Below are 55,341 nucleotides of genomic sequence, written 5' to 3' on the forward strand. Positions count from 1 at the left end.
TTTTGGAGTGTTCTATCAATAAAATTTCATAGTTGCAGATATTGACTTTCTTTATTAGATTTTAAAAAAATGAGAGTCGATATATGGAGTAGTATGAAACTATTCATCATTAAAAGCCTTAAACTAATAGTATTATTCATACTATTACTGACTATTATTATTATGATAGGGAGTATTGATACTGAGACATATGATGATCAAGGTTTGTTTAGTTTGATACCGGTTGTTGTAGATAGTGAAAATGGCTATAGCGTTATAAAATATATTGAAAAGAGTGGTTTTGAATTGTTTACTGAATGTGAGCAAAACAAAGTGAATGCGCTTTTGGATAAGAAAGAGTGGGATCAATCCTATGTTGATAATCTTTTAGCAGAGAAAAAATCATTTGTTGATGATGTAAAGAAAGTTGTGGAACACCCATACTTTCAGCTTCCTTTAGAACAATTTTCGCATAAATTTTCTCCTAATTATACATATTATAAAGATGTTAATAAGTTGATTTTGTTAAAGTTAGAAAATTATCTAAAAAATAAACAGTTTGAGCGTGCATTGTTGTTATTATCTGTGTCAATAGACTTCAGTCAGAGAGTTAAAAAAGGGTTAAATATGGATATAATTCTTTATAAAATAGGAAATATAATGCTCTATGATACTTTGGAATGGGTAAAAGAGCACCAGGAACAGTTATACGATAATATTAAATACAACACTTTAAATGATTTAATGAAAAAATTGATGGTTTTAAAAATGATGGGTTTAAGCAAACTATAATTGGTGATTTATATGTAGTTAAAGAATTTAATAATGACCTTCTGCCATATGGTTTTGTTGATAGATTTAAAATGATTATGAAAGAGTTGCAAGAAGATAATAGTGAAAATAATGTGAAAATCTATATTGAATCTTTAATTCAGGCAGTACTTGTTCCATATAGATTTCATCCAAATAGAACAACTTCTTTAGCTGCTGTCAGGTATAAAAAGTTATTCGAACTTAGCTCTCTATACTGTGGTGACTCTAAACTAGAAGATTTTGATACAGAATTTCCTGATATCGAAGAGTTTAGCATATTACCGAATAGTCATGGAAAAATGATGGCTCAAGCATCTGGTGGTATATTTATTGACTATATATTTGAAAGATGTCTAACCCACACTTATCTTGATGGTACAGTGGTTTCTTTTGCGGTCAAACAGTACATTAAAGAGAATAACAAAGCTCCAGAGAAACTTCAGGACTTAGTCCCTAGATTTTTAGATAACGTACCAATAGATGTGTTTGATGGTAAACAGTTAAAATACTCAAAGGAAAATATGTGGATATACTCTGTGGGATATAACCTGGAAGATAATGGTGGGTCGAGAGAGAGCTACATCGATATACCTACCTGTTATAATGTGAAGAAGTGTTATAATAACCCTACAATTCCTGTTAATACAGAGTATTTGGATAACTAGTCTCTATTATTATATTGAATGAAGTGTGGCCGTACCAGCCAGATCATCGGCCCTCTGAGAAAGCTATAGGATATAAAGGAATTTGATAAATCTGAGCTGGCTGCACGTTGGAGAGTTTTTGTAAACGAAGTATTTGAAGATATGTATTTTACTTTTCTTAGAATATTTATTGAAAATAATCAGAATGTATAACACAGTTATCCAGTTGATACGTATGCTTCAACGGGTTTTTATACCTTCGCTCTGCTTATTATTGCACAAAAGTTAGCTTAGTTAGGTAGCACGTAGCTGATAGCGGTGTTATATGGGAGCAAGTTAATTGAAAGTATATGTTAAAAATAGAAAACTTAGTATAAAGCCGGGATCATTACAAAGTGTGATTGATCTAAATATTGATTTAATCGATTCTTGGGAGTTGGTAATTGATGACCTTGGAAATCCTTATCTATATTTCTTATATAATGGGCTTAGACAAGGTATTTCACTGCCTAGAGAAGAGTTAGATGATTATAAAGAAACTCTAATATTCATTGAAAAATTGCTAGAAATGGAGCCTAAGGTAGAAATATCTGCACATCAAAAGCTTTTTAAAACAGGTGCTGGTACCATTTTAGGTATTGAATTATTTGTATTGGCGATGATTGCTAGTAGATGATTGAGAGCAATTAACAAAACCGCCAAACTGACGGAAGACACCGCAGGATGTGCAGGTGTTATGAATATTGAAAATTATTAAGAACCTTCTTGTATTATTCGCTTTTATATTATTTGGCTGTGTCCAAAAAGACCATTTAGAATGGCTTGTCAGCGCATTAATGTTGAATGGTATTTGTTTTAAGGGCAATAAAACTACATATACACTAAGAGGTTTTAGTGCTGTTATGTAGTGTTTAACTTTATAGAATGCCAAACATAATAAGTTGATTGTTTATATGTAGATTTCGTTTATACTTCGCTTGGTCATTCAATACTAACAGGAGTGTTATTTGTGTCATTAAAAGGTAAGGCTAAGGAAGTATTAAAAATTATAGAGGAAGGTGGATTTTACTCAGTTGATGGTAGCTGGGTTGATATACGTCAGTATATAGAGTATGCAACGAGTAACTCAAAAACCTATACTCCTGATCAATTTGATAAGCTAACAACAGAAAATACTATAAGTGGAAATAAACTAGAAATTGAAATAACTGAAGAAACCACTCAAATTGCGGCTCGACGACTTTTTGAAGAATATCAAGATGATTTAGTGCTGCTCAATTTTGCATCAGCTCGAAATCCGGGTGGTGGTTTTATAAATGGGGCAAAAGCACAAGAGGAGGACTTAACGCGTTGTTCAACGCTCTACAACTGTTTGTTGTCTCAAACCGCTTATTATGATGCAAATAGAAATCAGCAATCAATGCTTTATACTGATCATATTATCTATAGTCCGAGAGTTCCTTGGTTTCGAACAAGAAGTAGGGACGAACCAAACCAATTATTTTTTGCCTCAGTAATTACTGCTCCAGCACCAAATGCAAATCAAGCTATTAGACGAGGAGAAAAAGTTAGCACAATAGAATTAGCCTTGATGAGACGGTGTGGACAAGTCCTAGGGGTTGCAAGAGATAACGGTCATAAAAATATAGTGCTTGGCGCATGGGGATGTGGTGTTTTTGGAAATGATCCATCTATGGTTGCTAAATCCTTTAACTATTGGTTGAATACTCCAGCTTTTTCTTCAGCATTTAATAAAGTTGTGTTTGCGATTTATGATACTTCTAAAACAATGAGTATTGTTAGAGCTTTCAGAGAAGAGTTTAACAAGGCTTAATAGTATTTGAGTAAATTGTTTTTGTTCCAAGGTGATTCTTACTTCATTTTATTAATATGAAATACTTCCGTTTATTCCTAAAAATAGTTGGCTTAATACTAACTACTTGTATTGGATATCAAATATATGCATGGTTTGCATCAGCAAATGAAATTGAAGAAATGTGTAAGAAGTTTAATGGCTCTTATACTTTAGAGCAGGTAAGGCAAGAAGTTTTTGATAGCCAGTTTGTCTCGGTATCAGGACCCATTGAGCATGATAATAAAACTGCTTTTTTAATTCATAGTATACATAACTTTGGGCGATATACTTGTGAAATCCGACTTCAGCAAAATAAGGTAATTGGGATAAAGTTTGATTATCGCGATTAACTATACATATGCTGCATATGACGCTTAAGTAACACGAAAAAAGAGGTCACTCATTCTTATTTAAATACTTCATTATCAGTACTCAATGCATTGAAATGAGAGGATCAGCTATTAAATGGAATCAATAATAGTACAGTAATTTTAATTGCTTTATGGAAGCGAAAAAAATTTAATCAACATTTAATGGTAAAACTTTTTGACAAGTTAGGGTTAAGCTTAAGTATTCAAAAAGCCCGCATAAGCGGGCTTATAAGTTATGGCAAAATCAAGTTTACTACTCTTCAAAACCACAAGTGGTTGCATGGAAAACACCATACACAGAGCCAGACAAACCTGTGAAAATAAAGGTGTCAGATACAGTTCCATTCGCGAGAGGATCATGTACTTGTGGGTACTGTCCTGGTGCCACTGTAAACTGGCCTTGAACATTACGTGGCAAGATTTCACTTCCTACATAAGCATGAGTTTCAGCTAATGAGTAGGGTGAATTTGTTGTGTATGTAACTGTTGCAGTAGAGCCATCATACATTACTATGACAGAGCCAATCTGTGTCCCTTTGCTTAAATCGCACTGACCAGCAGCAGCCCATAATTGGAAAGTATGTATTCCAACGTCAAGTGTTCCATTTGACCAGCCCCAACGATTGAAATCAGCGGTACCATTACCATCCTCATCAATTGTGAGGAAACAAACGGAAGGTGCAAGACCATCTTGTGGGTCAGTATCAGAAGGATTCCATGCAAATGAAGTTTCACACTTATCGCCGGTCCCACCTGTTTGATCACATGTGCAGGTTAGAGTGAACTCTGAGTAAGTTGCCCAATTACCTTGGTCCACAATAGGGTTGCCATCAGACCAACCTGTTTGTGTTTCATATCCACCACTACCATCATCTTTTCTCAGAGCAGCATGTGCAGCCATTTTAAATACTTGGTCATCTTCAGGGCATACATACTCTAATGTTGATAAAGGAATGGTGAATGTATAGGTTGTTTGTCCTGTAATATCACCAGAGTTATAGGGAAAGTTACCAGGAATAGGGTTACCTTTTCGGGTCTGAGGCATGTCGGCTAGACTCCTGCCTACCCATAAATGTCCTTCAACAAGTTCCCAGCCACCAGTAGTATTATACGTTACGACTAGATTATCATCGTTCACAGTAACTGAAACAGTACCTGCATCGATGTTTTGACCTGCATACAATGTGAATGTTTCTGTACCGCTCAGGTCACTTGTTTTTACGCAAGTTGAATGAGCCAGTAAGCTAAAATTCAGTAGACTTAAAAGAAAAAAAAGCTTAGTAAAATAACTTCTATAGAGATTCATTTTTTCATCCTTGATTTTCGTGAATTGTATCAATTTATGTACTTAGAAATATTTAGATGGTTAGGCTTAATAGATATGTAGTTGTATATTAATTTATCCTCCTGTTCATAGAGTTAGTGAGGTTTGTTGTGGGTAGATAATAATTATGTGTTACCAACAGACATGGGAAGTGTAGTTATACACTGAGTCGATTTAATAAAATATTCGTTGCAAGTTAGTGTATAGATTTTAAAAAGTAATTTAGTCGGTTATTTGTATTACACGCAATAAAAATCATCCTTGGTTTCAAAATAATTATTTTTTCATTTTTAACTGATGAAATTCTAATTCGCAAGAACTGGGCCATAAACATTAACAATTTAGTAGTGCATTGTTCTGACTTACCGAATGATAGGGACGATTCATCCGCAGATATCCATCGTTGGCATATAGGCCGTGGTTGGGTAGGTATTGGTTACCATCGTGTTATTCGATGCGATGGACGAGTGGAGCATGGACGTCCTGATTACTGGATAGGTGATCATGTGGCTGGATACAATAGTACAAGCTTGGGGGGTTGGTTGGTCGTGGTCAATTTACCGGGGCGCAGATGCTAAGTCTGGAGCAAGTAATACACGAGTGGAAGATTAAATATCCTGTGTGGCCACTGCGATTTGATGAGTTTAACCGTGTGTAAAAGATGAATATTAATAATCTTATACCTGACATTGCTGGTTCCATCATGAACGGCCTTGATGATTTATTTACTAGCGATGAAGAACGACTAAAAGTTGGTCAAGTGCGTTTAACAACTAAAGGCATCGCAAAGATAGCCCATCAATTAATTAAGTACCATTAAAAAACGTTTTCTCCCTGTATTGTCCCTTGCCCACTTCAGTGGGTTTTTTTGATAGATTATGTGGTACTAAAAAAATTAGGTGCTATTTAAAAAATAGCCAGAATATGCTTTTAAAAGAAAAAAGTTAATCAGTCAGCTCGTTAAATTATATTTTTGACTGATAATATGGTCGCTTCAAAATCACTTTCATAAATAGCGACGGTTAATTTTCCTAAAGAGACGTAATATATTACGTCACTCCGACGTATAAAAACCGTTCAAATATTAGTCAACTCTTTTAATATCAAATAGATAGCTACATATACTGAGTATAAACTAGGCTTAAAAAGTGCCAGCTGCCTATAATTTATTGAGGTGTTATACGTCACGTTGACGTTCATTAATAGTTGGGAGCTAAGTCATAGATTTCTTCTCATTCATTCCAATAGAGAAGAGGTATAGGGATATATCAAATCAAATAATCGGAGTAAATATGAGAATTGTGATCTTGATAGTAACTATCTTTTTTATTGTCGTACGTGTTCATGCTCAAGAAGTAAAAATTGTGACAGAAGACCTACCTCCCTATCAGGTGATAAAGAATAAGAAAGTAGGAGGATTTGCGACTGAGATTGTAGAAGCAGTTTTTAAAGAAGCGGGAGCAAGTCCTAAAATAAGAGTCTATCCTTGGGTAAGGGCTTACAAAATGGCGCTAGAACAGGAGAATGTACTTATTTATTCGATTGTAAGATCAAAACAGAGAGAACCTCTTTTTAAGTGGTTAGGTGAGTTAGATGAAGTCAGATATTATTTTTTTGGTTTACAATCTCGAAGAGATATTCAAATCCAGTCTATTGAACAGGCAAAGCAATATAAGACGGGAGTGACTGAAGAATCGGTAGAGTATCAAGAGCTTCATAAGCGTGGCTTTAGTAGGTTAAAGATTGTGACCAGACAAACTCAATTGGTAGAGATGTTATATAAAAAGAGGTTTGATCTTTTATTTGGTTCCGAGTTGCCAGTGGCCGTCATGGTCGAAAATTCAAATCGTGACTATAGTCAACTGAAAAAGTTTTATGAAATTAAGGAGATGCGGTTGAAACTCTATATGGCATTTAGTCAAAAGACTTCCGATGCGTTAGTATCCAAATATAGAAAAGCATATGAATCTGTAAAAAATAAAAATATTTACAGTACTATCAAGGACAAGTGGTTTGGTAAAAGATAAGTGAAAAACGGTTCCCAACAAGTGCATTCAGGGGATTCTTGGCCTGCAGCTTTTTCATGATTTTTTGCAAAGTTGGATGTTGCCCCAGCACTCCTGATGCTGTCGTTCACCCTAACTTAAAAAGGAAGTCTCATGAAGTTTAAAAATTGTATTTTTTTTGCCATACTGACATCTGCATTACTACTACATCAAAACGTATTGGCAGAAAATGAAAGCTATCGTAAAGCAGCGGATCGTCTACTTACTACTATGGATCTAAATAGACTTTTAGCTGCCACAGGTGAAAATATGTTAAAAATGCAGCTATCTCAAAATCCAGCTTTGCAGCCTTTTGAAAAAACTATGAAAGCATTTTTCAACAAATACATCAGCGGTGAAAGTTTAAGAGAAGATTATATTAATATATATATGGAAGCTTTTACTGAAAAAGAAATCAATGAAATCAATGATTTTTATTCTACACCAACGGGGCAAAAGGTATTAAGAGAAACTCCTGCTTTAGTTTCAAAAGGTGCAGCACTTGGACAACAAAGAGTTCAAGAGAACATACAAGAGCTAAAAAATATGATTCAGGAAGAGGCTCAACGAATTCGAAGTCTGCAACAAAACGCAGAATAATTTAAACAACTTTCAAATAAGCATTTAGTTCACCGAGGATGATACAGAACAAGTCGTTGAAGCGGACCGCTTGGGGTCGGCTTCAGGGCAATCGCATATAAATTCACACCGAACAAATTAGCTTCATTAAATATTCATGATCCCAACCAGCAGAGAGTCTCTTATTTTTTATGCCAATTTTATAAGTATTATCTTGCTTAAGAATGTTAAGTGCTATCTGCCTAATTCTAGACATGTTTTCAGCTGAATGTCCTTTACGAATTCGACTATCATCTTCTCTGAATGCAACATCCAAACTCCAGTGTAAGCTGTTTTCAATTTGCCAGTGATGTTGGATCATTTCACTAACCTCTTTTGCTGACAATGACTGGCTGGAAATATAATAACGCTGCTCTCGCGTCTTTTTTCCTTGTAGTGTTCGTTCTGTTTCTATTCTAATGACAGCCGCTAAATCCAGCCACTCTGCGGCTATTGGTAATTTGGCCGCTGCATTATAAACCCAGCAACGTCGTATTTCGTGTCGACCATGTTGCTCTTTTTCAGAAGAATAGAAATCAATAGCAGGACGTTGATATGATTTGGCTTTCTTGGAGTGAAGTAACTCATGAATAGCTGAATAGAGACGAGGTTGGTTATTTTTAACCGCCAATACGTAATGGGCTTCTTTTTCACGAATTTTTTCAGCAATCGCTTTGTGACATCCCATAGCGTCGATTGATACAACAGCACCTTTAACTGCAATAGCTTCTAATAGCTCAGGGATGGCGGTGATTTCATTTGACTTTGTATCCGTCTTCAGCTGACCTAAGACGAGTTTATTTTCTATTGACCAAGCATTAACGAGATGAATCGCATTTTTCTTATCAGACTCAGTGAATGATCGCCTAAGGGTTTTACCATCAATCGCGATTAACTTACCTGGGAAGTTATTAGTGATTGATTGAACCCATTGGATAAAGCATTTTTGAAATGAACTAGGGCAAAGATGCGAAAAAAAGCGACCAAAGCTGTCATGGGAAGGTATCCCATTAGGCAATTCTAGAAAGCCTTGAAACCATGCTTCTTTGGCCTTACCAAATCGCTCAATAGCAACCCAATCATCTGCTCCACACAATGCAGCACAAATCGTAATAGTAATGATATCAACCAACGTATGACGACGATGGCGTTCAACTCGAGGGTCGTCTAAGTGACTAAAATGATCTGCAATTGTGTTATTTTTTTCCAATGTTATGCTCTAAGTCAGTTACTAATCATCCTATTATACTGATTTTGTTGTATTTTTATATGCGATTGCCCTGGTCCCCTATCAGGCCTTGAAAAAGTATATGTGAATGGTGAGTTAGTCTCTTCTCAACGAAATCTATCTACTGACGTAACCAATAGCTTCAGTATTGGTGTTAATGATTACTCAACAAACCTCAACGTGGTAAGCTTATTAAAAGGGCCTGTAGTATGCACTTTAAGTAAAAATAGCAAAGAGTATATGAGGCAAAAGCTGGTGCTCCAAAAAGCGAAGTCATCGTCGAAAGGGCTGCCTTTTATTGTTAGATTCTCGTTTTTTATCCTTGTAGGCGCTTTGTTTAGCTTTGCTCGTTCTTATTGCGCTGTTTGTCAATAATCATTGGCATGTGGTTAGAAGGTTTTTTAGCTATAGTGAAGTTGTATCTTGGGGTGACAAGACTATTCAAAAAATAGCGGCGTTAGTTTTAAGTGAGAACATGAGAGAAATTCAAGGTTTCATAGTCATCGTGTTGTGTTTTTTGTCATTCATAACTTATTCAGATGAGGGCGTGATTGAAGAGTTCAAGAAGGCGCCCATTCAAAAAAATGAAGCTTTAACACAGAGTAAAGCATTAGAAAAATTGGCTTATGGGGTTTCAGAAATCGGCTATGCAGTCGAAGCAGTAGAATCGCAATATTCTTTTCAAATATATAGTACAAATAGAAACATCATTATTGAGATAATGTTTGCAAACTATAAGGTAGAAGATGGCGAGCCATTTTATTTCATGGAGGACATATACTGCCCAAATAGTCGAGGTGTGACAATAATGAAAGAATGGCCAGCAAATTCAAAATCGAAATTAATTGAAGAACAATTCATAAATAAAAACTATAATGGCCGATCTATTTGTACAGCAATACTTGGTAAGAACAGAAACGTATTGTCATGGTTGCACTCTTTCAAACTCACAGAAAAAAAGAACCCTATAAAACTTAATAGACTATTAGACAATTTAGCAAGTAAGGTTTTTGAGTTAAAAGTAAAACCATACTTTATTTTTAAGGAAATAGTAATTCAATAAGGAGGAGAGTAAGCTAATAAAGTGTTCAATTCGTTCACTGGGGCGCTTCGCTGCGTCCCTTACCTATGACATTAGCATTACTAAACCAGAATGAACGAAACCCTTTCAGAATCATTTAAAAAATCTATTAAAAATGGAACTGGCGAAGCGATATTACTTCTTAAAGAAAATCCTTCTGCTAATTTTGATCAGTATATCCTTAAGGCATGTACGCATAACTTAGCATATGATCCACAATGTGAAGGATCTAGGGCCGAGTATCTATTTGAAATTTTATCGCTCGCCCGAAATAAAGAAAAGATAGTCAATGAAATAATAAGGCAATTAAATTCTCCCAACAAAGAATATTGGGACATACAATTACTTTTTGACCTAGCAGCTATTATTGCAAAACAAGGCAACCAGGAAGCGAAAAAAGCAATTTATCAACGATATTCCAATAATTTAAATCCAGAATTTGAATTTGCTGATACTAATGTGCTAGTAGCACTTGATGGCCTTAATGGACTAAAGTTTGTAGCTGAAACCCAAGGAAGGAAGATTGAGCTTGATCATGACTACTGGGTTGATGATCGGCAGTTACAGGTTTGCAAAGAGTATTTTCCAGAGTCTTCACCCAAAAATTACCTGGCTCAGAAAGCTCAAAGCAATAAATATATAAATGTATATTTAACTAAAATTGAAGAAATAGAGTCACTAAGGACAGAAAATGCAACTATCCGTGGAAAACGTTCACTTTCTCAACTGTTAAAACTCATTGATGAGGGGAAAAGAATTCCAATAATTGCTGGTAAATGGCTTACAGATGAAGAGGTTGTAAGTGTCGCAAAGCTTCTATTGCATGAAAAAGATGAAAAGAAAATTGAAGCATACTTGCGCCTATTATTAAGGGCTAAATACCCTTTAGATATTTCAAATTTATTGCCATTACTAATAACAGATAACAAGCAAATAAAGCATTCAATCTTACGAATATTGTCGAAGATCAAGGACAATCAAATTCGAGAATTAATTGATAAGAACTACACAGATCTAACATATCTTAATGACCATTTAGAGTTCTTTGTTTCCAATTTTTTCGAAAAAGATTTAAAAGTTTTGTCTAGGATATTGGATACGCTTGATGACGACGATGAGATACATTATTTTGGCATGATTATAAAGGATATTTTTGATGGAAATTCCATCAAGCACCCACGTAATCTTCTCGTTAAGCTCTATTCTGCAACCAATTGCTCGATATGCAGAGAATCCTTTATTAAAATACTAATATCAGCAAATCAGATCTCGGATAAAATATTGCGAGAATTAAGGTATGATTGTGAAAGAGACATCCGGCAATTAGCTAATGAATACACCCAAAAATGCTAACAACCCAGTCCACTGGACGTGTAGGTAGAGCATGAATAAAACATACTCAGTATGGGCATTAGAAGGAGAAGATATAGGCCACACCTTGATGGAAGGTGAAGACCCTCTTCAATTTCACAATGGTGAGGTAGATGAAGAATGTGAGGTAAGGCTGTATTCATTTGAAGCTGCATCACATGAAGAAGCAATGTCCATATATTATTTAAGGCAGGGGTGGGCTCCATACAAACCTGAGGTGAGCCAGCCCCTTGCCCCAATTGCGGTGCTATGTACTATCCCGAAGGCAGCGGTGAGTGCTGGCGTTGTGAGCACCATTATTAGCGTGTGCATAACAAGTAGTTCAAATTTGCTAAGGCTCTCATGGTCTTACGACGTCAAGCAAGGAGGTCGCTTAACATCAGCGTAATGCATTAATATGACCCAGGAAGAATACTTAAATATTGCTAGTAAGCTTGAAAGTGAAATACTTGTTTCGGTTGAGTATTTTGAGATCAACTATGAAGGATATCAAACAGAGTTTACTGAAAACTCGGACTACGACTGTCTGGATTACGGTATTAATCTAAAAATGCAATCTGGAAAGGTATTTGGCTTTATCTGGGGTAGTGAGTTTACACAATATGGTGTATCTATCTTGGAGCAGCCTATACAGGCTGAGGTGTCGGAGTGCAGAGAAGTAGATGTGTCTCAGTCATCAAACTGGTGCAAGATAGTTGGCAGCCAAATACAAAACATTGAAGTCATTTGGCACTGGGTAAAGGAAGTAGGATTTTTCAAAAAGAAAACGTATTTCCCTCAAAGCGTAGTGATCACTTTTAGCTCAGGTAAAGTTGTGGTTATTTCTGCGTTAGAAATATCAGACTCGTCACATTGGAGTATGGCTGATAATATTGTTGTCTTCTTTAATCAAAGCTCTGCTCATAACTATGGTGCACTAAATGCGTAACAAGTTTGTCAATAGGATATTTTTTGCTACGCTCCACTTTACGGCAAAACTCCACTACACAAAAAATGCTTATTACAAAAGCATTAGGCGTGAGATTAATTACGATGGAAGATGAAATCGATCCAAAAGGTTACGGAGTTACACCTGTAGTGTGCCACTACAATCTTTTACTTCAGGTAAAAGAAGCACTATTCTCTCAGGTAAAGAAATCGAAGTTGAACGCGTCATTGAGTTAATGGAGGAGTTTAAAAAACATAATGGGCAATATTGTGCTCTTAGTATAGTGTATTTTTCATGTAATGATACTGAGGGTAAGGCAGATGAAAAATATAACCAGGTAATTGAGCAATGGCAAAACGCATAATAAACAATGGTAGCATTGCTTTGTAGGCAGGGTATGCAAACGCGTGTTGTCACTTTAGTGTGTTATACGGAAAAATGGATAAGTAATCACCATGTCTCATTGGACTGAATTAATTTTTAGTAAAGCGTATAAATATTATCACGTAGGGAGAGTAGCTGATTCTTTCAACTGGTTTGTTAAAGGCGCATTAGCAGGTAATACCTCTTGTATGATTTGGGTTGGTGTTCTTTATGGCGATGGTATAAAACCAGACTTTAGAAACCAGAAAGAAATCAAATGGTACAAAAAAGCATGGAAAAAAGGAGAGTTGTCTTCAGCAAATAATTTAGCAATTGTTTATAAAAATCAAAGGAAATATGGTTTGGCCGAAAAATGGTTTAAATTAGCGATAGCTAAAGGTGATGGTGATGCAAATTTAGAATTAGCTAAGTTATACATTCATTTAAAAGCTGATAAAGGAATTATTATTCAATATTTAAATGAAACAATTGAAAGTGATTACGTTACTGAGGCAAGTGCTGAAGAAGCATCTAGTCTTATGGACAAAACTCTTGAGTCAGGCGTTATATAGTTCACAATGCCAGCATGTGATGTAGTAGGGAAGAATTAATGAAGTCAATCAGAATAATTGTAGCTCTCTTAATGCTTATAATATGTTTACCAAGTTTTGCAGGTTGGATTGATAAAGAGGGTAACCCTGTACCAGACACTGAATCACGGAAGTCTATTGGTGAGTTTGGTGCCAATTTGCTACTTACTGATAAAGAAAATGAAACATTCCAACGTTGGAACACTACATCTGTTGGTGTTAATTTAAGCACAACAGATAAAATTAAAAGAAATGATTTTATTTCAGCATTCATTATATTCAGTGGATGTAGCGTCAACAAAGAAGGTAATTGTAACCTTGTCGTTAAGTTTCGGGTTGTTCAGCCTGACGGAAGTATTTATGCTGAGCTACCTACACAAGAAGCGTGGGTGAATAAGCCTGCACCTGGTAAATTCTTACAAATGAGTGCTGGTTACATAAAAATCAGAATTGAGGATGATGAACCACTTGGAGTATATCAGGTATTTGCTGATATAACTGATCAAAATTCAGGTAATGTAATAAGTCTTTCTTCAAAATTTGAGGTGCTGGAGTAGTTACAGTATAAAAACAACAAGATCATTGAGTTTTATTCGTGTTACTCGCTGGATGCTCTAAATACGATATTTTTACTTAATCGGTTATTACATCGCCATGAGGTTACATGTTCTGGAAACGAAAAAAATCATTCAAGCTTATACCTGTACGTCCTAAGAATTATCAGTGTATATGCTTGCATGCTATTGAGATTGCTACTGATCCAAATGTCTTAATGGATAAGAAGCTGATTACTGATTTATCGGATTCAGGTAAGTTATCCCAAGAACGCATTCGAAATTGCATTAATTTCGAAATTCGGGATGGGGATGTTGGTGTTGTTGGGTTTCATGACCATCCAGATGAAATGTGGATTAATGAAAAATATCAAGGGTTTGCTATTTATTGTGAACAGATGGGGTGGCTTAAAATTGAGGGCCAGCCTCTTAACAAACTTGGGTTATGGTTGCTGACGCTGTTAAAAGCCATGATTATGAGAGAGAATATAGGCATTCTTGATGATTTTCATTTAAGTAGTAGAAAATATAAGGAGTTTTGTGGAGTTTGGAGAGAATGAAAATGGCGGGATTTGAAAGCCTGGTCAATTGCTTCTAACTTATTGATATTTAAGAATAAAATTTAATTATTTTTATCTCGTGTGATAATGGTGTGGTTCGAAAATCCAATTATTCAACTGTTATAATAAAAATTGTACTACAACAGTAGTGCAATACTAATCTAGTTGTTTCAGTTTTTTTCAAATAACAATTTTATTTCGCAGGAGATACTGAAATTATACTCAACTTGACGTTCTGATGGTAAAACAAAATCAAGATTAATTTCATTACCGTTGCCCCTCGGCTAGCATGTAGAAACCAAAAAATTTTTAACATCTACGCATATTTATTGAGGGGACACGATGATATAGCAACAGCCAGGTAGACCCGAGGAATTTCACCTCGATCCCTAGCAGAATGGAAATTAAACCATCCTGCTATAATTCGACCCGACAGATTGCCTACAGCTGCTTAGTAAATGCGGAATAGTTGCAGATTATCAGGTCCACAGGCAACAGCTTTAAGTCTCATACGTTCAGGATGCAACTCCAAGCATCGACCTAGCTTATTAACAATTTTAAAATTGTTATTAACTAACTGAAGCTTCCATTCAGCACGAGGGAAGTCACTGTTACAGCTACTGTCATATTTAGCCAAATCAGAGCCAGAGGAGTCGTAAATACAGCCACCAGGACGGTGAATACTTACAATATTAAACCATCCTTCGCCAACAGACTTTAAAGTCCAATCGGCATACGCATCGCGACGCAGATAAAGTTCTTTGGTTCCGGTATCTCTAAGGTAGAGATGGTACAAGTCAAGATTACTGCCACTAGTAGTCGCAACCAAACTTGCAGAACGAATTGTTACAGGATCGGCGGAATAAGAGTTTGCAGAAAGTCCAGCTCCAACTAAAGCCAGAGAAATAGCGATTGATGAAATATATTTTTTCATTTACATACCCAGTTGTTGTATTTGAGCAACCATGCCCGGCGGCCAGAGTACATAAAAGCTACAACCATATCAATACTATCTTACAGTTTTTTTACACGCTTGATTAAATGTTAATCTAAATATCATTAAGAAACCGCTTGGCAATGCATACCTGAGATAGGGATTAAAGCTACTTATAAAAAGCTCGAGCTGCCAGAGTATAACGAAGGGTTTGATAAGCTTTATTATGCCAGGTTGTCTAAAAATGGTTTTGTTGGAGACAAGTGGAAAAATGAAGTTTAGTGAGTCAGATGCAAAGATGTGGGTTTTTTATGAAAGCCTGGGTGATTGGCTTTAACTTGTTGATATTTAAGAATAAAGCCAAATTATTTTGTTCTTGCGTGAAAATGATGTGAACTACAAAATAAACAAAGTACTGCAGCCGATGAAGTCTTTAATGACCGAATAGTTTAAGTTTTACTAATTCTCTAGCTAGACAAATCTGAATATACACTTTTAACTAGAATTCTTTTGAAGTATGACTTGAAAGCAATTTGTATAAATTTAAACCGATTAAAGGGCTATAGTCCCGTCTAGCATATTGACATGAAGTTTAGGTATACTTATTCAACAGTTGATGTATTTATTAAAGCTGTATTGTACGGAATTACTAGGATCTGCTAGGACATATAAATGTATAGCTTTTAACAAAATAACGAAGCATTGCGATGTATGGCAGGAATTAGCTGAAATTGAGAAGGATTCTCGAGTATGAACCAAAAGTCAGAGTTTGATGCCTCTCCATCAATGCTTGGGTACCTGTATCAAGTTAGGTTTGGTTTATACCTTGCTTTGAAAAAGCTTCCCGAAGTTGATGAACCTAATCAATATAATCTATCAATAGAGACTCTAGATGACGTTGCTTTTGATCAAAATGGCTCTCCAATAGAGTTAATTCAAGCAAAATATCATCAGAAAAGAGTTGGAAATATAACAGATAGAAGCTCTGATATTTGGAAGACAATACGTGTTTGGATTGATATGTTAAAAAAAGGGAAATTTGAGTTAGGGAAGATTACTCTTACGCTAGTTACAACTCAATCATTACCAATTGACTCAATTGCAAGCTATTTGAGTAATACTGAAAGCAGGGATATTGATCGTGCAATAAAAAAAATGGTAGAGGTATGTAAAGAAGAAAATAAAAATAATCAAAGTGGATATAATGCTTTTAGTGATTTAACAGGTATAGAAAAACAACTTTTTGTAAGTGATATTTATATTATTGGTAGAAATGATGATTTACTTATACTTAGAAGTAAATTAGTACGCTATGGAAGACAATATACATCAGAGAAAACGGCTGAAGCATTTACTGACCGCATAGAGGGTATATGGCTTCAGTGGTGTATTGAAGAACTAAGTAAAACACCTACTGGAATCATTAACCTAGAAAGACTTCAAAATATAGTTGATACGATTAAATTTGAGTATACTGATAATAATTTGCCTACTGAGTTTGCAAATGTTTTTCCTGATGTTATTGATATTGAACAAAATTGCCGAAACTTTATTAAACAATTAAATATTTTTAACGCATCGAGTAAAATGAAAGAGCGAGCTTTACGCTTTTATTACCGTGCATTTTGTCAAAGAAGTAAATGGGCAAAAGATGGGTTGCTAGATCCAGGAGAACTAAAAAATTATGACATGCGGTTGCGTGAAAAATGGGAAGAGTTCGAAATGTTTTTAGAGGCGGATATAGAGATTGAGAGTGAAGAGGGGAAGCGAAAATACTCAGTCAATTTGTATAGAGAGTGTATACAAAATGGAGTTATTCCAATTAGAAAGGATTTTACTGAGGCTTATGTTTCAAAGGGTAGTTATGAAATACTCTCAGATAACCTTGAAATTGGATGGCATCCCGATTACTTAGAAATACTAAAAGAAAGTAGCAACGAGGATGCAGCATGATTTTGACTAATGATATGTACTCTCAAGAAGAGTTTAATCTTTATAATCCAGCATATGCTGGCGTCGTGTTGTATCAAGCTATTAGAGAATATCAAACGAAGAGTAGTAAGCCATTTCATTGTACTCTAAAATATTTAGTGGCTCCTTTATCTTTGTCTCCAAAGTATTTAAGGTTATTGCCAAGCAAAACAGTAACTTCAGTTATAGGGTGGGTGGCGGAAAATCAAGGAGAATTAATAAATTTTTCAAAAACAGCTTCGGCATATATAGGAATTGTAAATTCAGCAGCTATTTTCTTATTAAAATATAAATTATTACTACTAGATCAGAAAGGATACTATTCTCTTACAGATATTTCGCTACCTAAAAAACCAAAATATGTAAAATGTAATCCTGATTTCAATCAATGCTATTTAGCTGCAGGGTTTCTTGGGCGTTGGTTTTCTGAAATAACTGTTGAAGCAGTGTACATACATTTAGGTGTACGACCATGACTATGCAGATAAAAACGATATCTCTCTATGGAAAAAATGATGAACGAAGGGATGTTGAGTTTGAGCTGGGGACAGTAAATATTATTACAGGAGCTTCCAAAAGAGGAAAAACGTCGTTAATAGATATTGTCGAGTACTGTCTTGGTGCAAGCGAGTGTACAGTAAAAGAAGGGTGTATCAAGAATACAGTTGAATGGTATGCAGTCTTATTACAGTTTTGCGATAGTCAAGTTTTTATTGCTAGAGCTGCTCCAGTGGGGGGAAAGAAAGCTAATTCAGATGCTCATATGATTATTTCTTATGACATCTCAATACCAGATAAAAAATCTATCATAAGTAGTACAAATATTAGTGATGTTGTAAAATATCTAACATTGAAAATAGGTGTTCCTGAGCAAATTACCGATGTACCTGAAAGTCAAACTCGTTCTGAAGTAAAATTAGGTTTTCGCCACTCACGTTATTACCTGTTTTTAAGTCAAAATGAAATTGCAAATAATGACGTTTTGTTTCACCAGCAATCTAAAGCCTATATTCCTCAAAATATTAAAGACACATTGCCTTATTTTATAGGTGCTGCAGAAGATAACCGCTTAAATGAAAAAAGTCGGCTACGAGAATTAAAACGAGAACGTAATAAGCTCATAAAACAAGTGAGGGAAATTGAGGCCCTTCAGGTTGATGGGCTAAGTAAAGGTTATGAGTTATTAAATGAAGCAGTTAGACTTGGAATGTACAAATCAGATATAACAAATATTGGCGACACAGATCTCATTAAGGTGCTAACTACCGTAGCAAGATGGTCTCCAAAAGATATTACTCCTTCAGATATTGCTGATCCGCTGTCTAATTTAGAAAAAGAGCTAGAAGAATTATTAGAAAAAAGATATATTTATAAGTTGCGTATTCGCGAGGCAAAAGAGTATGAATCTTATGAATCAAATTTTAGAGATGCTGCCAATAACCAAGTTTATAGGCTTAAATCTATTGGGTTATTTAGATCATTAAAAGGATTTGAAAATACTTGTCCAGTATGTGATGCAAGTAATAATGATGAACTAAAGTTTGAAAAAAGTATAAAGAAAGCAATAGTTGAGTTGGAAAGTAAACTTGATGGCGTGAACTCCACAAAACCTAGAATTAGCGGTTATTTATCAAAGCTACAAGAAGACCAAAAAAAGTTGTTAAAAAGAATTAATGTGGTTAAAAGGGCAATATTTAATATTAAAGATCATGATCCTAATATCAAGAAGCGAGTTAATCAAGATTTTTTTCGAGCACAGTTAGTTGGAAAGGTGAGTTTATATTTAGAAGGAATAAACTGGAATAAAGATGTAAAAAACATAAAAATAAAAATAGTAGATCTGGATGAAAAAATAGACTGCTTGTTAAATGATCTTGATCCAGAAGCTATGAAAGAAAAACTAAACGCTCAGTTAAGCTGTATTGCTGAGGACATGACTAAATGGGCTAGAGAACTAAAATTAGAACATAGCGAGCATAGAATACGACTAGATTTAAATAAACTGACTATTGTTTCCGATACTCCATCAGGAGTAGTATCAATGAGCAATATGGGAAGTGGTGAAAACTGGGTAGGTTATCATTTAGTAGCGTACTTTGCTCTTGCAAAATGGTTCATTGAAAATTCAAGACCAGTAGGCAATTTTATATTTCTTGATCAGCCTTCACAGGTCTATTTTCCTGCTGAAAACTCAATAACTGGTAGTCTCCTTGAAATAGAAAAAGATGAAGATCGTGAAGCATTAAAACAAATATTTAAATGGATATTTCAAATAGTTAAAAGTTTGGAGCCAAGACTTCAAGTTATAATTACTGACCATGCAGATATTGAGGAATACTGGTTTCAACAAGCAGTTAGAGATAACAAGTGGAGAGGAGATTATGCTCTTATTCCAAAAAGTTGGTATGAATTACAATAAGTATTTTACTCTAAGCTACACTGCCACTTAGCGTTATCGCCAACCCATTTAGTTATCGAGGTAAATTAGTAATATTCCTAGGAATGACAAATAAAATTCCTTCCAAATCTAGTGTTATGTATATTACTATTTCTCCTCTATCGATAGAGTCATAATAACCTCTATCACTTTAGTGCTGGATAGCAAATTGTTTTGATATGAGTTTAGAAGTATGAACGGAGTTATTTTTATCGGGTTGCAGGCGAGTGGAAAGTCTTCATTTTTCTTAAATCAGTTTAATAAGACTCATTTGCGTTTGAATATGGATATGCTGAGGACAAGACACCGTGAGCGTATTTTATTTAATGCTTGCCTAGAATCTAAGCAGCCATGTGTAATCGATAATACTAACCCTACGCGAAATGATCGAGAAGGTTATATAAGCGGCTTTAAAGCTCATAGGTTTGAGGTAACAGGCTATTATTTTTCCTGTAAGCTTGAAGAGTGCCTAAGGCGAAATAGTCAACGTCTTGGCAAAGAATGCATACCTGAGATTGGGATCAAAGCGACTTATAAAAAGCTTGAGCTACCTGAGTATAATGAAGGATTTGATAAGCTTTACTATGTCAGGTTGTCTGAAAATGGTTTTGTTGTAGACGAGTGGAAAGATGAAGTTTAGTGAGTTAGATGCAAAGATGCGGGTTTATGAAACCGCTCATGATCATAGTGTACTACCTGGTATATACATAGTCGCTAGAATTGATGGCCGCTGTTTTACGTCTCTAACAAAAGAAAAGCATAATTTTCAGGCTCCTTACGATCCTAAGTTTAGAGACATTATGGTTGAAACCGTCAGCCATCTAATGCAGTGCGGATTCAAGGTTATCTATGGGTATACCCAGAGTGATGAGATATCGCTACTGTTTGACTTAAATGAGAATACCTTTGACCGAAAAGAGCGAAAACTTAACTCTGTCTTGGCGGGTGAAGCCAGTGCTAAGTTTAGCCTCCTGCTGGGTGATATGGGTGTTTTTGACTCTAGGATTAGTCAATTGCCATCCAAACAGCTAGTGGTTGACTATTTCCGTTGGCGAAATGAGGACGCTCATAGGAATGCTTTAAACTCTCACTGTTACTGGGCCTTAAGGAAAGAAGGTGTTTCTCCTAGAAAAGCGGCAGCGACTTTTAATAAGATGTCAGTGGCTGAAAAAAATGAATTCCTATTTCAACGAGGAATTAATTTTAACGATATCGAAAGCTGGCAGAAAAGAGGCGTTGGTCTTTACTGGGAAACGTATGAAAAAGAGGCTTATAACCCTCAGACGGATGAGCATGTAAAAGCACTTCGTAACAGGCTCAAAGTAGACCTTGATTTGCCAATGAAAGATGAATACAGCCAGTTTATAGAAAAAATTATTGGCTAATACTCTGAATAAAGAGGTGTATAGGCTTTTCCTATACACCTTGAATCATGCAAATAAAAAGTAAGTTGGCTAACCTTACCTAACCGGCTGTTCCCACTCAGAAAGCGTCATGTTCTCAACGGGTAAATCATTTAGGTAACTATACTTTTTCTGTACCAACTTTATGTCTTGATCATACCTGTCGGTTATTTTTATCTTGAATGTTCCTGTAGATGCTCCAATTATAGCTTGGTCAACTAAAGGGAGAAGAGGACCTGCTCTTAACTCGTCATCTTTAGTTTTATCAATTATTTTTGCATCCATATGACCCAAATAGATTACTTTATTGTCTGGAATCGTAATACTTTTAGATAGAGGTGTTGAAAATACGCCCATTATAGGAAACCATCCTCCGCGAGCGATTAGGTCGGTTAAGATGTACTTACCAGGTTTGACCTGGAAGCTGACAATGTACTCATTATATTGACTCTCTACCTCTTTGTATGGATCTTCCACTGCAAATGAGAAACGATTATTGTCTTTCTCTTTATCTTCAAAAACGATTAAACTATGAACATATGGTTGGTATGCTATATTGTTTTTATTTGATATTTTAAGAGTAAAAAATGCAACTGATTCTTTTGAAGTATCGACGTTAGTCGTATCATCTGTAAATGCAGCATCTTTTCGGGTAGCACAGCCTGTAAGAAACAGCAAACTAACTATAAGACTACCGGTTAATATTTTTCTTAGAGTAATTGTTGTCACTACTTCACCTAAACAACTTAGTCACAGATTTGTTTGGTATTCAAAATTAACTACTTTTTCCAGGCAATAGGAAATCACTTAGGCAAAAGTCCAAGATGATGTACTAGAAAATAGTTTGAAATGATACAGTATTTAAATTAATGCAAGCCTATAATTATAGGCGCCAATAATAGGCTTAATTTCAACAGCAATAGTTAACTTGGATACACTAAGACCTCTATCCAATAATTAAAAAATTAATACACATGGAGGGTTGTGTTTGGAAAGAGTGCGAATTTTAATAAAGTTAGAACTACATTACAAGCAATGTGTGAAACTATATTACAATAATTATATTCTCCTAAACTGCGTGAATTAAAAATTTAACTTCAGCTATTAGTGAATCAGACTACCACTCATACTTAGGCTTGTACTTAGCATTATCCCCAGCCTCTTCAATAAACTTACCATAGTGACGGTTGATCATCTCAATACCCTGATGACCCATTTGGCTGGCGATCCAAAAAAGGTTTTCATTACGGGCGATAAGTAAACAGGCATAGGTGTGGCGTGTTTGGTAAGGATTTCGGTACCGTAAGCCACTACGTTTTATCGCTGGAATCCACGCTCGTTTTCTTAATTGCTGGTCATCTGCCCAAGATTCATTGGTTCTAGGGTTATGAAACACGAACTCACTATCATGGGTAAACTCAGCTTGGCTCTCAAGTGCTTGAATAGCGGAGGGAAACAAATAGACTTCTCGCTCCCCTTTAACGCCAGTCTTTGTGCCTTTCAATTCGCCTTCGACTTTGGCTTGGTCGATCAACACACTTTGATGTCTAAGGTTAACTTTTTCCCAGGTAAGTCCAATTAACTCACTGGTTCTAACCCCAGTGTAAAAGGCAAACTGAAATGCATTACGTTCTTGTCCTTCCATGACACTCAACAGCTGGTTGATTTCATCGGGGGTGAAAGGATCTATTTTAAAATCACTCACCTTAGCTTGCTTGTGGATAATATCATCCAATGAAATCGCATCCATCGGTGAGTGAAGGATAATACCGTCGACTACTGCTAGCCGGAGTACTTTCACCAACGGTATTAAGTGGTTAGCAATTGTCTTACGTTTACATCGTTTTGATTTTATCCACTGCCTAATTCGTCTGGGGGTGAGTTCAGTGACTAGGATATTGCCGAACTCAGGGAGCAGTTGTCCGTGTATGGAGCGGCGATACCTTACTGCTGTGGATGGTTCTACTGTCCTTGGGAGATCTGTCAGATACTCTTCTAGTAAATCAGCAATCCTTAGGTTTTTTTGTTGAGCCTCACCAAATGTATTGCACTTGGGCGATTCAGGGAAATACTCACTGTATTTAAATAAACCCCGCTCAATTTTACTAATAATCTCAGCACGTAGAGCTTCAGCATACTTGATATTGGCTTTATTGGGTTTAATTTTCAGTGTTTCCCTGCATTGAACACCACGGTATGAAAAAGCGATCTGCAAGGACTCAGAACGAATGTTTTTCCGGATGCTAACACCAATAGGTAATTTACTGTGTGTCACGCATGCCTCCTAGGTTCACTTTTTTGCGCCCACTGTTCGACTGCTTCAAGATTGACCCATATACGCCCATCACTGCATGTGCGGTATTCTCTATCTCGAAGAAATACGCCAGTACGTTGCTTATTAGTAAAGGCATGGCGAGTGTCACCCGAAAGCTCTAAATATTTTGCAAGTTTTACCCATTTTAATTGCATTGTTTTCCCTACCTAATGCGTTAATTGTTATTAAGCGGATTGTTGTGTGCGAACAGCTTCAATCTCATCCCGTATTACAGGTACATCACGAGGTGCACGGATATGAAAGTTCACCTGGTTCATCGCTCTTTCACTTATGAACTCATTACCTCTGTGAGGATAGGGGGTGATGGTTATCGACTTACCCAATTTAAAAGCCAGTGTGTAGGCAACGGTCATAATGCGCACGCGATGGCCATAAACCAGCGTTATTTCTGCATTCTTTGGGTTTCTACCCCGTAGAATAAGTCGGAAGTCTCCTACTCGCAGAGACTGTCCAACCTGGCGACCTAGTATCAACATGATTCACTTCCTGTGTTTACTGCCCATGTATAGGCAAGTGTTATACGCTTACTGTGTTGTATCCTCATTCTTAACCGCGTTGAGCATGTTGCTGATAGCCTGATTAGCGAGCCCTGCAGCAAGATCCAGTGACAGCTCTGTTGCTAGAAACTGCATACCTCTTCTCCGCTCGTGTTGAAAACGGATGACGCGTGTATTGGGTTTCCAGGGAGTAAATTTGTTTTTATCCTTGGCTTTGATGCTCATTGTTTTAGTCCTGCGTTAATGTGGTAAGAAGTGCTGTCTGTGGATAACTTCTTTTGCAACTCTTCATGCGCGGAGTAGTATGGATTTACGACATCCAAATCCAGGATGAGCTTGGTACAGATGGCTTGTAGCTGGAATAAATAACGCTCAAATCCAACGAGCTTGCCAGTTTGGAGTGATATAGCTTTACCACTGCTATCCACTACAAGGGCATATTTACAGTTGTAGTCTTGTATATTGGGTTGTGAGTCAAAATAAATGATCGACACAAACTTCAGTTGGGTCGTGTGAAATGAAATTTGGCTAACAGGTTCTCCTCTTACAATACCCGCATACTCCTTGAACGTATTAATCAGCTCGGAAAGTGTTAATTCCCTAGGAATGTCTTTAAACAACGAGTCAAAAAAGTGTTGTATAGATTTGTTTTCGGCTGTTGCACTCACAATATTAATTCCTGTATTGATGTCGCAAGGGGGCTTACTGTGGATAACCCAGGTTAATATTCTTCACACTCTGGGTAGTAAGGATCTACGTCATCAAAGTCCAGGATAAGCTTGGTACCTGCGGTATACAGCTGAAATAAATCGCGTTCAAAACTGTATAACTTACCGATAAAAAGCTTTTCACCATATTTAACGTCATCAATTTCTATTGAGTTTATGGTATGATCTTCTTCATTAACTGTTATTTTGAACTTACACTGATAATTGCTTTTACCGGATTCTTCATCAAAATAAATAAGTGAAAGTGAGCTTAATTTCTTGAAATTGAAAGTAATATGATCATCCAGTTCATCTTCTTTATTAACTACGTACTGTTTAAAGTCTTCAATCAGCTCAGAAAACTTTATTTCCTTTGGTGCAGGCGCTAGTAATTCTTCCAGATTGCTTTCAATTTGTTTTCGACCTTCTTCAAAGACAATGGCATCTAGCTTTGCTTTGATGACCTTGAGAATAAAATCGTTGTAACCTCCAAGGTATAAGCTTTCCATATTGATATTTAATGCCTTTTTAATCGCTTCTTTAAGTTGCCCACCAAAGTCAGAGTAAGGTTCTAGGCAATCTTCAACCGCACTTTTAACGCTCCGCTCAACGTTTGAAGCAATAATTTCATTGATTACGCCTGTGTCAGCCAGATTATTAAATGCACTGATCACTGCTGTTTCCATCTCTTTCATATCGTTCCCTTTTTTTAGGCAATAAAATGCCGTTGCTCATACCTGAGCGTGTTAAAAAATAAATTTATGTTATGTGTTAGTAGCCAGCAGGCTCTATTAATAATTTGCGATAAGTTTTACGCAGTAAATAACGTAGTCGTAGCCAAAGCGCTGTATTTACTTCTCGCTTAAGTTGAGAATCGCTGGAAATTTTATCCCAAACTAATTCTGCTTCTGTTTGATTCCTCCTTTTGATCTGATGAACTTCTAACGCCGCTGTTGAATGAATAGGAGAGGCCATAGGTTTCATGCAGCCTCCTGCAGAACATAGTCAACAGCATTTTGTTGGTTGACCGCCTTGGTAAATAACTGCAGGCATAAACTAGCGTGTTGTTTGTTTTTGCTGTGGATAACCAACAAGCTTTTTTCAGCGTTAATACACCCGGTAATAAATACATTGATAAAGAAAGGCTGATGTTTATCTAACTCAGGTAATGTCATCTGCAGGTGAACACGAAAAAATAATTGGTTATCCACAATGGCTAATGTGCTACAGCCATTGATGGGGACAAAACACACCTGACATTTAAAATCGTGAGTGGATGAAACAAGGCTTGTTGTTGATATGCCTCCTACTAAGTGTTCGACAAGATAATCCACATTACTTTTCAGCTGATAAACAGTGGCATACTCTTCCATGAGTTTTCTCCTTTAGGGTAATCATCATCCAGTGACATATACTCCGGTCGTCGTGATGTGCGTTGTATAACCCGTACTTGCCTGGGTTTATTTGGGTTGTCGTTTACAACGAGTGCCACACTGTTGATAGTGAATACCGCTAAAAGCATGGCAATCATAGGTGGAATTTTTAACCTGATAACATTGAGACGAATAAGCTCGGCCACCAAGTGGGCTCGGTTTGTCGTCTTGAGTTTGTAGTGAGCATTTTTAATCCGACGGCTAACACTGCTAGGTTCAATATTATGATCCCGTGCAATAGCCTTATCCGTTTTTCCAGATAGAAGACCTAAGCAGTAGAGTGTTTCGCGCGGGGCAAGGTAGGGATTGGTAAGGCGTGCTTGCCAGTGTCCGTCTGATGTTGTGACTGTGCTATCCATAGCGTTCTCCTTTGCTATGAATAACTATTACCTACAATACATGTGATGTCAACAGATGTATTGTTAAATATTTCATTTTGAATAGTTTTGGTGTTGTTTTTTTGTGTGGTGTGCAAGTAATACAGATTAGATAATGAAGCCTACTTATTGCGCTTAATCAGGCTGGCTAGCGCTATTACTGCATCAGCTTCTTCTTGATTAATTTTTGACTGAGATGCAAGTGAGTAAATTATTGAAGCTGCTTTTTTGACGTCTTCAAGCATTTTATGTCTACTTTCCTCAAGGTGTTTTTCCAGCTCTTGAGAAGATTCTTCAGGATGCTCTTCTTTCCATTTTGTATCGATTACTTCTTTATCGGATAGTAACCAACCTAATGGTGCACCAGTAATTTGGCTGATAAGTTCCAGCTTTTTTTGTCTAGGAATAATCCTTTTCTTTGGATCAGAGCTTTCCCATAGAACAACTGTTCCTCTAGAAACGTTGCATTTTTCAGCAAACTCTTCTTGAGTTAGACATGCATCAATCCTTGCTGCTCGGATTCTTTCCCACATGGCACTATTGGTGTGGTTAGTAACTTCTTGACGGTGTTCCATGATTTCAGATTTTAACCTGTTTTCTAGCTCTTTAGTTTTTAGGCAAGGATTTTGTTCTAGGAGGAGGGAGTTTATTTCTGATGTATCTGATATAAGCCAGTTGTAGGGGGTGTTTGTAGCTTCTGCTATGTTATGAAGCATTTTGTTTCTTGGGCGAGAGCGCTTCTTAGGATCAGGATTTTCCCATAGTCCGACTGTTGGACGAGCAACTCCTAACGCATCCGCAAGCTCTTCCTGAGTAAGTCCAGAAGATGTCCTGGCTATTCTGATTCTTTCCCAAAGTTGACTCATACTATACGAACAATATTGCTTTGTATTGTTAAGGTTGCTAATCTTGCACTGTAACAATACAATTAGGCTGGTAATGTATTGTTAACATAATAATAAACAACAAAAGACCGGCACACCCTGGGGTGTCCGGCCATATAAAAAAACAGTACAGGGTGTTATTTCTAAGCTGCCTATGCGTCAGACAAATGACTGTACAGCGGCTCAGGAACACGTTTTGTATTGTATACACTATACAAAATTCGGGGTGTATTGTCATTAGGCTTGATTGTGCTGTATATCTGGACAGTGGCTTGTCAAGGAGGACTTATAGGGACATAAATTCATTTCACTTAAATAAGTATCCATTAATTCAATAAATATTAACGACGCCTTTTGTTCATAAAAAAGGCGAGAGAATTTTTATTGTCTTAATTTTTTGTGAATGACGAATTGGAAAAAAATGTTGAACAGTTCAGCAGGATTTTTTTCACCCTGAATTTATTAACGGGTGTTTTTTCTTACAAATTTCAGGCAGAAAAAAAACTGCTTACCCGTGAGAGATAAGCAGTTTTTAATTTGACAAAGAGACTTAGTAATTATGGATAATCCAAACGAAAAAAACAACAGTTTTTCCTATTTTTTTAGGAGGATGGTATGAGCATTCATGCTATGACCTGGGCTTTTTCCCTTCAACAATTGGACCCTCATAAAAAAATAGTGCTTTTATCTCTGGCAGATAATGCCAATGACGAAGGATATTGTTGGCCATCGATGGAAACCATTGCTAAAAAATCCTCGATGTCTAAATCCACTGCACGACGTCATATTAAATCGCTCGAAACACTCGGATTACTCACTAAACAAAATCGAGTGAAAATTAATGGCGCCACCGGCACAAATTATTTTTTATTACACGTAGGTGCCAAACCAAAAGACCCTGAGCCAGATAAAGAGTCACTTACACCAGAGACCGAACAAAATGAGGGGTGTCAAATTGAACCCCCTACAACCATAGGGGTACCACCTAGTGACACCCCTATAACAGAAGGGGTGCCAAAGCTCTGCAAGGGGGAGGGTGTCAGAGCTGTGACACCCAAACCATCAATAGAATCCCCAATAACTACTACTACGACCGCGCGCGAGGATAATGATCCAGCGCTAGAAATTTTTAATCGTGGAGAACCACCCCCGAGAAAAAATCCGGTGGCCAAACCCATGACCGACAATTGGGAACCTGATTGGCCATTGCTGGAAGCAAAACTACTGCGCGCAGGTATTCCCAAACAATTTGCCAGTGAACAACGAGACGAATTTGTTTTGTACTGGGTGGGTGAGGGTAAACAACACCCGTCGTGGGATGCCAAATTTTTTAATCACCTACGACACCAGTATCGACGGTATCAAGCTCAGCAAACCAGGGAAAACCAGCTTCAACACGCACTCAACGAGAAAAACAACACTCGGGTAAACATCATCAACCACGAAAAACACACCATGGAGGTGAGTTATGCACAGCGGACGGCAGTTACTTCAGAAAACGATTCATTCCGTCAACGACTCGAAGACACAGACTGGTGAACAGCATACGACAGGTGAAGACCAACGTCAGCAACACGCGCAAACGGTGTCAGCATTACCGGCAAAAGCACAGCGTGCGCTGATCAACAAACTGTTTGGTATGTTTGAAACCGTGTGGCCCCTGCAGTTCAAAAAGGCCTGGCCGTTGGATGTACCCACGTTGGCCAATAACGGGGTTAACCTGGATTACAAGCTCCGGAGTGCCAAACTGCAGTGGTTGAACAACGAACGTTTTCAACAACTCACACCCGCTCAAGTGGAAAAGGGTATACAACGCTCGGAGTCTGAATCTCGATTTATGCCCACGTTGGCGGACTTCCTCCACTACTGCACGACCGTTGATCACGAACAGCATGGCTTATCCTCAGTTGAACAAGCCTGGCAGGAAGTAACCCGGCATAGCCACGAGCAAATGACACACAACTGGAGTCATGAGGCCGTCTATGCGGCGGCTAAAGCCACAGACTTCTTTCGCATACGTTGTGCTCAGGGTGATGAAGTAAAAACGCTGAGAAAGACCTTTGAGAGCCTATATCGGCAATTGTGTAACCGTATTGCACACGGCGAACAGATACCCGACGTCAGACCAGCGTTAGAAGACGCTAGGCGTCAATCACTACTGGATATCAACGAGCAGTATCACGAAGCTAAGCTGCAGGCTCAGATCAAAGCCCAGGGTTTACAACAACTGAGGTCAGCTAAATCGGCGTTAGCTGCGATGAGATCCCGCTTAGCCAATGGAGCTAACTCAGCATGAAACAAAACAAATACATCAATCATTTAACCCCAGCGCACATTGCTAAACGACGGGATCTCGAAGGACAGGAACAGCAAGCATTATTTATCTGGATGTATACACGTTACAGAACACTTTATGACTGTGCTTTTCATGTACCGAATGGCGGCCATCGTCATGTTGCTGTGGCGAAGAAGTTGAAAGGCGAGGGCGTTAAAGCAGGAGTGCCGGATATTTTGATTTTACAACCGCGTGGTGGGTATCACGGACTTGCCATCGAGTTTAAAGCAACGCCGCCGAAAAGTGCGCCAGTGAGTGACTCACAGCTTGAATGGATCAATAGGTTAACAGAGAACGGGTATATGGCTGTTGTCTGCAAGGGCTTTGCTGCCGCAAAGGAAACAATAACTAAATACGCCCACCTGCCTGCAGGCTAACCATAAACGATAGGGTATTTAAATCACGGCAGTTGATGCTTGAGTTATCGGTAGAAAAAGTCATTGCTTCGTAATCTCTTTCTGGGCTACTGAGCACTACAACGAAGCAATGAAAGGTACGCAGTTTTTAAGACCAATAGTTAGATTCGTAGTAAACGAGAAAGTTTCTCACCCAGTTACAGGACGTACACATGAATACATATTCGCATACAGCACTTTGCCAGGTTGCCAAACGGTGGCTACTAAAAACGGTTGGTTGCTCCGTAGCTTTTGCCGAGCTGAAAGCAAACTCACTGACGCTGGAAGAACCTGATGCGATAGGTTGGATACGGGGCGGTAGAGATTCTTTTCTTATTGAGGTTAAAGTCAGTCGCGCGGACTTTCATGCGGACCGTAAGAAGTTTTTTCGACAACACCCTGAATTCGGTGTTGGTAAATATCGGTATTTTATGACGCCACCCCGACTATTAACAGTTGAAGATTTACCACCTGGTTGGGGGCTGCTAGAGGTTCATGGAAAAAAACGAGTGAAATTAATTCACGGCCAGCATCCTAAAAAACAACAACAAACTGAATTTATATTCCAACCAAATACCCAGGCGGAACTCGCCATGCAGACTTCAATACTACGACGTACTAGCCTGAGGATTGGTGATCTACAAACGTTTAATGCCGTCATCGTGCATAACTATGAACAACGTGTACTTAGATTAAAAAAAGAAATACGCACGCTAGAAGCCGAGAAGAAAGTGTATTTAGTTTAACAGGATGAAGGGGTGTGGTGATTTAGTTTTTCTAAAGGACACCAAGAGGACATGAATGTCATGAGACCATTTAAGGAGTAATGTATGGCCAACGCAAGTGTCATGGCGTTATTAGGGCATCGAACCGTTCAACACGATGTGATACCAGGCGGAATTCCAAGACTTACAGCGGAGGACGTGGCTGGCGCATTAGGGATGGCCGATATATCACGAGAAGCGTACTTATTTGGGTTACTGAAGTACGTGGGAGACAAGACAGTTATTCACGAGCTGGATAAACTCACGCAGCGTGCAGTCATTCTTTTCGGGCTTAAAAATAAATGGCGAGCACCTTTCGCAGATGACGACAAGCGCAGTATGTTTTTTTTCTTACAGCTGGGGCGATTGGTAATAAATGAATTAGTGGGGGAGAATATTTGTCCGACATGTAACGGGACGGGGGTGTATATTGCAAAAGCTCGAAAGTGCTCTTGCTCAAATGGTAGAAGGCCAATGCCAAAAGCAAGCATGGCGAAGTTCTGCGGGGTAAAACCAGAAGCGTGGAAGAAGACATGGCATGACCGATATACTGCATGTGTGGCAGAGTTTTACCTGTGGGAAACAGAAATTACCACAGCCATTTCTTCCAAAATAAATTTATTTCAGCAAACAAGTTGATTTGGTACCGTTTCAGGGGTATATTTTTTCCAGAATCCATTATTCCGTCTAAAAGATTTTCATATCTAAAAAGCCTCCCAAGTTATTTAATATTTAAAATAAAAAAAAGCCCGGTAAATAGGGCTTTTGGGGTCTGCCTATGCGGCAGTTAACACGACAGGCAAAACTATGGAATAGCTTTAAATTTTCTAAGCTGCCTATGCGGCAGTTAACCAAATCGAGCAACAGTTTGATGATCTGGAACATTTCTAAGCTGCCTATGCGGCAGTTAACTATAGTGTAATTTCTAACGTGGTGATCTTGTATTTCTAAGCTGCCTATGCGGCAGTTAACTCGATGAAGTTGAAAGTAAGCTATGTCGTATTTTTCTAAGCTGCCTATGCGGCAGTTAACCTTCTGTATCTCGTCGTAAACTTTTTTATGGATTTCTAAGCTGCCTATGCGGCAGTTAACGGATGTATTGCAGTAAGCGAATATGGCTACCATTTCTAAGCTGCCTATGCGGCAGTTAACAAGCGTGAAGAACCTACATTTGAACTTAACTTTTTCTAAGCTGCCTATGCGGCAGTTAACTTTTAGACTCAGCTTTCAGAAAATCACAATATTTTCTAAGCTGCCTATGCGGCAGTTAACGATGACTTACGCGAAAAAGTACTCACATTAAATTTCTAAGCTGCCTATGCGGCAGTTAACAACTCCAGAGCAGTATATTGCGGAACTAGGTTTTTCTAAGCTGCCTATGCGGCAGTTAACTATAGTGTTAGTACCAAAAAACAAAGACCAATTTTCTAAGCTGCCTATGCGGCAGTTAACTGTACGAATAAGCACCAACATAGCATCGAATATTTCTAAGCTGCCTATGCGGCAGTTAACGAGGTAGGTGATGGGTCTGTATAAACAACACTTTTCTAAGCTGCCTATGCGGCAGTTAACATCTTTGCATCTATGCTGTGTATACCATTACTTTTCTAAGCTGCCTATGCGGCAGTTAACGCGCTGCACGCTGTATATCTGTTAGCGTTTCATTTCTAAGCTGCCTATGCGGCAGTTAACTTATTACTTGTCATGTTAGCTTTGTGGGCACATTTCTAAGCTGCCTATGCGGCAGTTAACAGGATACTCCCAGAGGTGGTAATAGCTCCTAATTTTCTAAGCTGCCTATGCGGCAGTTAACAATCAGGGGTATATGGAGTTGTTACTGAGATATTTCTAAGCTGCCTATGCGGCAGTTAACTTTGGCATCTGGAGTTCACCCTCTCTCTTTAGTTTCTAAGCTGCCTATGCGGCAGTTAACGCACCGAACCATCATCACACTTACTACATATATTTCTAAGCTGCCTATGCGGCAGTTAACTCCTGTTTCTTTATCATTTATTTCACCACATATTTCTAAGCTGCCTATGCGGCAGTTAACGATTGATTGTAATAGTAGTGATCAATCAACTATTTCTAAGCTGCCTATGCGGCAGTTAACGAAATACGCTGCCTTATTTACACATAGGTGGTTTTCTAAGCTGCCTATGCGGCAGTTAACGTGCTAGCCTTAAGCGATTTGCCGCTATACTATTTCTAAGCTGCCTATGCGGCAGTTAACATGTTATCCCTGAAGACTTGTTACTTGGTAAATTTCTAAGCTGCCTATGCGGCAGTTAACGTTAATGGTAAAATCGTTGATGATAGCCACAATTTCTAAGCTGCCTATGCGGCAGTTAACTAGAGCTAAAACTACTGAATTACTGATTGTTAAAGAACTGTAGCCTGATTTGGGGTGTTTAACCCTTTTTTTACCCACTTCTATAACTTCTTGATTCTCAACGAGTTTAAAACAGACCAAAAAAAAGGGTCAAATGAAATTTTAGTTGTAAGCCTGTTATGACGTTTGTATGACAATTAAGCGTTCTTAAATATACCTGTAATAAGCCCGTCATAGCGGGCTTTTTTTGTTTTAAGGAAGAAATCTATGAATATTACCCGACTAATTGTGCATTGTTCTGACTCACCGAATGGAAGGGATGATTCAGCCGCAGATATCCATCGTTGGCATATAGGTCAGGGTTGGGTAGGTATTGGTTACCATCGTGTTATTCGACGTGATGGACAAGTAGAGCATGGACGTCCTGATTACTGGATAGGTGCTCATGTGGCTGGACACAATAGCACAAGCTTGGGGGTGTGTTTAATTGGTCGTGATCAATTTACTGATGAGCAGATGCAAAGCCTGGAGCGATTAATACTGGAGTGGAAGATTAAATATCCTGATGCTGAAGTGTGTGGCCATTGTGATTTAGATATGCACAAGACATGTCCTAATTTTGATGTGAAATCCTGGTGGTCTGTTGTCAGTGATATTGATGAGTTTAACCGCGTGTAAAAGATGAATATTAATAAGCTAATCCCTGACATTGCTGGTTCCATCATGAGTGGCCTTGATGATTTATTTACCAGTGATGAAGAACGACTAAAAGCCCGGAATAAAACCCTCGAAACACTTAACCAGCCGCATATCCTCCAAGCCTTAACCACACTAGAAGAAGCTAAGCATCCATCCATTTTTGTATCAGGTTGGCGTCCTGGCCTGGGTTGGTTATGTGTAGGACTACTGATGTATGCCTGGGTACTAAGAGATCTGATTATCATTGGTCTATCCCTCGCTAATCGTACCGATGTCGTTGAAATGCTGCCCACCATTGATACCAGCCAGCTCATTACTTTGGTCTTAACACTATTGGGGTTAGGCGGTATTCGCACCATGGAAAAAGTGAAAGGTGTTGCCCGGCAACGATAGACAATGGTTAGCCCGATGATTACCGAGAAGATAATTTCTAACGCACCTTATGCGGCCAGTGCCGTGACGGTTATTGCAGGATTTACGGTAAAAGACTGGGGGGTGATTATCGGTGTAATCCTGACGTTTATAACCGTTATCGTGAATTGGGTTTATAAGCATCGGCAGGATCAGCGTGAATCTGCTTTGTTTAATCAGAAGATAAATAACCATCAGAAACATAAAAACAATTAATAGTTGTGCACGGCCCACTTCGGTGGGCTTTTTTTTTTAAATATATTAAGGAAAATAAGAATGAACGTAATACCTTTTAAATTTAATACATCTGCAGTGCGAGTGATTAACAAAGAGGGTGAGCTTTGGTTTGTGGCGAAGGATGTGGCAGAGGTATTGGGTTATGCAACCGCGTATAAGATGACTCGCTCTTTAGACGGAGATGAAAAGGGTACCCACATTATGGGCACCCCTGGTGGAAGCCAGGAACTACAAACGATTAACGAGTCTGGGCTGTACTCAGCTATCCTTAAAAGCCGTCGACCTGAAGCCAAAGTATTCAAGCGCTGGGTAACACATGAAGTACTGCCTAGTATCCGTAAAAATGGTGGTTATATTGCTGGTCAGGAAAAAGATGATCCAAGCCTGGTGTTAGCAAAAGCGTTGCAAATGGCTCAATCCATTATAGAAACAAAAACGGTCCAGTTAGATGCAGCTAAAGAAGAGATTAAAGCTGTGCTCCCTAAGGCTGAAGCTTTTGAGAAAATAGCAGGGGGTGATGAGAGCTACTGTATTACTAATGCAGCTAAAGACTTACAGATGAAACCAAAGGATTTATTTAGCTGGTTATCCACAAACAAATGGATTTATCGTCGCCCAGGTGCACCTGGTTGGACAGCCTACCAAGATAAAATTCAACGTGGCTTTTTAGTTCATAAATTCACAGCGATTGAACATCAAGATGGTTCAGAAAAGATAGTTGATCAAGTACGTTTAACAGCTAAAGGTGTTGCAAAGATAGCTCATCAATTAGTTCAATATCATTAAATAACGACTTCTCCCTGTAATGTCCCTTGCCCACTACGGTGGGCTTTTTTTAGATTATGAGGTACTAAAAGAGTGAGACACTATTTTAAAAGAACCTGAACACGCTTTTAAAGGAATTAAGTGAATCAGTCAGTTCAGTAAATTATATTCTTGATTAATTATAGGGTTGCCTCAAAATCACTCTCATATATAGCGACAGTTAATTTTCCTAAAGTGACGTAATATATTACGTCACTCTGACGTATAATAACCGTTCAAATATTAGTTAACTCTTTTAGTATTAAATAGATAGCTACATAATATAATGAGTATAAACTAGGCTTAAAAAGTGCCAGTTGCCTATAATTTATTGAGGTGTTATACGTCACGGTGACGTAATATCTTGCGTCAGACTGACGTTCATTAATAGTTAGCTGTAATGAAATTCAAAGAAGGAGAATAAAATGGGAGCATGGGGAATGGGTGTCTTTGATGATGACACCTCATGTGATTTGTTATACGACGCTATGGAAACTGATGCTAAATCCTTTATAGGAAAAGCGGCTACGCATAAAGACTCCGAATACTTGGAATATGAAGAGTGTCATGAAGTAATTGTATCGGGCTCAATACTGGATTCGATTCTTAACGGAACGGAATATTCACATGAAACGGAAGGCTATGATGATTGGGTTGCTAAACAAGATAAGTCCGGGCTTTCTGGATATAAGGCGAGCATTGTTTCTGGATTGAAGCTCGTACTCTCTAATAAATCAGAGCTGAACGAACTGTGGCAGGAAAACGAAGAAGACTATCCTGTATGGAAAAGAAATATTGAAAATATTATATCTAACCTCAGCAGCTAACATGGCCATCAAATTGACAGATTTCCGTTGCGTTTTTTGTGTTTAATAACAAAAAAAACTCCACTACAAAACTGCAATTTATGGCAGCGTTAGAAGCATGGAGAGATATGAGCATTAAACAAGAATGGCAAAGGAAGTGGAGAGAGGCTTTAGGTGAACCCACTGATTCAATGCCTGATATCAGAGATGATTATGCTCTTCATTTCGACATATGGAATGTTGGTGATGAAAAGCTAGAACAGTGCTTTTCTATATTCCCCAATGGCGATCGATTACTTAAAAGAATTAACGAAGTAAGAAAAACTCATCCTCAATCAGCAGAAATTAGTGATGAGAAGCTCTTAAACAAACTTGATCAACTTAATGAAGATATCGAGAGTGTACTGCGAGAATTTGGAGATGAAGAACTCATCAAATTAAATGGAGAAAAGTCTGCGGCCAAGAAACGCTCCGTTTATCGAGGCAATGAAATACTGAGACGTGAAGTGCTAAAAAGTGCTGATTCACCCACTGTGCATTTAGATGATGAGCTTTGTGAAATCATTGAAAAACACTGCGGTGAGCAAGGTTATGAAGCATTTTTCTTTTTAAGTGAGCCACTATATCAATTGTCTGGTTGCTATTACACAGTATCGCACTGGATAGCCTGGGCAATGGTAGAATCCGAGTATAGTGCCGATCCATATCACGAGGCATTTGAATTATATAAAATTAAGGCGCAGGCGGGCTGGTTAAATGATGAGCAATTTATTTACATCGCCAACTAAGCTTCTAACAAGTAACAGCAACGGACTGTCAAAAGTGTCACGCCTTTTGTTCCAAAAGCCGCGCCAATTTTGCCAGCCGCTGTGTTAGGCGTTAGAAGCCTAATGAGATTCTGATGCAACCAGGAAATATCTTGAAAATTGATAGCCTTGATGATGGCTGGAAAGACAAAGACAGTGTGTTGTTGCACGCTTGCTTTCAGTTGCTTAAGGATTGTGTAGAAAAAGAGCATCTGTTCACTGGTCACACTGACTGGGAAGCTGACGAAAAGCATCAAAAAGCAAAGAATGAGCTTGAAGTGCTTTATTCATGGTGGCAGAAAAGAATAGAAATAGAAGATCAATGCGGTTTAACTGAGCAGCAATACGAAGAAGATGATCGTATGCTTCACAAACTTATTGAAGTCAGGTGGGCACTTTGGACATAGCTACTAACAATCCAAGGCTAGGGACAAATTACCTGCGCTTCGCTCCGGCAATTTGCCCCAGCTTGCGGCGTTAAGTTTCTTTAGGAGTTTGGATGAAAGAAGAAACTGTAGTTATAGTAAGTATTTTTCTAGGGCTTCTTTCTGCATTTACGATATGGAAAGTAACGGCGGGTCATTCCGTTGAAAAACGATCACTGTTACGTGCTACTCCAATTGCTTTATTTTTTACGCCAGGGCTTTTAGTAGGTGGTCACTCGTTCTCTTTAACAGTGGCTATCTATGTGCCTTTCTCAGGCTATGATGATGTTTTATTAACTGGAGTACTTCCAATGATAATTTCTTGGGTTGGTCTGGTTACTGTTTTTTGGGTGTTATCGAAATATATTGAGCGATCGAAAAATTAACAGACGTAGGCTGTCGGAACAATTTTCTGTTCCTGTGTCGCTACAAACTGCCCGCAACGACGAACGTTATGTGTATAAGTATGGATAGCGAACAACTTTATAAACAGGCAACTGCTTTTGAAGCAAAAAAAGACTTTGCTTCAGCCTTACCTATTTATAAACAAATAACCTCGAATTCTGATGATCCAAGGTTTTTCATTGCTTTTGGTCGATGCTTGCAAAAACTAGGGCATTGGAAGCAGTCAGTTGCACCTTTAGAAAAAGGGATAGCATTAAAGCCACACTACTGTGAAGGTGATGCTCGCCTGTTCCTTGCAGAGTCATATCTAAAAATCGGAAAAACAAAACAGGCAATCGCCCAATGGCACCATGTCGCAAAAATGAAACCTGAGTACCCTAGTTATGAGGCTGTGCCAAAAGAAGCGAAAAAAATGTTGGCTCAATACGCAAAATAAGGCAAGGCACCAACTATGATCAAAATTGATACCCAGCCAGTAGTTTACTACTCACAGCTCGATGAAGATCATTTCTTTACTTGGGCACAGGAAATTCCGTGCGTAAAAAGTATCGATCAGGGGTATCTGCACATTGATGAAACTGAAATCGATGAAGAGGCATTGAGAGATTTACTGGCTCTTTTGGAACGCTACCAGTTATCAGCAAAGTCGCTGGCCGATTTATGCACACCTGAAAATGAGTTATGGTTTAAAGATCGAAACAAATACTGGTACGACGGTATTTTCGGGAATTTTTAACAAGCCGCTCAAGCCGACCGGTATTACGCTATGTTCCGCACCATCGGCTTAGCCTAGCGAAAATATAGGTTATTAAATATGGAAGAAAATACTAATGCCTACAAGCCTCCGAATTTAGATATAGAACCAAATAAACCAGAAAATAATAAAGGGTGGATTTTTTTAGCAATATGGACTATTGCTCTTATTATAATAAATATTACTCTATCTTTTATATTGTCTATTGGTCAGCTCGATGGTAAATCGATAGGTTTAGTTATTGGTTTCGTGTTTGGAAATGTATTAGGATTACCAATCATTATTTTGGCTTTATCTCAAATATGGCGAAAACATCGTAACGTAAGGTCAAGGATTAAAGCTATTCTATACCCATCGTATCTTGTGCTTTTCTCGCAGGTTTCATCATTTTTTAGTTTAGTAAGTGAGGTTGCAAACAAATAGCTTATAACAAAGCGTTCAACAATAACTTTTTTCATCGTTTATTTTTCGCTTAATAGCACAGAACAATCAAGTATAAAAAAGCCTTTTAACGCGGAGTTTGCACATAGTAATGTCGAAGAAACGAAAGACAAAGTATAGAGAATATGTTACCCACCCGAGGTATGGTGATAAACCAATTTACTCTGGTGCAACTTTCCCCGTAGAGAAAATTCTTCGCGCACACTGGCAATATAAAGCAGACTCCATTTTTCCCGAAACGGCGATTGAGGCTGATATTTCCAAACAGAATTACTCAACGTATCCAATTTGCATATATGTGGATATCGAAAAGAAATGTGTGCAATGTCAAAGATGGTTCATTTTTTATGCCCAGGAGCAAAAATACTGGCTTGAGTATCTTGGTTTCTATGTCGATGCTGATTGCACTAAGTGCATTGATTGCCGGAAAAAAGAACAGTCAATTAAATTTCTCATACATGAGTATGAAGTGTTAGTAAAAAAATCTAATAGAACCGAACCTGAGACATCGAAATTAAAGAATATTGCGCTAGAGCTCTTTCAGTTAGGGTATATAAAAAATCAAAATAAATTGAATGGAATTAGTTAGCTGGTTGTGGTGGAAAAAAACATGAGCAACAAAGCAATGACACTCGTCTACTTAGCATTGATACTAATTCTAGCGAATGCATTTGGAAGTCTTGCATTTGCTGCATATTCAGGCTTGGAGATCAATACTTCAACAGTCTTGCCTAGGCTCGGCCTAGTCTGCTTTTTGTGCGCAATGGTGTATATGGAAAGGAATTGGGCGAGGCTTACAGTGGGTATCCTCGCGTTTGTTGCGGCTCTGGGATCGGCTTCAACAATTGCGATTCATTATTACACTAACGCCCCAGGAACTCCTCATCTATATTTTTACCTACAGGTTGGTGTTTTTTTTACTTCAGCCTTTTTGCTGTTATTCCCTAAGTCAGTAAGGCAGCACTTTAAAGCAGTCAAAGTAACATCTGATGGTAATAACATAACAAGACCATGAACTCTACCGCTTTTCGATGTGTTCCAAGCTACAATTTATAGCAGGGTTATAGCTTTTGAAGTTTTATATAATGGGTAGCTGGTTATGAATAGATATGTATTAACTAGTTTGGTAATAGTGTTTATTATGTCAAATTTTTCACATGCCCAGGTATATAAATGCACTGATTCTAAAGGAAAAATCACTTATCAGGAAAAAACTTGCAATGTGAATAGTGAACAACGCGCTATCAAAATAAGAGAGGGTCCATCAAAAGAAAAAATTGAAGAAGCAATTGAAAAGGCATCCTTTATAAAGAAAAGAGCTGAGGCTGAAAAAGCCGAAAAGGCCAAAGAGGCTGAAAATAAATATTTAAAACAATCTAGTGTTAAAGAAAAAGAAAAGAATAAAAAGGAATCTATTTGTAAGGAATATATTGCTAGATATGAAGCTGAAAAAGAAAAAGTTATAAGTGACTGTAAGCGAAGGAGGGAAGTGTATTGTAAAGAAACTCCTATTAAAATCTTGAAAATACAAAGGCATATCTGGATGCGAACAGCATCTGATAATGAAATAAAGGGGTATAAAAGACCAATAATATTCGACTATGTACAGACTCTAAAAAATCATAAGTGTAAGTTTAAAGAGTGATTTTTATAATGAGTAAGTGGGTTAATTAAACCAGCTTGTAAATATATTTTGTAGATGTTATGAAACATGAAATTTATTAAGAGCTTTACTGTATTATTCGCTTTAATGCTTTTTGGGTGTGCCCCAAAAGGCCATTTGGAATGGCTGGATGGTGCATGGATTCTAGATGGAGATTTAACCATAAAGGAACACACTGGAAGTGAACTTCCTGAGCTTGTGCTGAAGGCTATTAACTCCTCATCTGATGAAATGGCGTTTGTCTTTAAGGGTAATAAAACTACATATACACCAATTGACTCTGTCGAAGAACAAGAAACTTGGTTTAAGTGGAAGTTAATAGAAGATTCAGAAAATAGTTTATTGATAGAGTTGCCAAAAGGTAAACGGCTACGTTTTTTTAAATTTGAACAGTGCATTGGGTTATTAGTAGATGCTTATTCTTATACTGAGTATTATTGTAAGGCTAGGTAACAAAGCTTGGTTTTTGGAGATTGTTTATTGAGCCACTTAAAATAAAAAACTAACAGCTCATCAGCTAAATATTAGTTTGGTTACACACTCTACTAAAGTTAGGCAAAGGTTTTTGAAGGAATATATTTATCATGTATTCAAGAAGACTTGTTCAAACACTTTTGGCTACGGTTGTTATTGCTCTGGTTTCTGTGAGTAGTTCGGCTGCTGAGAAGCAGACCAAGCTTATCTCTGAAATTGAGTTTAAAGATCCAAATTTTAAAAGTTGTGTATTGGAGTCAAACTATACAAGCGTCAATGAAATAGTTAAGTTGGATTGCAAGGATAGAGGGATTCGTGATGTTAGTGAAATAAAGCTATTTAAAAATATTAAGTCGTTAGAGTTGAGTTTAAATGAATTGGAAGAAATTGATGTTGCTCATAATAAAGAACTTATTTATTTGTTTTTAAATGGTAATGAGCTTGGGTCGATTGATGTAAGTGAAAATGTGAAATTGATTGCGCTTTCATGTGGTAAGAATAGATTAAGCAACTTATTTGTAGGGAGTAATATAAATCTTGAGATGCTTGTTGTTGATGAGAATAGTATTAGTGATTTGGATTTAAGAACTAATGTAAATCTTGAACTATTCAGTAGTCGGGGTAACTCTTTATCAATGCTTGACTTGTCTCGTAATAGCCAATTACAAAAACTTTACTTGTATGAAGATGATATTTCAGTAATTGATTTGTCGAAAAATAATTTGCTGCTTGAGTTGAGCATTGGAGGTGCTGCTTTAACGTGGTTGGATTTGTCTCATAATTTTTTGTTAGAGGTCTTAGAGGTAAGAGTTAATAATTTAAAAAGACTTGATATCTCAAAAAGTTTTATTATCAAAAAAATATATATTGTTAATGGTATGCTGGAGAATATAGATCTATTAAAATTTGATAGTCTAAAAGAATTAGCTGTTGTTAATAATATGTTGAGGTCTATTGACTTATCTGGAAATACTTTACTTGAATATCTGGATTTAAATGGTAATAATCTTAAGAGATTAGATTTGGCTAATAATCCTATACTTGCTACAGTACATGTTAATGACAATAGCTTGGAATATTTGAATGTATCGAATAATTTTGTTTTGGTTGAATTACGAGCTAATAATAATAGGTTAAAAAATGTTGATTTTTCAAGAAATATTGACTTGGAGTATGTAGAGTTAAGGGGCAACGAATTGGAAAGGCTTGATGTGTCAAACCTTGAAAAAATATTGTATTTTGCTGCTAATAATAATAGCTTTCAGGAAGTGTTGATTAATGCTAACAGTGATATTGCCTCGTTTGATTTAGATGAGGGAGTAGCAGTAAAAAAAGTTGAGAAATAAAATCTTTTACTTGCTTTTGTAAGTGTTTTTTTCGTCTATATTAAAATTTAATTGAATTTATCAAAAAGATAAAGGTTTTTGAAAAATATGGATATATGGGTCCCTCCTGACACTTTTATTGCAACACGCTGGTCCAACCCTCGCGATAAACGCAAAAATTTCGGCCTAATACGCCGCACCACCATATACCCTTTTCGTTAATAAAAACAAACACTTAAAGGTGCGACATCTGAGGCGAACACGATGACTTTTCCTTTGATTGAAAAATGGAGTATTAGCCAAATGGCACAGCTCTTTAATATGTGCCGCAAAACCGTTTCAAAGCGACTGAAAGAGATGGAAATTAAACCGGTTGGTAAACTGAAAGGCTATGATGTGTATGCGTCTGACCAGGTTGGGCCGGCGTTATTTGGTAGTACTGAATTATCTGATCTGCATGACCCAGAAAAAATGAAGCCTAAGGATCGCAAAGACTGGTTTCAGGCGGAAAATGAACGTCTTGATTTTGAACTGCGTGAAAGTCAGCTCTGTGAGGCTGAAGACGTGCGTCGTACACTGAACACGGTTGTTCAAGTCCTGATTCAGGCCTGTGAAACCCTACCAGATCATTTGGAACGCAAATGCGCATTACCTCCCAAAGCCCTAACGGCTGTTGAAAACGTTGTAAATGATGTACGGCAGTCGTTGTATCACCAACTAAAACATGCACTGCGAAACGAATAATATTGCCGATGATGTTGCTGAAATCATTAAACCACCCAGCCGGTTATCCGTTAGTGAGGCGGTTAAACAAACTCTAAGAGTTCCCAAAAATAACGGCAATGGAAGTGATCCCTGGTCCCCGGAAATCACACCTTATATCATCGAGCCACTGGATTGTTTAAACAGTCGTGAGTATACCGCTGTCTTTTTTGTTGGGCCGGCACGTACGGGTAAAACCCTGGCCTTTGGTGAAGGCTGGTTAAGCTACGTTATCGCTCATAATCCAGGCGATATGCTGATTGTGCAAATTGCCAAGGAAAAAGCACAGGAGTATTCCAAAAAGCGGGTAGATCGAGCGATTCATTGCAGCCCTGAGTTAGCAAAACGTTTATCACCACGATCCCATGATAATAATGTCCACGATAAAATATTTCGGGCTGGTAATTATTTAAAAATCGGTTGGCCTACCAAAAACATCTTATCCAGCTCAGACTATAAATATGTTTTTCTCACGGATTATGATCGCTTAAAAGTCGATATTGATACCGAAGGCGATCCATTTACCCTCGCCAAAAAGCGCACCACAACCTTTATGTCGAGTGGGATGACCGTGGTCGAGTCCTCTCCCGGTAAACCCATTATTGATTTACGTTGGGAGGCGAGTACTCCTCATGAAGCTCCGCCCTGCCAAGGTATTTTAGGGTTATATAACCAGGGGGATCGACGACGCTTATATTGGCCCTGCCCACACTGTCAGGAATGGTTTCAACCCATCTTTGAACGACTGCATTGGGAGAAGCACAGTGATCCGGTTAAGGCATCAGAAAGCGTTTATATGCGCTGCCCTCATTGTCAGCAGCGTATTGAACCGAGCCAAAAAGATGAGCTTAACAATCAGTGTCGTTGGCTGGGTGAGGGTCAACAGTTAACTGCGGCAGGTGAGGTCATTGGGGAAAAACGACAATCGCGGTATGCCAGCTTTTGGATGGAAGGCCCAGCAGCAGGGTACCAAACCTGGCAAGAACTGTTGTATACCTACTTGTTAGCGGAACAGCATTATGAACAAACAGGAAGTCAGGAAAAGTTTAAATCAGTATTTAATATCGATTTAGGCCGCCCTTACTTCCCGATTCTTAATGAGTATCAGCGTACCGCCAAAGGCTTAAAAGCACGAGCAGAACCCTTAACAAAACGCACGATACCTCATGGTGTCCGGTTCTTAACCGCTGCCATCGATGTGCAAGCCGGTAGTCGTCGCCGGTTTGTGGTGCAGGTAGAAGGCTGGGGAGAAGGGTTAGAGCGATGGCTCATTGATCGCTTAGCGTTACGGTATTCCCCGTATCGCACTGATGAAGATGATGAACGTTTACCGATTCATCCAGGTGCTTATGCTGAGGACTGGGATGTATTGCTGGATAAGGTATTGAATAAAGCCTATCCCTTAGCTGACGGCTCTGGTCGGGTAATGGGTATACGCATGGTGGCGTGTGATTCCGGTGGTGAGGATGGCGTGACGGATAATGCTTATGCCTTTTACCGCAAAGTCAAAAAACAAGGCTTACAACACCGCTTTATGCTGATTAAAGGTGACCGCCATACTCAGCAAAAAATGCGGGAAACCTTTCCGGATAATACCCATAACTCGCAGCGTAAAGCCAAAATCTACGGTGATATTCCGTTACAGCTATTGAATACCAATTTATTCAAAGACGCTTTAAATAATGTTTTGGATCGGGACATACCCGGGCCAAAATATTTTCATTTTCCCGATTGGTTGCCCTTAAGTTTTTATGAAGAACTCACGGCAGAAACCCGTAACGCTGAAGGCAAGTGGGAACCCCTCGGCGGACCTAACGAAGCTTGGGACTTGTCCGTGTATAACGGCGCTTGTGCCCACAAGCTGCAAGCCGAAACCATTAACTGGGCTTACCCTCCCGCTTGGGCGCAGCCATGGGACGAAAACACGCTGGTTTTCGACCCTGATATTACGAGCCTTAACGAAGTCTCAAAACCAAAACCGTTAGATCTATCTGCATTAGGGAGAGCGCTCGGATGAATGCCGAACAACGTTTATTTGAAGCACGACAGGCTTTGCATAAATTACGCACAGGGGATTTACGGGCCTCCATCCGTGATGCGGATGGGGCGATGGTGACCTACCATAAACCTGAGGATTTAAAGCATTATATCCAGCAGCTCGAAGCCGAAATTAATCAATCCAAACAACGACGAGCGTTTAAAGTAATATTTTAGGCTGAAGCTAAAAAGTACCAGAAGGGACATCAAGTGTGCAGACAATATAGCCTGTCATAGCGAGCATAATTAACGAAATTGTACCTATAAATAAGGCCAACATAAAAAACATCTTTTTTTTACTGATATTCACCGTCAAATTTATCCTCATCGACTTTTTCTCTATATTACCATGTCCCTGATTATTGACAGCTCGGGAAAACCCTTACACATGGAATCCCATCCTTTATCCACGAAATCTGTCCAGCAAAGTATGGATTTTTGGCAACCTGCTTTACTGTCTATTGACCGTGAACATTTGCCGGAAATGCCCCTGCTTAATAGTCGGGCGCGGGATATTAAACGTACCCACGGTTATGCTAATGGGGCGGAACAGATTTATGTGGATAATATTGTGGGCCATCAATTTCGATTATCGGCCAAGCCAAATTATAAAGTGCTAGGTCTCGATGCCGAAAAAGCCAGCCTCTGGGCCAAGGATGTGGAAGCCCGTTTTACGGATTGGGCGGAAGATCCGGATTGTTGGATTGATGCGGAAGAAAAAAGAACCTTAACTATGATGGCACGCGAATCAGTACGACACTATGCCAGCCAGGGCGAAATACTCGCTTCAGCGGAATGGCGGCGAGCTTCAAATAATCATCGACCACAAACCTGTATTAAATTAATCGATAGTGAACGATTAAGTAATCCCTTTGAGCAGGCGGATACCCAACACTTAAGAGCGGGTGTTGAACTGGGTAACAGAGGTCAGGCAATGGCTTATCATATTCGTTGTGCCCATCCTGGCGATGTCGATTTAGCGTTAGATGCCTATATCTGGAAAAAGGTTAAACGACGCAAGCCGTGGGGCCGATTGCAAGTCCTGCATGTGTTTGAGCCTGAGCGACCAGATCAAACCCGAGGCATTAATGTGTTTGTCAGCACTTTGCGCAACCTAAAAATGCTGGAGCAATTCCAGGATGCTACGCTGCAAAATGCCATCGTGAATGCCATGTATGCAGCGGTGATTCAATCAGAATTTGATCCGCAAACGGTGCTGGCGGCACTGGGTGGTGGTGAGCCGAATAATGGTAGTCAAAATACGCTTAATAGTTATATGCACGCGGTGCAAAGCTATCATCAAGGCGCTAATAATATTCATTATAACGGCGCGCGCATTCCGCATTTATTTCCCAATGAAAAACTCGAATTAAAAACTGCCAAATCCAATCCGTATTTTGAAAACTTCGAAGACACCTTATTACGCCATATTGCTGCTAGCTTAAATATCAGTTTTGAACAATTAAGTCGGGATTTTAGTAAAACCAATTATTCCAGTGCCCGTGCCAGTATGTTGGAGAGCTGGAAATTCTTTTTAAGTGTCCGGCATATTATTCCCGCCCGTTTTTGTCAGCAAATTTATGCGCTATGGCTGGAAGAAATGATTAATAAGGGCGTGATTGAATTGCCAGGGAACGCTAACTTTTATCAAAACCCATCTGCCTGGACCCGCTGTTATTGGATTGCTCAAGGCCAAACTCATATTGATGGAGTAAAAGAAGTGGAACGCTTAGAACGATTATATGCTCTGGGGGCGATTACCTTCGAAGAAATTTGCATGATGCTGGGTAAAGATTACCAAGAAGTACTGGAACAACGGCAACGAGAAGCCCAGGAATTTAAAGCGTACGGTTTGTCACCTTTCAGTCCAAGTTTTAATCCAGTTGTTAGCAAGGCCACAGAAGAATGATCTTTGATGAATTAATCAATAAACCATTATTAATGAATCCGGGTTATGCCCGGATTTTTTTTGGTGCGTTGGCTGAACGGCTTAAGTTGCAGAGTTTAACGTTCGCTGATGGCGGTCAATTATTGCTGGCGGATTTAAAAGCCAGTGCTGCAAATTACCAAGCCCGTGAACGTAAGCTTTACCAGATCCAGGATGGTATTGCGGTGATTCCTGTTGAAGGCACATTAACCCACCGTTATGGCTATTTAAATCCCTATAGCGGGATGACCGGCTATGATGGCATACAAGCCAAATTGGATACCGCCTTAGAAGATGATGACGTGAGGGGTATTTTACTGGACATTAATAGTCCTGGTGGTAGCGCCAATGGTTGCATGGATTTAGCCGATACCATTTATGACGCACGACAGATTAAACCCATCTGGGCGCTAGTGGATGAACAGGCGACCAGTGCCGCTTATTCCATAGCTTCCGGCGCCAATCATATTATTGCTCCGCGAACTGCACAAACGGGCAGTATTGGGGTCATTATGGCGCATGTGGATCAGAGCAAAGCCCATGAAAAGCTGGGTATCCATGTCACCTTTATCCATGCAGGTGCGCATAAAGCCGATGGTAATGCCTATCAGCCACTGCCTAATGCCGTTAAAGAGCGCTTCCAACAAGAGGTTGATGCGTTGTATGCCTTATTTGTGGATACGGTAGCGAGAAATCGTCAGTTAGCAGCTGACACCATTCGTAAGACTGAAGCCGCTATTTACTCCTCCGAGCAAGCCCAGGAAATGGGTTTAATTGACCAGATTTTACCGGCCAGCCAAGTGCTGACGGTATTTACTCACCACCTGAACGATACAAGGGCCATTATGACTACACCCACTGAACCCCAAGTAAAAAGCACACAACCTGCCGTAGAACCCGTTGATACGGATGCCATTAAAGCCAGTGCAATCCAGCAAGAACGGGAGCGTTGTTTAAGTATTTTGCAGTGCGAAGCGGCTGAAGGCCGAATGGCAACCGCAATACACCTAGTAAAATCCGGCATGGCGGCGGATGATGCTAAAGCGTTACTGGAGACGCTGCCTAAAGCTGAAGCTTCTGCCCCCAAAAAAGAAAACACTACACAAAACGCCTTTACCCAGCACATGAATAACGATCAGCACCCGAATATTCCCTCGGAAAATACCCCTGAAAAAACAAACGAACCTAAATCCGCGATTCAGCAAATGCTCTCTGACTTTGAATTAATCACAGGAGATAACAGTAATGCATGCCGCCAGTAATCATTATTCTGTTCCACCTTTAATGCCACTCATAACCGGCGAAACCCAGGTCAATACCATTACCGTCACCATTGCCAAAGGCCAGCAATTACCCGCGAATGCGGTGTTAGGCCGTAATGATAAAGGCGAATATGTGCTATCCGATGCTACGGCGACTGATGGTAGCCAAGTGCCCGATTGTATTTTAGCGTACGCCGTGGATGCGAAAAGTCAGGCACAATCTACAGGTGTGTATGCCGCCGGTTGTTTTAATCCTGCCGCACTGCATTTAGGCAACGGTCATACGGAACAAACCCTTATGCAACCGTTTCGTGAGCGTGGAATATTTTTAAAAACACCCAGCTATACATAAATGACTGTTTTAATCCTCGTTTTTATTACTTACCTCCCACCTTATTAAAATACTTCTTACATCGCTTATTTAATAGGTAATTACTGTCATGACCGTGAATATCGACCGCGATACGATTACGCTGGTGCGTACGATCGAATTCAAGAAAAAACCTTTTCCGTATTATTTAAATAAATACTTTTCTTCGATTTATGAATCGCAGGAAGAGCAAATTAATTTTGAATTAGTGTTTGGTGAACGACGTCTTGCGCCGTTTGTTTCGCCCATGTTGGAAGGTAGACCACTACCCGATCAAGGTTATGAAGTGAAAAGCTTTAAACCGGCGTATATCAAACCTAAAAATGCGGTTAAACCGCAACCGATGATGAAGCGCCGTGTCGGTGAAGCGTATTTAGGCAGTTTATCGCCAGCCCAGCGTTACAATATTTATAAAATGGAATTATTTATTCAACAGGCTGAAGCCATTGATAATCGTTTGGAATGGATGGCGGTACAAAGTTTACTGTATGGCAAAGTCACCATCAGTGGTGAAAATTATCCCAAATGCGAAGTCAATTATGGTCGCAGTGAAAAGCTTACTTTAAAACCCAAGAAACTCTGGACGGATCCAGCTGCGCCCATCGTCGATGATATCGAGGAAATCAGTGTAGCCATGGCTTCCGTCCCCGGTGGTTCGCAAGCCAAGGATATTTACTTTGGGCCTGCCGTATGGAAATGCATGCGTAAAAATAAACAGTTACTGGACCAACTGGATACCCAGGTTGCTGGCACCAATGCCACCATCGATCGAGGTCCACAAACCGCAGCCGATGATGTGGTGTTTGTGGGTTCTCTGGGTGGCGGACGCTTAAAATTACACTGCGACAGTCGTCAGTATCAGGATGATACAGGCAACATGCAGCCCTTTTTACCTGAAGGTGTGGTGATGCCCGTCGGTGATGTGGAAGGTGTGCAGTGCTTTGGTGCGATTATGGATGTCAAAGTATTACGGCCTATGCGTACTTTCCCTAAATCCTGGGTGCAGGAAGATCCGTCTGTAGAATATGTGATGACGCAATCTGCACCGTTAGTGGTGCCTGCTCGCCCCAATGGCTCAGCGTTATTAACTGACGTTTTAAAATAAGCTATGAGTGTATTCCAAAGTCTACAACAGGAGCTGAATCGGGAGCGCATGACCATGTATGGCCGTCCAATTGTGTTAACGGATGGCCAGATTATTACCGGTATTTTTTATTGGCGCGATCAGGAAGGTAAGCTGAATAAAATCCAATTAAATTATGCGACGCCTGAATTACACGTTTCGGTCAATGAGTTAACTACGCTTGAACAACATGAATATGTGGTGATCGACGAGCAGAAATTTCAACTGAACTGGCCGCCATTAAAAAAAGATACGGGTATGGCCATTATTAAACTATCCCCTTATGAAGCGGCTAAGGAAGGTAGTCGATGGCGTTAAAAGTCGCGGTTGATATTAATGACTCACTGGATGACGTGTTAATGGGTTTGGATCGGAGTCAGGCGGATGTTAAGCGCGCCATTAAACGTGCCCAACGTAAATACACGGCATTTATCGAACGGTTATTAATCCAAGCAGTCGTTGATGCCTCCGGTGTGAAGCGAAACCTGTTTAAAAAACACCGAGTACGTGTCACCACAGTGTATGCCGAAGGTAAAATTAAGGTTTGGTTGGGTGTTAATCCGGTAGGGTTAGGTTATTTTGGTAAGGTCAAAGAAGTGCCTGGTGGTGCAAAAGCGGGTCAGCATTATCGACCGGGTGCGTTTAAAATTGGCGATCGTGAAGCCGCCTTTAAACGGGCTGGGAAGGCTCGTTTACCCCTTGTTTACCAAACACAAGACATTGAGCCCGTGGCGAAACCTGTTGTCATCCAAATCCTAAAGCGTGGCAAACAACGACTCATAACGCTCCTGGAACAAGAACTTAATTACGCGTTAAATCATGAATAAATATGATCCTCTTGAATTAATTCACCAGGCCATGGTGGACACGCTAACGAATCATTTTGGTAAACGATTGGAATTTGTGCAGGCTTATAATCCAGGTAAATGCCTGAATTCACCCGGTATTTATTTAGGGATGCATCAAATGGAAATCGGTGAGAATCCCGGTGATGGTCGCCATGTCATCAATGCGGATTGGTTTTGCTACTGTGTGTTAGCCAACAGCACACCTGATTTAGCCATTGAAATTCGCCGTATGGCCTGTGAGGTGATGACGCTGTTAAATCAGCCCGGAACAGGATTATGGGGACTTGATAATGTCGTTGCTTTGCCCAAGCATATTCAAGCGATTCCTGCCTTATTTAACCCTGATACCGAAGGTTATGAAAGCTGGGAAGTGACCTGGCAACAGTCGTTTTATATGGGTGAATTACTGTGGGAAGACGAAGGTGAAACACCTAAAACTGTATTAGCCAGCCATGTACCGTATACAGGTAAAGCCCATGAACCCCGATATAAACCCCTTTAATATCGAAGAACTGATTCGCCTGGTTAAGAATTTAATTCGGCCAGGCATAATTAGAAGCGTGGATTATGATCGTGCGCGCGCCCGGGTACAAATGGATAAACTCACGACAGATTGGCTACCCTGGCTAACAACAAGAGCCAGTCATGATCGTTCCTGGTGGGCACCTGAAGAAGATGAGCAAGTGGTGGTGTTATCGCCTTGCGGTGAGTTAGCCCAGGGTTTTATTTTACCCACAGTATACCAGGATAAATATTCTGCTCCTCAGCAAACGCCTGATGTATCGGGTAGTTATTACAAAGATGGAGCTCAGATCCAGTATGATCGTGAGCAGCATCATTACAATATTTACTTGCCTGAGGGTGGTACTTGTACCTTACATTCACCTGCAGGTATTAATATGGTCGGTGATGTGCATGTGGAAGGCAGTATCAAAGCCACTGCAGATATTACCGATAAAACCCGCAGTATGGCGGCAGATAGAGATATTTATAACAGCCATTTAGATCAACATCATGTGCCGCCTAAGCCACGACAATAATTTTTTGTTTTAACAGATACTGATTGAAATATCTATTATATTGCTATTTAATTCCCTTGGAAAATATTAGGGAATTTATAATGAAAAAATTAGCTGTATTTTTAGTATCAATACTTTTTAATGCCGCAGTTTATGCAGATATGAATACTAGCTGGAGACAGATACAATCTGTTGGTTGTCATACTGTAGATACGACCTGTTTTGTAGAAATTTCAGGTAATCCTATTGGTCCAAATGCATGTAGGAGTAACTCCTTTCGTTGGGATAGAAAAAAATCTCCAAATGGAGATGCCTCGTTGTCATTACTAACAGCTGCATTTGCTGCCGGTTACCAAGTTTCTTTGCAAGTTCCTGATCAGTGTTATCAAGATCAACCTAATTATCCAACTTTTATTTGGTTTAATGTAAAAAGGGCTTAAGGATCCTTATTTAATTAAATTTTATGCTTGGTATTAATTGTCATTCAGGAAAAAGATTATCAGGCATCGAACACCTCAAGCAATCGATTACCGATATTTTAACCACCCGCATTGGCACCCGTGTCATGCGGCGTGATTATGGGAGTCGGTTGCCAGATTTAATCGATGAACCCTTAAATGGGGCTTTACGCTTGGAGTTAATCGCGGCTACCGCTGAAGCTTTGGCCCGTTGGGAACCGCGTTTCAAGCTGACTAAAGCTACACCCACCCGCACCCAACCAGGTCAAATCGAAATCTACTTGGAAGGCATTTACTTACCCGAAGGTAAACCCATTACCTTGGACGGGATTATCTTATGAGCGAATATACGGCCATTGATTTATCTCAGTTACCTGCACCAGAGGTGATTGAGTCACTGGATTATGAAAGCATTTTTAATGCGATGCTGGAACAATTAAAAAGCTATGGTTTTACGGCGTTAGTGGAGTCCGATCCGGCTTATAAAATCTTGGAAATCTCCGCCTACCGTGAATTACTCATTCGTCAACAATTTAATGAGCGTGCGCAATCACTGTTATTAGCGTATGCCCGTGGTGCGGATCTCGATCATATTGGCGCGAATTATGGGGTAAAGCGTAAAGTCATTAAACCCGCTCGGCCTGATGAAATCCCCCCTGTACCTGCTGTGATGGAACCTGATGATGAATTCCGTCGGCGTATTCAACTGGGACCTGAAGGCTATTCTACCGCAGGCCCTGAAGGGGCGTATTTATTCCATGCCAGTAAAGCCCACGATCAAATACTGGATGTGATACCTTATTCGCTGAAACCGGGTGAAGTCACTGTGTGCTATTTACCGCGTTCTGAGGTGAATACAACACTTGATCAGGAAATAAAGCAGGCTTTAGAAACCACATTAAACCGTGAAGACATCCGACCATTGACGGATAAAGTCATTATTCGAAAAGCCGAGATTGTTCCCTACCAAATTGAAGCGGATATTTATGTTTTCCATGGTCCTTCAAAAGATGCCATACAACACGAAGTCGAAAAACAATTAAACAGCTATTTGGCGCAATGTTTTGCTTTGGGTAAAACGGTGGCTATCTCCGGTATTTATGATGCGTTGCATACCGGTGGTGTACGACGAGTTGAATTAATATCACCCTCCACGGATATTGTCACCGAACAATGGCAAGCGCCTAAACACACTAAAATTACACTGAATATTACTGCCTAATCATTTATTCCCACCTTTTTAAATTTTCATTTATGTCTTTACTGCCCAGTAATGCTTCGCCGTTTGAACGTGCATTAGAGTACAGCTGCGCCCGCGTGTCGGCGATTCCGGCACGTCCCGATATTATTTGGAAACCGGATGTATGCCCTGAACCGATTTTACCCTGGTTAGCCTGGGCGTTATCAGTGGATGAATGGGATGAGACTTGGACACCTAAAATAAAACGCCAAGTGATTAAGGCGTCGATTGCCGTGCATTTAATTAAAGGCACACTCGGAGCCGTTAAAAAAGCCCTGGGCGCAACTGGGGTGGATATCAGTATCCAGGAATGGTTTCAATACGGTGGTCAGCCCTATACCTTTAAAGCGGATGTGAACCTGGAAAATGATGGCATCACCCAAAAACAATATGAACATATTCGCCGGCTGATTAATCGCACTAAAAATATACGCTCACATTTTGATTTAACCCTGTATTTAACGAATAAAACCCAAATACCCGGTGTTGCGACCACCTGTCTGAATGGACAAACGACCTTTGTTCGTCCTTATTTGACGAAAGCGATTAGCAACCAGTTTACCAGTGTTATTGCCACAGGCCATCAGTCTGTGAGTTGTTTAACCATCGCGCCACCATTAACCACCCACTTAAACAGTTGTGTTTGTCGAAAATTGATTGTGGGCTATCAAACGGTCCATACCCATGTCATTCAACCACGAGGTACTTCATGAATGCTGAATACTATAGCTTGCTGACGGAAGTCGGTCAGGCGCGCATTATTAATGCCCATGCCCTGGGTAAAACCGTTAAGCTTACGATGTTAAAAGTGGGTGATGGTGGTGAAGATGGCGGTAAGGAAACCAGCCCCAAAGAGACGGATACACATCTTGTTCGGGTACGCTGGCAAGGGCCGATTAACAGTATTTATCAGGACGAACAAAATAAAAATTGGCTGGTCAGTGAAACCGTAATTCCTGAAACCGACGGTAATTTTTATATCACTGAATTTGGTTTATACGATGATGAAGATAATTTAATTGTCGTTGGGCGCTACCCTAAAACCTATAAACCTCGACTCGAACAAGGCAGTGGCAGTAGTTTATATTTAAAGGTGATTTTTGAGTTATCCAACACTAAAACCGTCGAGCTTAAAATTGATCCGGCCATTGTCTTGGCCAGCCGCCAATATGTGGACCGATCCATTCTTGCCCATGAGCAAAAACCAGATCCCCATCCGCAGTACGTACAAAAAGTCGTTTATGATAAAGAAAAATGGTATACCGGTATTCAGGATGAACCTGGCACCATACACCATGGTATTTTTAAAGGCTTTGTCGCCAAAACCTCTTACCATGATGATAGCCCTCCCAGTGCAACCGGTGACTTTGATACCACGGATTTAGGCACCAATAAAAACGTCTATTTTCATTTTATTACCCCCATAAATATCAATGTTGATACCGGTAGCCATATGTTCCATATCCGAATCCATGGATATGCTTACGGTTGTGCCAAGATTGTTGATGAAGTCTTTTGTGGGCATTGTTACCAGAAAGGTCGCATCTTGTATAACCCCACAACCCAAGGCAATTGCTCCCCTAAAATCTACACCGATAAACATGGCACCGTTATTTTGTCGATCCTAATTGAAGATTGTCAGTACACAACACTCACCATAGATTCGATGACCATGGCCTATAAATTAAAACTGGCGCATGGTGATATTAAGTGTGTTTTATCGTTAAACGATACAATCGATTCTCCTGCCTAATTATTTTTAATTCACTCATAGGAAAACACTATGCCAGAACAATTCCTGCATGGCGTCGAGGTCGTGGAAATTGACAGCGGCCCGCGCCCCATTCAAACCGTGAAAAGCTCGGTCATTGGTGTCGTCGGTACCGCCCCCGAGGCGGATGACAAAATATTCCCCGA

Annotated in this window: 73 protein-coding genes and 1 CRISPR repeat array (1 of these 74 cut by a window edge); of the genes, 59 read left to right on the plus strand and 14 right to left on the minus strand. The window is 39.1% G+C overall.

Annotated elements, in window-relative coordinates; genetic code table 11:
* The first annotated feature begins 93 nt into the window (after nt 1–93).
* The 5 genes from ACQ96U_RS15695 to ACQ96U_RS15715 all read left to right on the plus strand — a co-directional run bounded on the left by ACQ96U_RS15695 (nt 94) and on the right by ACQ96U_RS15715 (nt 3,641).
* Nucleotides 94–771: a hypothetical protein gene (locus tag ACQ96U_RS15695; RefSeq protein ID WP_431722201.1), complete on the plus strand. Its 678-nt coding sequence runs from the start codon at nt 94–96 to the stop codon at nt 769–771.
* Between the two features lie 71 nt (nt 772–842).
* Nucleotides 843–1,457, plus strand: a complete 615-nt coding sequence (locus tag ACQ96U_RS15700) for a hypothetical protein (RefSeq protein WP_431722202.1) — start codon at nt 843–845, stop codon at nt 1,455–1,457.
* A 319-nt stretch (nt 1,458–1,776) separates the two neighbouring features.
* Entirely contained in the window at nt 1,777–2,112 is a 336-nt protein-coding gene (locus ACQ96U_RS15705) for a hypothetical protein (protein WP_431722203.1), read from the plus strand.
* 333 nt (nt 2,113–2,445) lie between these two features.
* Entirely contained in the window at nt 2,446–3,270 is an 825-nt protein-coding gene (locus ACQ96U_RS15710) for a TIGR02452 family protein (protein WP_431722204.1), read from the plus strand.
* A 56-nt stretch (nt 3,271–3,326) separates the two neighbouring features.
* A complete protein-coding gene (locus ACQ96U_RS15715; protein WP_431722205.1) occupies nt 3,327–3,641 on the plus strand; it encodes a hypothetical protein in 315 nt (104 codons plus the stop codon).
* A 274-nt stretch (nt 3,642–3,915) separates the two neighbouring features.
* Here the strand turns inward: ACQ96U_RS15715 and ACQ96U_RS15720 are convergent, their stop codons facing one another.
* The gene (locus ACQ96U_RS15720) at nt 3,916–4,968 is read right to left on the minus strand and encodes a hypothetical protein (RefSeq protein ID WP_431722206.1); all 1,053 of its coding nucleotides are present in this window, start codon (nt 4,966–4,968) and stop codon (nt 3,916–3,918) included.
* Nucleotides 4,969–5,333: 365 nt separating this feature from the next.
* Here ACQ96U_RS15720 and ACQ96U_RS15725 point away from each other — a divergent pair, with 365 nt between their 5' ends.
* The 3 genes from ACQ96U_RS15725 (at nt 5,334) to ACQ96U_RS15735 (ending at nt 7,631) form a co-directional block, all read left to right on the plus strand.
* Entirely contained in the window at nt 5,334–5,564 is a 231-nt protein-coding gene (locus tag ACQ96U_RS15725; RefSeq protein ID WP_431722207.1) for a hypothetical protein, read from the plus strand.
* A 714-nt stretch (nt 5,565–6,278) separates the two neighbouring features.
* Complete coding sequence (locus ACQ96U_RS15730; protein WP_431722208.1) at nt 6,279–7,013, plus strand: substrate-binding periplasmic protein; 735 nt, start codon at nt 6,279–6,281, stop codon at nt 7,011–7,013.
* 132 nt (nt 7,014–7,145) lie between these two features.
* Nucleotides 7,146–7,631 (plus strand): DUF2059 domain-containing protein, encoded by a 486-nt coding sequence (locus tag ACQ96U_RS15735; RefSeq protein ID WP_431722209.1) that lies wholly within the window; start codon nt 7,146–7,148, stop codon nt 7,629–7,631.
* A 103-nt stretch (nt 7,632–7,734) separates the two neighbouring features.
* Here ACQ96U_RS15735 and ACQ96U_RS15740 read toward each other — a convergent pair whose 3' ends face one another.
* A complete protein-coding gene (locus tag ACQ96U_RS15740; RefSeq protein ID WP_431722210.1) occupies nt 7,735–8,859 on the minus strand; it encodes an ISAs1 family transposase in 1,125 nt (374 codons plus the stop codon).
* 361 nt (nt 8,860–9,220) lie between these two features.
* Between ACQ96U_RS15740 and ACQ96U_RS15745 the strand changes: the two genes are divergently transcribed.
* The 8 genes from ACQ96U_RS15745 to ACQ96U_RS15780 all read left to right on the plus strand — a co-directional run bounded on the left by ACQ96U_RS15745 (nt 9,221) and on the right by ACQ96U_RS15780 (nt 14,324).
* Nucleotides 9,221–9,940: a hypothetical protein gene (locus ACQ96U_RS15745; protein ID WP_431722211.1), complete on the plus strand. Its 720-nt coding sequence runs from the start codon at nt 9,221–9,223 to the stop codon at nt 9,938–9,940.
* A 90-nt stretch (nt 9,941–10,030) separates the two neighbouring features.
* Complete coding sequence (locus tag ACQ96U_RS15750) at nt 10,031–11,311, plus strand: hypothetical protein (protein WP_431722212.1); 1,281 nt, start codon at nt 10,031–10,033, stop codon at nt 11,309–11,311.
* A 31-nt stretch (nt 11,312–11,342) separates the two neighbouring features.
* The gene (locus tag ACQ96U_RS15755; RefSeq protein ID WP_431722213.1) at nt 11,343–11,717 is read left to right on the plus strand and encodes a hypothetical protein; all 375 of its coding nucleotides are present in this window, start codon (nt 11,343–11,345) and stop codon (nt 11,715–11,717) included.
* Between the two features lie 9 nt (nt 11,718–11,726).
* Nucleotides 11,727–12,257, plus strand: coding sequence for a hypothetical protein (locus tag ACQ96U_RS15760; RefSeq protein WP_431722214.1), 531 nt, complete (start codon nt 11,727–11,729; stop codon nt 12,255–12,257).
* A 151-nt stretch (nt 12,258–12,408) separates the two neighbouring features.
* Nucleotides 12,409–12,621 (plus strand): hypothetical protein, encoded by a 213-nt coding sequence (locus ACQ96U_RS15765; protein ID WP_431722215.1) that lies wholly within the window; start codon nt 12,409–12,411, stop codon nt 12,619–12,621.
* A 91-nt stretch (nt 12,622–12,712) separates the two neighbouring features.
* A complete protein-coding gene (locus tag ACQ96U_RS15770; protein WP_431722216.1) occupies nt 12,713–13,192 on the plus strand; it encodes a tetratricopeptide repeat protein in 480 nt (159 codons plus the stop codon).
* Between the two features lie 38 nt (nt 13,193–13,230).
* Complete coding sequence (locus ACQ96U_RS15775) at nt 13,231–13,767, plus strand: hypothetical protein (protein WP_431722217.1); 537 nt, start codon at nt 13,231–13,233, stop codon at nt 13,765–13,767.
* 107 nt (nt 13,768–13,874) lie between these two features.
* Complete coding sequence (locus tag ACQ96U_RS15780; protein WP_431722218.1) at nt 13,875–14,324, plus strand: hypothetical protein; 450 nt, start codon at nt 13,875–13,877, stop codon at nt 14,322–14,324.
* A 451-nt stretch (nt 14,325–14,775) separates the two neighbouring features.
* On the opposite strand, the gene ACQ96U_RS15785 is transcribed toward ACQ96U_RS15780, so the two are convergent.
* The gene (locus tag ACQ96U_RS15785) at nt 14,776–15,258 is read right to left on the minus strand and encodes a hypothetical protein (RefSeq protein ID WP_431722219.1); all 483 of its coding nucleotides are present in this window, start codon (nt 15,256–15,258) and stop codon (nt 14,776–14,778) included.
* 750 nt (nt 15,259–16,008) lie between these two features.
* Between ACQ96U_RS15785 and ACQ96U_RS15790 the strand changes: the two genes are divergently transcribed.
* The 5 genes from ACQ96U_RS15790 (at nt 16,009) to ACQ96U_RS15810 (ending at nt 21,051) form a co-directional block, all read left to right on the plus strand.
* Nucleotides 16,009–17,211 (plus strand): ABC-three component system protein, encoded by a 1,203-nt coding sequence (locus ACQ96U_RS15790; protein ID WP_431722220.1) that lies wholly within the window; start codon nt 16,009–16,011, stop codon nt 17,209–17,211.
* Nucleotides 17,208–17,705: a three component ABC system middle component gene (locus ACQ96U_RS15795; RefSeq protein ID WP_431722221.1), complete on the plus strand. Its 498-nt coding sequence runs from the start codon at nt 17,208–17,210 to the stop codon at nt 17,703–17,705. Before ACQ96U_RS15790 ends, ACQ96U_RS15795 begins: the two co-directional genes overlap by 4 nt.
* Complete coding sequence (locus ACQ96U_RS15800; protein ID WP_431722222.1) at nt 17,702–19,648, plus strand: DUF3732 domain-containing protein; 1,947 nt, start codon at nt 17,702–17,704, stop codon at nt 19,646–19,648. Before ACQ96U_RS15795 ends, ACQ96U_RS15800 begins: the two co-directional genes overlap by 4 nt.
* Before the next feature lie 211 nt (nt 19,649–19,859).
* A complete protein-coding gene (locus ACQ96U_RS15805) occupies nt 19,860–20,306 on the plus strand; it encodes an AAA family ATPase (protein ID WP_431722223.1) in 447 nt (148 codons plus the stop codon).
* Nucleotides 20,296–21,051 carry a tRNA(His) guanylyltransferase Thg1 family protein gene (locus ACQ96U_RS15810; protein ID WP_431722224.1) on the plus strand — a complete coding sequence of 252 codons (756 nt, stop codon included), beginning with the start codon at nt 20,296–20,298 and terminating at the stop codon, nt 21,049–21,051. The genes ACQ96U_RS15805 and ACQ96U_RS15810 overlap by 11 nt, the downstream gene beginning before the upstream one ends.
* 75 nt (nt 21,052–21,126) lie before the next feature.
* Here ACQ96U_RS15810 and ACQ96U_RS15815 read toward each other — a convergent pair whose 3' ends face one another.
* The 11 genes from ACQ96U_RS15815 to ACQ96U_RS15865 all read right to left on the minus strand — a co-directional run bounded on the left by ACQ96U_RS15815 (nt 21,127) and on the right by ACQ96U_RS15865 (nt 27,284).
* Complete coding sequence (locus ACQ96U_RS15815; protein ID WP_431722225.1) at nt 21,127–21,798, minus strand: hypothetical protein; 672 nt, start codon at nt 21,796–21,798, stop codon at nt 21,127–21,129.
* A gap of 388 nt (nt 21,799–22,186) precedes the next feature.
* Entirely contained in the window at nt 22,187–23,344 is a 1,158-nt protein-coding gene (locus ACQ96U_RS15820; RefSeq protein ID WP_431722226.1) for an Arm DNA-binding domain-containing protein, read from the minus strand.
* The gene (locus ACQ96U_RS15825; RefSeq protein ID WP_431722227.1) at nt 23,341–23,538 is read right to left on the minus strand and encodes a hypothetical protein; all 198 of its coding nucleotides are present in this window, start codon (nt 23,536–23,538) and stop codon (nt 23,341–23,343) included. Before ACQ96U_RS15825 ends, ACQ96U_RS15820 begins: the two co-directional genes overlap by 4 nt.
* 30 nt (nt 23,539–23,568) lie before the next feature.
* Nucleotides 23,569–23,880 (minus strand): hypothetical protein, encoded by a 312-nt coding sequence (locus ACQ96U_RS15830; protein WP_431722228.1) that lies wholly within the window; start codon nt 23,878–23,880, stop codon nt 23,569–23,571.
* Nucleotides 23,881–23,928: 48 nt separating this feature from the next.
* Entirely contained in the window at nt 23,929–24,126 is a 198-nt protein-coding gene (locus ACQ96U_RS15835; RefSeq protein WP_431722229.1) for a hypothetical protein, read from the minus strand.
* Nucleotides 24,123–24,569: a hypothetical protein gene (locus tag ACQ96U_RS15840; RefSeq protein ID WP_431722230.1), complete on the minus strand. Its 447-nt coding sequence runs from the start codon at nt 24,567–24,569 to the stop codon at nt 24,123–24,125. Before ACQ96U_RS15840 ends, ACQ96U_RS15835 begins: the two co-directional genes overlap by 4 nt.
* A gap of 53 nt (nt 24,570–24,622) precedes the next feature.
* The gene (locus ACQ96U_RS15845; protein ID WP_431722231.1) at nt 24,623–25,303 is read right to left on the minus strand and encodes a hypothetical protein; all 681 of its coding nucleotides are present in this window, start codon (nt 25,301–25,303) and stop codon (nt 24,623–24,625) included.
* Between the two features lie 76 nt (nt 25,304–25,379).
* Nucleotides 25,380–25,592, minus strand: a complete 213-nt coding sequence (locus ACQ96U_RS15850) for a hypothetical protein (RefSeq protein ID WP_431722232.1) — start codon at nt 25,590–25,592, stop codon at nt 25,380–25,382.
* The gene (locus ACQ96U_RS15855) at nt 25,589–25,981 is read right to left on the minus strand and encodes a hypothetical protein (RefSeq protein WP_431722233.1); all 393 of its coding nucleotides are present in this window, start codon (nt 25,979–25,981) and stop codon (nt 25,589–25,591) included. Before ACQ96U_RS15855 ends, ACQ96U_RS15850 begins: the two co-directional genes overlap by 4 nt.
* Nucleotides 25,951–26,400, minus strand: coding sequence for a helix-turn-helix transcriptional regulator (locus tag ACQ96U_RS15860; RefSeq protein WP_431722234.1), 450 nt, complete (start codon nt 26,398–26,400; stop codon nt 25,951–25,953). Before ACQ96U_RS15860 ends, ACQ96U_RS15855 begins: the two co-directional genes overlap by 31 nt.
* A gap of 140 nt (nt 26,401–26,540) precedes the next feature.
* Nucleotides 26,541–27,284, minus strand: coding sequence for a helix-turn-helix domain-containing protein (locus ACQ96U_RS15865; protein ID WP_431722235.1), 744 nt, complete (start codon nt 27,282–27,284; stop codon nt 26,541–26,543).
* A gap of 633 nt (nt 27,285–27,917) precedes the next feature.
* Here ACQ96U_RS15865 and ACQ96U_RS15870 point away from each other — a divergent pair.
* The 38 genes from ACQ96U_RS15870 to ACQ96U_RS16055 all read left to right on the plus strand — a co-directional run.
* Complete coding sequence (locus ACQ96U_RS15870) at nt 27,918–28,841, plus strand: DnaT-like ssDNA-binding domain-containing protein (protein WP_431722236.1); 924 nt, start codon at nt 27,918–27,920, stop codon at nt 28,839–28,841.
* Nucleotides 28,771–29,598, plus strand: a complete 828-nt coding sequence (locus tag ACQ96U_RS15875; protein ID WP_431722237.1) for a replication protein P — start codon at nt 28,771–28,773, stop codon at nt 29,596–29,598. The genes ACQ96U_RS15870 and ACQ96U_RS15875 overlap by 71 nt, the downstream gene beginning before the upstream one ends.
* Entirely contained in the window at nt 29,595–30,014 is a 420-nt protein-coding gene (locus tag ACQ96U_RS15880; protein WP_431722238.1) for a VRR-NUC domain-containing protein, read from the plus strand. The genes ACQ96U_RS15875 and ACQ96U_RS15880 overlap by 4 nt, the downstream gene beginning before the upstream one ends.
* A 191-nt stretch (nt 30,015–30,205) precedes the next feature.
* Nucleotides 30,206–30,778, plus strand: coding sequence for a hypothetical protein (locus ACQ96U_RS15885; RefSeq protein WP_431722239.1), 573 nt, complete (start codon nt 30,206–30,208; stop codon nt 30,776–30,778).
* Nucleotides 30,779–30,862: 84 nt separating this feature from the next.
* Nucleotides 30,863–31,435, plus strand: coding sequence for a hypothetical protein (locus ACQ96U_RS15890; protein WP_431722240.1), 573 nt, complete (start codon nt 30,863–30,865; stop codon nt 31,433–31,435).
* 125 nt (nt 31,436–31,560) lie between these two features.
* A CRISPR array of direct repeats spans nt 31,561–33,149; the repeat unit is 28 nt; unit sequence TTTCTAAGCTGCCTATGCGGCAGTTAAC.
* Nucleotides 33,150–33,395: 246 nt separating this feature from the next.
* Complete coding sequence (locus ACQ96U_RS15895) at nt 33,396–33,806, plus strand: N-acetylmuramoyl-L-alanine amidase (RefSeq protein ID WP_431722241.1); 411 nt, start codon at nt 33,396–33,398, stop codon at nt 33,804–33,806.
* 3 nt (nt 33,807–33,809) lie between these two features.
* A complete protein-coding gene (locus ACQ96U_RS15900) occupies nt 33,810–34,220 on the plus strand; it encodes a 3TM-type holin (RefSeq protein WP_431722242.1) in 411 nt (136 codons plus the stop codon).
* Nucleotides 34,221–34,235: 15 nt separating this feature from the next.
* Entirely contained in the window at nt 34,236–34,454 is a 219-nt protein-coding gene (locus ACQ96U_RS15905; protein WP_431722243.1) for a phage holin, read from the plus strand.
* 60 nt (nt 34,455–34,514) lie between these two features.
* Nucleotides 34,515–35,261 carry a phage antirepressor gene (locus tag ACQ96U_RS15910; protein ID WP_431722244.1) on the plus strand — a complete coding sequence of 249 codons (747 nt, stop codon included), beginning with the start codon at nt 34,515–34,517 and terminating at the stop codon, nt 35,259–35,261.
* 443 nt (nt 35,262–35,704) lie between these two features.
* On the plus strand, nt 35,705–36,106 hold the full coding sequence (locus ACQ96U_RS15915) for a DUF4259 domain-containing protein (RefSeq protein ID WP_431722245.1): 402 nt from the start codon (nt 35,705–35,707) through the stop codon (nt 36,104–36,106).
* 107 nt (nt 36,107–36,213) lie between these two features.
* Nucleotides 36,214–36,873, plus strand: coding sequence for a hypothetical protein (locus tag ACQ96U_RS15920; RefSeq protein WP_431722246.1), 660 nt, complete (start codon nt 36,214–36,216; stop codon nt 36,871–36,873).
* Between the two features lie 113 nt (nt 36,874–36,986).
* Entirely contained in the window at nt 36,987–37,298 is a 312-nt protein-coding gene (locus ACQ96U_RS15925) for a hypothetical protein (protein WP_431722247.1), read from the plus strand.
* 92 nt (nt 37,299–37,390) lie between these two features.
* A complete protein-coding gene (locus tag ACQ96U_RS15930) occupies nt 37,391–37,702 on the plus strand; it encodes a hypothetical protein (RefSeq protein WP_431722248.1) in 312 nt (103 codons plus the stop codon).
* 80 nt (nt 37,703–37,782) lie between these two features.
* The gene (locus tag ACQ96U_RS15935) at nt 37,783–38,157 is read left to right on the plus strand and encodes a tetratricopeptide repeat protein (RefSeq protein ID WP_431722249.1); all 375 of its coding nucleotides are present in this window, start codon (nt 37,783–37,785) and stop codon (nt 38,155–38,157) included.
* Nucleotides 38,158–38,172: 15 nt separating this feature from the next.
* The gene (locus ACQ96U_RS15940) at nt 38,173–38,457 is read left to right on the plus strand and encodes a hypothetical protein (RefSeq protein ID WP_431722250.1); all 285 of its coding nucleotides are present in this window, start codon (nt 38,173–38,175) and stop codon (nt 38,455–38,457) included.
* A 78-nt stretch (nt 38,458–38,535) separates the two neighbouring features.
* Nucleotides 38,536–38,898 carry a hypothetical protein gene (locus ACQ96U_RS15945; protein WP_431722251.1) on the plus strand — a complete coding sequence of 121 codons (363 nt, stop codon included), beginning with the start codon at nt 38,536–38,538 and terminating at the stop codon, nt 38,896–38,898.
* A gap of 109 nt (nt 38,899–39,007) precedes the next feature.
* Nucleotides 39,008–39,505, plus strand: a complete 498-nt coding sequence (locus ACQ96U_RS15950) for a zinc-ribbon domain containing protein (RefSeq protein WP_431722252.1) — start codon at nt 39,008–39,010, stop codon at nt 39,503–39,505.
* A gap of 21 nt (nt 39,506–39,526) precedes the next feature.
* Entirely contained in the window at nt 39,527–39,931 is a 405-nt protein-coding gene (locus tag ACQ96U_RS15955) for a hypothetical protein (protein WP_431722253.1), read from the plus strand.
* An 84-nt stretch (nt 39,932–40,015) separates the two neighbouring features.
* A complete protein-coding gene (locus ACQ96U_RS15960) occupies nt 40,016–40,561 on the plus strand; it encodes a DUF4124 domain-containing protein (protein WP_431722254.1) in 546 nt (181 codons plus the stop codon).
* A gap of 66 nt (nt 40,562–40,627) precedes the next feature.
* The gene (locus ACQ96U_RS15965) at nt 40,628–41,032 is read left to right on the plus strand and encodes a hypothetical protein (RefSeq protein WP_431722255.1); all 405 of its coding nucleotides are present in this window, start codon (nt 40,628–40,630) and stop codon (nt 41,030–41,032) included.
* A 131-nt stretch (nt 41,033–41,163) separates the two neighbouring features.
* The gene (locus ACQ96U_RS15970) at nt 41,164–42,399 is read left to right on the plus strand and encodes a hypothetical protein (RefSeq protein WP_431722256.1); all 1,236 of its coding nucleotides are present in this window, start codon (nt 41,164–41,166) and stop codon (nt 42,397–42,399) included.
* A 243-nt stretch (nt 42,400–42,642) separates the two neighbouring features.
* Nucleotides 42,643–43,122 carry a DUF1441 family protein gene (locus ACQ96U_RS15975; RefSeq protein ID WP_431722257.1) on the plus strand — a complete coding sequence of 160 codons (480 nt, stop codon included), beginning with the start codon at nt 42,643–42,645 and terminating at the stop codon, nt 43,120–43,122.
* Nucleotides 43,103–45,157, plus strand: coding sequence for a phage terminase large subunit family protein (locus ACQ96U_RS15980; protein ID WP_431722258.1), 2,055 nt, complete (start codon nt 43,103–43,105; stop codon nt 45,155–45,157). The genes ACQ96U_RS15975 and ACQ96U_RS15980 overlap by 20 nt, the downstream gene beginning before the upstream one ends.
* Entirely contained in the window at nt 45,154–45,354 is a 201-nt protein-coding gene (gene gpW / locus ACQ96U_RS15985) for a gpW family head-tail joining protein (protein WP_431722259.1), read from the plus strand. Before ACQ96U_RS15980 ends, gpW begins: the two co-directional genes overlap by 4 nt.
* A gap of 211 nt (nt 45,355–45,565) precedes the next feature.
* The gene (locus tag ACQ96U_RS15990) at nt 45,566–47,086 is read left to right on the plus strand and encodes a phage portal protein (RefSeq protein WP_431722260.1); all 1,521 of its coding nucleotides are present in this window, start codon (nt 45,566–45,568) and stop codon (nt 47,084–47,086) included.
* Nucleotides 47,083–48,366 carry a S49 family peptidase gene (locus ACQ96U_RS15995; protein WP_431722261.1) on the plus strand — a complete coding sequence of 428 codons (1,284 nt, stop codon included), beginning with the start codon at nt 47,083–47,085 and terminating at the stop codon, nt 48,364–48,366. Before ACQ96U_RS15990 ends, ACQ96U_RS15995 begins: the two co-directional genes overlap by 4 nt.
* On the plus strand, nt 48,350–48,718 hold the full coding sequence (locus ACQ96U_RS16000) for a head decoration protein (protein WP_431722262.1): 369 nt from the start codon (nt 48,350–48,352) through the stop codon (nt 48,716–48,718). The genes ACQ96U_RS15995 and ACQ96U_RS16000 overlap by 17 nt, the downstream gene beginning before the upstream one ends.
* An 88-nt stretch (nt 48,719–48,806) precedes the next feature.
* Entirely contained in the window at nt 48,807–49,841 is a 1,035-nt protein-coding gene (locus ACQ96U_RS16005) for a major capsid protein (RefSeq protein ID WP_431722263.1), read from the plus strand.
* A 54-nt stretch (nt 49,842–49,895) separates the two neighbouring features.
* Complete coding sequence (locus ACQ96U_RS16010; protein ID WP_431722264.1) at nt 49,896–50,177, plus strand: hypothetical protein; 282 nt, start codon at nt 49,896–49,898, stop codon at nt 50,175–50,177.
* On the plus strand, nt 50,168–50,686 hold the full coding sequence (locus ACQ96U_RS16015; RefSeq protein WP_431722265.1) for a hypothetical protein: 519 nt from the start codon (nt 50,168–50,170) through the stop codon (nt 50,684–50,686). Before ACQ96U_RS16010 ends, ACQ96U_RS16015 begins: the two co-directional genes overlap by 10 nt.
* Entirely contained in the window at nt 50,679–51,209 is a 531-nt protein-coding gene (locus tag ACQ96U_RS16020; RefSeq protein ID WP_431722266.1) for a hypothetical protein, read from the plus strand. The genes ACQ96U_RS16015 and ACQ96U_RS16020 overlap by 8 nt, the downstream gene beginning before the upstream one ends.
* Nucleotides 51,184–51,747, plus strand: a complete 564-nt coding sequence (locus ACQ96U_RS16025; protein ID WP_431722267.1) for a phage baseplate assembly protein V — start codon at nt 51,184–51,186, stop codon at nt 51,745–51,747. Before ACQ96U_RS16020 ends, ACQ96U_RS16025 begins: the two co-directional genes overlap by 26 nt.
* Before the next feature lie 80 nt (nt 51,748–51,827).
* Nucleotides 51,828–52,166: a hypothetical protein gene (locus ACQ96U_RS16030; protein ID WP_431722268.1), complete on the plus strand. Its 339-nt coding sequence runs from the start codon at nt 51,828–51,830 to the stop codon at nt 52,164–52,166.
* 23 nt (nt 52,167–52,189) lie between these two features.
* Entirely contained in the window at nt 52,190–52,525 is a 336-nt protein-coding gene (locus ACQ96U_RS16035; protein WP_431722269.1) for a GPW/gp25 family protein, read from the plus strand.
* Nucleotides 52,522–53,406, plus strand: coding sequence for a baseplate assembly protein (locus ACQ96U_RS16040; protein WP_431722270.1), 885 nt, complete (start codon nt 52,522–52,524; stop codon nt 53,404–53,406). The genes ACQ96U_RS16035 and ACQ96U_RS16040 overlap by 4 nt, the downstream gene beginning before the upstream one ends.
* Nucleotides 53,407–53,438: 32 nt before the next feature.
* Nucleotides 53,439–54,137: a phage tail protein I gene (locus ACQ96U_RS16045; RefSeq protein WP_431722271.1), complete on the plus strand. Its 699-nt coding sequence runs from the start codon at nt 53,439–53,441 to the stop codon at nt 54,135–54,137.
* The gene (locus ACQ96U_RS16050) at nt 54,134–55,177 is read left to right on the plus strand and encodes a phage tail protein (RefSeq protein ID WP_431722272.1); all 1,044 of its coding nucleotides are present in this window, start codon (nt 54,134–54,136) and stop codon (nt 55,175–55,177) included. The genes ACQ96U_RS16045 and ACQ96U_RS16050 overlap by 4 nt, the downstream gene beginning before the upstream one ends.
* A gap of 30 nt (nt 55,178–55,207) precedes the next feature.
* Nucleotides 55,208–55,341, plus strand: partial view of a phage tail sheath subtilisin-like domain-containing protein gene (locus tag ACQ96U_RS16055; RefSeq protein WP_431722273.1) — the 5' end (the start) only. Its footprint extends 1,030 nt past the window's final position; the window shows 134 of its 1,164 coding nt (coding positions 1–134); its start codon is at nt 55,208–55,210; its stop codon lies beyond the right edge, outside the window.

The sequence above is a fragment of the Zooshikella sp. RANM57 genome (assembly GCF_050749885.1).
In the GTDB taxonomy this organism is placed as follows: domain Bacteria; phylum Pseudomonadota; class Gammaproteobacteria; order Pseudomonadales; family Zooshikellaceae; genus Zooshikella.

Coding starts and splice junctions, on each gene's coding strand:
- ACQ96U_RS15695 (WP_431722201.1), top strand. CDS start 94: ATGAAACTATTCATCATTAAAAGCCTTAAACTAATAGTATTATTCATA.
- ACQ96U_RS15700 (WP_431722202.1), top strand. CDS start 843: ATGATTATGAAAGAGTTGCAAGAAGATAATAGTGAAAATAATGTGAAA.
- ACQ96U_RS15715 (WP_431722205.1), top strand. CDS start 3,327: ATGAAATACTTCCGTTTATTCCTAAAAATAGTTGGCTTAATACTAACT.
- ACQ96U_RS15720 (WP_431722206.1), bottom strand. CDS start 4,968: ATGAATCTCTATAGAAGTTATTTTACTAAGCTTTTTTTTCTTTTAAGT.
- ACQ96U_RS15730 (WP_431722208.1), top strand. CDS start 6,279: ATGAGAATTGTGATCTTGATAGTAACTATCTTTTTTATTGTCGTACGT.
- ACQ96U_RS15735 (WP_431722209.1), top strand. CDS start 7,146: ATGAAGTTTAAAAATTGTATTTTTTTTGCCATACTGACATCTGCATTA.
- ACQ96U_RS15750 (WP_431722212.1), top strand. CDS start 10,031: ATGAACGAAACCCTTTCAGAATCATTTAAAAAATCTATTAAAAATGGA.
- ACQ96U_RS15755 (WP_431722213.1), top strand. CDS start 11,343: ATGAATAAAACATACTCAGTATGGGCATTAGAAGGAGAAGATATAGGC.
- ACQ96U_RS15760 (WP_431722214.1), top strand. CDS start 11,727: ATGACCCAGGAAGAATACTTAAATATTGCTAGTAAGCTTGAAAGTGAA.
- ACQ96U_RS15770 (WP_431722216.1), top strand. CDS start 12,713: ATGTCTCATTGGACTGAATTAATTTTTAGTAAAGCGTATAAATATTAT.
- ACQ96U_RS15775 (WP_431722217.1), top strand. CDS start 13,231: ATGAAGTCAATCAGAATAATTGTAGCTCTCTTAATGCTTATAATATGT.
- ACQ96U_RS15780 (WP_431722218.1), top strand. CDS start 13,875: ATGTTCTGGAAACGAAAAAAATCATTCAAGCTTATACCTGTACGTCCT.
- ACQ96U_RS15785 (WP_431722219.1), bottom strand. CDS start 15,258: ATGAAAAAATATATTTCATCAATCGCTATTTCTCTGGCTTTAGTTGGA.
- ACQ96U_RS15790 (WP_431722220.1), top strand. CDS start 16,009: ATGAACCAAAAGTCAGAGTTTGATGCCTCTCCATCAATGCTTGGGTAC.
- ACQ96U_RS15795 (WP_431722221.1), top strand. CDS start 17,208: ATGATTTTGACTAATGATATGTACTCTCAAGAAGAGTTTAATCTTTAT.
- ACQ96U_RS15800 (WP_431722222.1), top strand. CDS start 17,702: ATGACTATGCAGATAAAAACGATATCTCTCTATGGAAAAAATGATGAA.
- ACQ96U_RS15805 (WP_431722223.1), top strand. CDS start 19,860: ATGAACGGAGTTATTTTTATCGGGTTGCAGGCGAGTGGAAAGTCTTCA.
- ACQ96U_RS15810 (WP_431722224.1), top strand. CDS start 20,296: ATGAAGTTTAGTGAGTTAGATGCAAAGATGCGGGTTTATGAAACCGCT.
- ACQ96U_RS15825 (WP_431722227.1), bottom strand. CDS start 23,538: ATGCAATTAAAATGGGTAAAACTTGCAAAATATTTAGAGCTTTCGGGT.
- ACQ96U_RS15830 (WP_431722228.1), bottom strand. CDS start 23,880: ATGTTGATACTAGGTCGCCAGGTTGGACAGTCTCTGCGAGTAGGAGAC.
- ACQ96U_RS15835 (WP_431722229.1), bottom strand. CDS start 24,126: ATGAGCATCAAAGCCAAGGATAAAAACAAATTTACTCCCTGGAAACCC.
- ACQ96U_RS15845 (WP_431722231.1), bottom strand. CDS start 25,303: ATGAAAGAGATGGAAACAGCAGTGATCAGTGCATTTAATAATCTGGCT.
- ACQ96U_RS15850 (WP_431722232.1), bottom strand. CDS start 25,592: ATGAAACCTATGGCCTCTCCTATTCATTCAACAGCGGCGTTAGAAGTT.
- ACQ96U_RS15855 (WP_431722233.1), bottom strand. CDS start 25,981: ATGGAAGAGTATGCCACTGTTTATCAGCTGAAAAGTAATGTGGATTAT.
- ACQ96U_RS15860 (WP_431722234.1), bottom strand. CDS start 26,400: ATGGATAGCACAGTCACAACATCAGACGGACACTGGCAAGCACGCCTT.
- ACQ96U_RS15865 (WP_431722235.1), bottom strand. CDS start 27,284: ATGAGTCAACTTTGGGAAAGAATCAGAATAGCCAGGACATCTTCTGGA.
- ACQ96U_RS15870 (WP_431722236.1), top strand. CDS start 27,918: ATGAGCATTCATGCTATGACCTGGGCTTTTTCCCTTCAACAATTGGAC.
- ACQ96U_RS15875 (WP_431722237.1), top strand. CDS start 28,771: ATGCACAGCGGACGGCAGTTACTTCAGAAAACGATTCATTCCGTCAAC.
- ACQ96U_RS15880 (WP_431722238.1), top strand. CDS start 29,595: ATGAAACAAAACAAATACATCAATCATTTAACCCCAGCGCACATTGCT.
- ACQ96U_RS15885 (WP_431722239.1), top strand. CDS start 30,206: ATGAATACATATTCGCATACAGCACTTTGCCAGGTTGCCAAACGGTGG.
- ACQ96U_RS15890 (WP_431722240.1), top strand. CDS start 30,863: ATGGCCAACGCAAGTGTCATGGCGTTATTAGGGCATCGAACCGTTCAA.
- ACQ96U_RS15895 (WP_431722241.1), top strand. CDS start 33,396: ATGAATATTACCCGACTAATTGTGCATTGTTCTGACTCACCGAATGGA.
- ACQ96U_RS15900 (WP_431722242.1), top strand. CDS start 33,810: ATGAATATTAATAAGCTAATCCCTGACATTGCTGGTTCCATCATGAGT.
- ACQ96U_RS15905 (WP_431722243.1), top strand. CDS start 34,236: ATGATTACCGAGAAGATAATTTCTAACGCACCTTATGCGGCCAGTGCC.
- ACQ96U_RS15910 (WP_431722244.1), top strand. CDS start 34,515: ATGAACGTAATACCTTTTAAATTTAATACATCTGCAGTGCGAGTGATT.
- ACQ96U_RS15915 (WP_431722245.1), top strand. CDS start 35,705: ATGGGAGCATGGGGAATGGGTGTCTTTGATGATGACACCTCATGTGAT.
- ACQ96U_RS15920 (WP_431722246.1), top strand. CDS start 36,214: ATGAGCATTAAACAAGAATGGCAAAGGAAGTGGAGAGAGGCTTTAGGT.
- ACQ96U_RS15925 (WP_431722247.1), top strand. CDS start 36,987: ATGCAACCAGGAAATATCTTGAAAATTGATAGCCTTGATGATGGCTGG.
- ACQ96U_RS15930 (WP_431722248.1), top strand. CDS start 37,391: ATGAAAGAAGAAACTGTAGTTATAGTAAGTATTTTTCTAGGGCTTCTT.
- ACQ96U_RS15935 (WP_431722249.1), top strand. CDS start 37,783: ATGGATAGCGAACAACTTTATAAACAGGCAACTGCTTTTGAAGCAAAA.
- ACQ96U_RS15940 (WP_431722250.1), top strand. CDS start 38,173: ATGATCAAAATTGATACCCAGCCAGTAGTTTACTACTCACAGCTCGAT.
- ACQ96U_RS15945 (WP_431722251.1), top strand. CDS start 38,536: ATGGAAGAAAATACTAATGCCTACAAGCCTCCGAATTTAGATATAGAA.
- ACQ96U_RS15950 (WP_431722252.1), top strand. CDS start 39,008: ATGTCGAAGAAACGAAAGACAAAGTATAGAGAATATGTTACCCACCCG.
- ACQ96U_RS15955 (WP_431722253.1), top strand. CDS start 39,527: ATGAGCAACAAAGCAATGACACTCGTCTACTTAGCATTGATACTAATT.
- ACQ96U_RS15960 (WP_431722254.1), top strand. CDS start 40,016: ATGAATAGATATGTATTAACTAGTTTGGTAATAGTGTTTATTATGTCA.
- ACQ96U_RS15965 (WP_431722255.1), top strand. CDS start 40,628: ATGAAATTTATTAAGAGCTTTACTGTATTATTCGCTTTAATGCTTTTT.
- ACQ96U_RS15970 (WP_431722256.1), top strand. CDS start 41,164: ATGTATTCAAGAAGACTTGTTCAAACACTTTTGGCTACGGTTGTTATT.
- ACQ96U_RS15975 (WP_431722257.1), top strand. CDS start 42,643: ATGACTTTTCCTTTGATTGAAAAATGGAGTATTAGCCAAATGGCACAG.
- ACQ96U_RS15980 (WP_431722258.1), top strand. CDS start 43,103: ATGCACTGCGAAACGAATAATATTGCCGATGATGTTGCTGAAATCATT.
- gpW (WP_431722259.1), top strand. CDS start 45,154: ATGAATGCCGAACAACGTTTATTTGAAGCACGACAGGCTTTGCATAAA.
- ACQ96U_RS15990 (WP_431722260.1), top strand. CDS start 45,566: ATGGAATCCCATCCTTTATCCACGAAATCTGTCCAGCAAAGTATGGAT.
- ACQ96U_RS15995 (WP_431722261.1), top strand. CDS start 47,083: ATGATCTTTGATGAATTAATCAATAAACCATTATTAATGAATCCGGGT.
- ACQ96U_RS16000 (WP_431722262.1), top strand. CDS start 48,350: ATGCATGCCGCCAGTAATCATTATTCTGTTCCACCTTTAATGCCACTC.
- ACQ96U_RS16005 (WP_431722263.1), top strand. CDS start 48,807: ATGACCGTGAATATCGACCGCGATACGATTACGCTGGTGCGTACGATC.
- ACQ96U_RS16010 (WP_431722264.1), top strand. CDS start 49,896: ATGTATGGCCGTCCAATTGTGTTAACGGATGGCCAGATTATTACCGGT.
- ACQ96U_RS16015 (WP_431722265.1), top strand. CDS start 50,168: ATGGCGTTAAAAGTCGCGGTTGATATTAATGACTCACTGGATGACGTG.
- ACQ96U_RS16020 (WP_431722266.1), top strand. CDS start 50,679: ATGAATAAATATGATCCTCTTGAATTAATTCACCAGGCCATGGTGGAC.
- ACQ96U_RS16025 (WP_431722267.1), top strand. CDS start 51,184: ATGAACCCCGATATAAACCCCTTTAATATCGAAGAACTGATTCGCCTG.
- ACQ96U_RS16030 (WP_431722268.1), top strand. CDS start 51,828: ATGAAAAAATTAGCTGTATTTTTAGTATCAATACTTTTTAATGCCGCA.
- ACQ96U_RS16035 (WP_431722269.1), top strand. CDS start 52,190: ATGCTTGGTATTAATTGTCATTCAGGAAAAAGATTATCAGGCATCGAA.
- ACQ96U_RS16040 (WP_431722270.1), top strand. CDS start 52,522: ATGAGCGAATATACGGCCATTGATTTATCTCAGTTACCTGCACCAGAG.
- ACQ96U_RS16045 (WP_431722271.1), top strand. CDS start 53,439: ATGTCTTTACTGCCCAGTAATGCTTCGCCGTTTGAACGTGCATTAGAG.
- ACQ96U_RS16050 (WP_431722272.1), top strand. CDS start 54,134: ATGAATGCTGAATACTATAGCTTGCTGACGGAAGTCGGTCAGGCGCGC.